57 protein-coding genes and 1 tRNA gene are annotated in these 55,453 nt (G+C 63.7%); 31 read left to right on the top strand and 27 right to left on the bottom strand.

The genetic code is table 11. The annotated features are described in order from the left end of the window. The first annotated feature begins 131 nt into the window (after positions 1-131). From EOA78_RS04320 to EOA78_RS04300, 5 genes are all read left to right on the top strand, one after another. Positions 132-731 (top strand): Maf-like protein, encoded by a 600-nt coding sequence (locus tag EOA78_RS04320; RefSeq protein WP_127314023.1) that lies wholly within the window; start codon positions 132-134, stop codon positions 729-731. Then, the gene (locus tag EOA78_RS04315) at positions 724-1,572 is read left to right on the top strand and encodes a shikimate dehydrogenase (RefSeq protein ID WP_127314022.1); all 849 of its coding nucleotides are present in this window, start codon (positions 724-726) and stop codon (positions 1,570-1,572) included. The genes EOA78_RS04320 and EOA78_RS04315 overlap by 8 nt, the downstream gene beginning before the upstream one ends. Positions 1,573-1,583: 11 nt before the next feature. Further along, entirely contained in the window at positions 1,584-2,186 is a 603-nt protein-coding gene (gene coaE / locus EOA78_RS04310; protein ID WP_127314021.1) for a dephospho-CoA kinase, read from the top strand. A gap of 85 nt (positions 2,187-2,271) precedes the next feature. Then, positions 2,272-2,991 carry a DNA polymerase III subunit epsilon gene (gene dnaQ, locus EOA78_RS04305; RefSeq protein ID WP_127314020.1) on the top strand — a complete coding sequence of 240 codons (720 nt, stop codon included), beginning with the start codon at positions 2,272-2,274 and terminating at the stop codon, positions 2,989-2,991. Between the two features lie 260 nt (positions 2,992-3,251). Beyond that, positions 3,252-3,521 (top strand): GIY-YIG nuclease family protein, encoded by a 270-nt coding sequence (locus EOA78_RS04300; protein ID WP_127314019.1) that lies wholly within the window; start codon positions 3,252-3,254, stop codon positions 3,519-3,521. Positions 3,522-3,800: 279 nt separating this feature from the next. On the opposite strand, the gene secB is transcribed toward EOA78_RS04300, so the two are convergent. Both secB and EOA78_RS04290 read right to left on the bottom strand, forming a co-directional pair. Beyond that, entirely contained in the window at positions 3,801-4,301 is a 501-nt protein-coding gene (gene secB / locus EOA78_RS04295) for a protein-export chaperone SecB (RefSeq protein ID WP_029348040.1), read from the bottom strand. 325 nt (positions 4,302-4,626) lie between these two features. Beyond that, complete coding sequence (locus tag EOA78_RS04290; RefSeq protein WP_127314018.1) at positions 4,627-5,127, bottom strand: FxsA family protein; 501 nt, start codon at positions 5,125-5,127, stop codon at positions 4,627-4,629. Between the two features lie 199 nt (positions 5,128-5,326). Here EOA78_RS04290 and EOA78_RS04285 point away from each other — a divergent pair, with 199 nt between their 5' ends. The 4 genes from EOA78_RS04285 to EOA78_RS04270 are packed head-to-tail and all read left to right on the top strand — an operon-like array spanning position 5,327 to position 8,126. Next, on the top strand, positions 5,327-6,028 hold the full coding sequence (locus EOA78_RS04285; protein ID WP_127314017.1) for a Tim44/TimA family putative adaptor protein: 702 nt from the start codon (positions 5,327-5,329) through the stop codon (positions 6,026-6,028). Between the two features lie 23 nt (positions 6,029-6,051). Next, a complete protein-coding gene (locus EOA78_RS04280) occupies positions 6,052-7,203 on the top strand; it encodes a murein transglycosylase A (RefSeq protein ID WP_127314016.1) in 1,152 nt (383 codons plus the stop codon). After that, a complete protein-coding gene (locus tag EOA78_RS04275) occupies positions 7,200-7,733 on the top strand; it encodes a Smr/MutS family protein (RefSeq protein WP_127314015.1) in 534 nt (177 codons plus the stop codon). The genes EOA78_RS04280 and EOA78_RS04275 overlap by 4 nt, the downstream gene beginning before the upstream one ends. Positions 7,734-7,757: 24 nt before the next feature. After that, on the top strand, positions 7,758-8,126 hold the full coding sequence (locus EOA78_RS04270; RefSeq protein WP_095520159.1) for a helix-turn-helix transcriptional regulator: 369 nt from the start codon (positions 7,758-7,760) through the stop codon (positions 8,124-8,126). A gap of 7 nt (positions 8,127-8,133) precedes the next feature. On the opposite strand, the gene EOA78_RS04265 is transcribed toward EOA78_RS04270, so the two are convergent. The 3 genes from EOA78_RS04265 to EOA78_RS04255 form a co-directional block, all read right to left on the bottom strand. Continuing rightward, entirely contained in the window at positions 8,134-8,748 is a 615-nt protein-coding gene (locus EOA78_RS04265) for a transglutaminase-like cysteine peptidase (RefSeq protein WP_127314014.1), read from the bottom strand. Positions 8,749-8,920: 172 nt separating this feature from the next. Beyond that, positions 8,921-10,198 (bottom strand): polyhydroxyalkanoate depolymerase, encoded by a 1,278-nt coding sequence (locus EOA78_RS04260; protein ID WP_127314013.1) that lies wholly within the window; start codon positions 10,196-10,198, stop codon positions 8,921-8,923. Positions 10,199-10,431: 233 nt separating this feature from the next. Then, positions 10,432-10,791, bottom strand: coding sequence for a septal ring lytic transglycosylase RlpA family protein (locus EOA78_RS04255; protein WP_127314012.1), 360 nt, complete (start codon positions 10,789-10,791; stop codon positions 10,432-10,434). Between the two features lie 307 nt (positions 10,792-11,098). On the opposite strand from EOA78_RS04255, the gene EOA78_RS04250 reads away from it, so the two are divergent. The 7 genes from EOA78_RS04250 (at position 11,099) to EOA78_RS04220 (ending at position 17,844) form a co-directional block, all read left to right on the top strand. Next, positions 11,099-11,284, top strand: coding sequence for a hypothetical protein (locus EOA78_RS04250; protein WP_127314011.1), 186 nt, complete (start codon positions 11,099-11,101; stop codon positions 11,282-11,284). 460 nt (positions 11,285-11,744) lie between these two features. Continuing rightward, entirely contained in the window at positions 11,745-12,197 is a 453-nt protein-coding gene (locus EOA78_RS04245) for an Rrf2 family transcriptional regulator (RefSeq protein WP_127314010.1), read from the top strand. A gap of 37 nt (positions 12,198-12,234) precedes the next feature. After that, positions 12,235-13,584 carry an FAD/NAD(P)-binding protein gene (locus EOA78_RS04240; protein ID WP_127314009.1) on the top strand — a complete coding sequence of 450 codons (1,350 nt, stop codon included), beginning with the start codon at positions 12,235-12,237 and terminating at the stop codon, positions 13,582-13,584. Positions 13,585-13,756: 172 nt separating this feature from the next. Next, the gene (locus EOA78_RS04235) at positions 13,757-15,184 is read left to right on the top strand and encodes a pyridoxal-phosphate dependent enzyme (RefSeq protein WP_127314008.1); all 1,428 of its coding nucleotides are present in this window, start codon (positions 13,757-13,759) and stop codon (positions 15,182-15,184) included. Continuing rightward, the gene (locus EOA78_RS04230; protein WP_127314007.1) at positions 15,181-16,362 is read left to right on the top strand and encodes a cystathionine gamma-synthase; all 1,182 of its coding nucleotides are present in this window, start codon (positions 15,181-15,183) and stop codon (positions 16,360-16,362) included. Before EOA78_RS04235 ends, EOA78_RS04230 begins: the two co-directional genes overlap by 4 nt. A gap of 126 nt (positions 16,363-16,488) precedes the next feature. Further along, positions 16,489-16,677: a DUF1059 domain-containing protein gene (locus EOA78_RS04225; RefSeq protein ID WP_127314006.1), complete on the top strand. Its 189-nt coding sequence runs from the start codon at positions 16,489-16,491 to the stop codon at positions 16,675-16,677. A gap of 189 nt (positions 16,678-16,866) precedes the next feature. Then, the gene (locus EOA78_RS04220) at positions 16,867-17,844 is read left to right on the top strand and encodes a GlxA family transcriptional regulator (RefSeq protein ID WP_206533406.1); all 978 of its coding nucleotides are present in this window, start codon (positions 16,867-16,869) and stop codon (positions 17,842-17,844) included. A gap of 151 nt (positions 17,845-17,995) precedes the next feature. Here EOA78_RS04220 and EOA78_RS04215 read toward each other — a convergent pair whose 3' ends face one another. Next, entirely contained in the window at positions 17,996-18,283 is a 288-nt protein-coding gene (locus tag EOA78_RS04215; protein ID WP_127314005.1) for a GIY-YIG nuclease family protein, read from the bottom strand. A gap of 271 nt (positions 18,284-18,554) precedes the next feature. Here EOA78_RS04215 and EOA78_RS04210 point away from each other — a divergent pair, with 271 nt between their 5' ends. From EOA78_RS04210 to EOA78_RS04190, 4 genes are all read left to right on the top strand, one after another. Next, on the top strand, positions 18,555-19,859 hold the full coding sequence (locus tag EOA78_RS04210; protein WP_127314004.1) for a Xaa-Pro peptidase family protein: 1,305 nt from the start codon (positions 18,555-18,557) through the stop codon (positions 19,857-19,859). Positions 19,860-20,127: 268 nt separating this feature from the next. Next, positions 20,128-20,808, top strand: a complete 681-nt coding sequence (locus EOA78_RS04200) for an isochorismatase family protein (protein WP_127314003.1) — start codon at positions 20,128-20,130, stop codon at positions 20,806-20,808. A gap of 34 nt (positions 20,809-20,842) precedes the next feature. Continuing rightward, positions 20,843-21,829, top strand: a complete 987-nt coding sequence (locus EOA78_RS04195; protein WP_127314002.1) for an alpha/beta hydrolase — start codon at positions 20,843-20,845, stop codon at positions 21,827-21,829. Positions 21,830-22,086: 257 nt separating this feature from the next. After that, positions 22,087-23,730, top strand: coding sequence for an ABC transporter substrate-binding protein (locus EOA78_RS04190; protein ID WP_127314001.1), 1,644 nt, complete (start codon positions 22,087-22,089; stop codon positions 23,728-23,730). Positions 23,731-23,883: 153 nt separating this feature from the next. Here the strand turns inward: EOA78_RS04190 and EOA78_RS04185 are convergent, their stop codons facing one another. Continuing rightward, positions 23,884-25,380 (bottom strand): aspartate aminotransferase family protein, encoded by a 1,497-nt coding sequence (locus EOA78_RS04185; protein ID WP_164783636.1) that lies wholly within the window; start codon positions 25,378-25,380, stop codon positions 23,884-23,886. Positions 25,381-25,402: 22 nt separating this feature from the next. Continuing rightward, the gene (locus tag EOA78_RS04180) at positions 25,403-26,491 is read right to left on the bottom strand and encodes a pyridoxal-phosphate dependent enzyme (protein ID WP_127314000.1); all 1,089 of its coding nucleotides are present in this window, start codon (positions 26,489-26,491) and stop codon (positions 25,403-25,405) included. A gap of 228 nt (positions 26,492-26,719) precedes the next feature. On the opposite strand from EOA78_RS04180, the gene EOA78_RS04175 reads away from it, so the two are divergent. Beyond that, a complete protein-coding gene (locus EOA78_RS04175) occupies positions 26,720-28,774 on the top strand; it encodes a BTAD domain-containing putative transcriptional regulator (RefSeq protein ID WP_245477388.1) in 2,055 nt (684 codons plus the stop codon). Positions 28,775-28,893: 119 nt separating this feature from the next. On the opposite strand, the gene EOA78_RS04170 is transcribed toward EOA78_RS04175, so the two are convergent. From EOA78_RS04170 to EOA78_RS04125, 10 genes are all read right to left on the bottom strand, one after another. Then, positions 28,894-29,133: a hypothetical protein gene (locus tag EOA78_RS04170; RefSeq protein WP_127313999.1), complete on the bottom strand. Its 240-nt coding sequence runs from the start codon at positions 29,131-29,133 to the stop codon at positions 28,894-28,896. A gap of 376 nt (positions 29,134-29,509) precedes the next feature. Beyond that, positions 29,510-29,594: transfer RNA gene (locus tag EOA78_RS04165), tRNA-Leu, on the bottom strand. Positions 29,595-29,660: 66 nt separating this feature from the next. Next, positions 29,661-30,281, bottom strand: a complete 621-nt coding sequence (locus EOA78_RS04160) for a 2,3-bisphosphoglycerate-dependent phosphoglycerate mutase (RefSeq protein WP_065006477.1) — start codon at positions 30,279-30,281, stop codon at positions 29,661-29,663. Positions 30,282-30,313: 32 nt separating this feature from the next. Continuing rightward, complete coding sequence (gene dapB / locus EOA78_RS04155) at positions 30,314-31,150, bottom strand: 4-hydroxy-tetrahydrodipicolinate reductase (RefSeq protein WP_127313998.1); 837 nt, start codon at positions 31,148-31,150, stop codon at positions 30,314-30,316. Beyond that, on the bottom strand, positions 31,147-33,021 hold the full coding sequence (locus EOA78_RS04150; protein WP_127313997.1) for an ABC transporter ATP-binding protein: 1,875 nt from the start codon (positions 33,019-33,021) through the stop codon (positions 31,147-31,149). The genes dapB and EOA78_RS04150 overlap by 4 nt, the downstream gene beginning before the upstream one ends. A 215-nt stretch (positions 33,022-33,236) precedes the next feature. Next, a complete protein-coding gene (locus EOA78_RS04145; protein WP_127314072.1) occupies positions 33,237-34,256 on the bottom strand; it encodes a glucokinase in 1,020 nt (339 codons plus the stop codon). 336 nt (positions 34,257-34,592) lie between these two features. Continuing rightward, positions 34,593-35,684 carry a penicillin-insensitive murein endopeptidase gene (gene mepA, locus EOA78_RS04140; RefSeq protein ID WP_127313996.1) on the bottom strand — a complete coding sequence of 364 codons (1,092 nt, stop codon included), beginning with the start codon at positions 35,682-35,684 and terminating at the stop codon, positions 34,593-34,595. Between the two features lie 59 nt (positions 35,685-35,743). Further along, on the bottom strand, positions 35,744-36,649 hold the full coding sequence (locus EOA78_RS04135; RefSeq protein WP_127313995.1) for an SDR family oxidoreductase: 906 nt from the start codon (positions 36,647-36,649) through the stop codon (positions 35,744-35,746). Further along, positions 36,646-37,806, bottom strand: coding sequence for a tRNA epoxyqueuosine(34) reductase QueG (gene queG / locus EOA78_RS04130; protein WP_127313994.1), 1,161 nt, complete (start codon positions 37,804-37,806; stop codon positions 36,646-36,648). The genes EOA78_RS04135 and queG overlap by 4 nt, the downstream gene beginning before the upstream one ends. Beyond that, positions 37,787-38,479 (bottom strand): glutathione S-transferase family protein, encoded by a 693-nt coding sequence (locus EOA78_RS04125; protein ID WP_127313993.1) that lies wholly within the window; start codon positions 38,477-38,479, stop codon positions 37,787-37,789. Before EOA78_RS04125 ends, queG begins: the two co-directional genes overlap by 20 nt. 163 nt (positions 38,480-38,642) lie before the next feature. Between EOA78_RS04125 and EOA78_RS04120 the strand changes: the two genes are divergently transcribed. Then, positions 38,643-39,449: an undecaprenyl-diphosphate phosphatase gene (locus EOA78_RS04120; RefSeq protein ID WP_127313992.1), complete on the top strand. Its 807-nt coding sequence runs from the start codon at positions 38,643-38,645 to the stop codon at positions 39,447-39,449. Between the two features lie 3 nt (positions 39,450-39,452). Here EOA78_RS04120 and EOA78_RS04115 read toward each other — a convergent pair whose 3' ends face one another. Further along, positions 39,453-39,830 (bottom strand): YraN family protein, encoded by a 378-nt coding sequence (locus tag EOA78_RS04115; protein ID WP_127313991.1) that lies wholly within the window; start codon positions 39,828-39,830, stop codon positions 39,453-39,455. Beyond that, a complete protein-coding gene (gene rsmI / locus EOA78_RS04110; protein WP_127313990.1) occupies positions 39,823-40,752 on the bottom strand; it encodes a 16S rRNA (cytidine(1402)-2'-O)-methyltransferase in 930 nt (309 codons plus the stop codon). Before rsmI ends, EOA78_RS04115 begins: the two co-directional genes overlap by 8 nt. A gap of 171 nt (positions 40,753-40,923) precedes the next feature. On the opposite strand from rsmI, the gene EOA78_RS04105 reads away from it, so the two are divergent. Then, positions 40,924-41,121, top strand: a complete 198-nt coding sequence (locus EOA78_RS04105) for a hypothetical protein (protein ID WP_127313989.1) — start codon at positions 40,924-40,926, stop codon at positions 41,119-41,121. A 267-nt stretch (positions 41,122-41,388) separates the two neighbouring features. On the opposite strand, the gene EOA78_RS04095 is transcribed toward EOA78_RS04105, so the two are convergent. Next, positions 41,389-41,673, bottom strand: a complete 285-nt coding sequence (locus EOA78_RS04095; protein WP_245477387.1) for a protein tyrosine phosphatase — start codon at positions 41,671-41,673, stop codon at positions 41,389-41,391. 204 nt (positions 41,674-41,877) lie between these two features. On the opposite strand from EOA78_RS04095, the gene EOA78_RS04090 reads away from it, so the two are divergent. After that, positions 41,878-42,783, top strand: coding sequence for an adenylate/guanylate cyclase domain-containing protein (locus EOA78_RS04090; protein WP_127313986.1), 906 nt, complete (start codon positions 41,878-41,880; stop codon positions 42,781-42,783). Between the two features lie 109 nt (positions 42,784-42,892). After that, the gene (locus EOA78_RS04085; RefSeq protein WP_127313985.1) at positions 42,893-44,662 is read left to right on the top strand and encodes a caspase family protein; all 1,770 of its coding nucleotides are present in this window, start codon (positions 42,893-42,895) and stop codon (positions 44,660-44,662) included. Between the two features lie 529 nt (positions 44,663-45,191). Here the strand turns inward: EOA78_RS04085 and hemW are convergent. From hemW to rph, 4 genes are read right to left on the bottom strand one after another with little or no spacing between them, the layout of a single operon-like run. Then, positions 45,192-46,355, bottom strand: a complete 1,164-nt coding sequence (hemW, locus tag EOA78_RS04080) for a radical SAM family heme chaperone HemW (protein WP_127313984.1) — start codon at positions 46,353-46,355, stop codon at positions 45,192-45,194. Continuing rightward, positions 46,352-47,014, bottom strand: coding sequence for an RdgB/HAM1 family non-canonical purine NTP pyrophosphatase (gene rdgB / locus EOA78_RS04075; protein WP_127313983.1), 663 nt, complete (start codon positions 47,012-47,014; stop codon positions 46,352-46,354). Before rdgB ends, hemW begins: the two co-directional genes overlap by 4 nt. Beyond that, complete coding sequence (locus EOA78_RS04070) at positions 47,014-47,424, bottom strand: VOC family protein (RefSeq protein WP_127208645.1); 411 nt, start codon at positions 47,422-47,424, stop codon at positions 47,014-47,016. Before EOA78_RS04070 ends, rdgB begins: the two co-directional genes overlap by 1 nt. Before the next feature lie 7 nt (positions 47,425-47,431). Continuing rightward, positions 47,432-48,148: a ribonuclease PH gene (gene rph, locus EOA78_RS04065; RefSeq protein WP_127208646.1), complete on the bottom strand. Its 717-nt coding sequence runs from the start codon at positions 48,146-48,148 to the stop codon at positions 47,432-47,434. A gap of 221 nt (positions 48,149-48,369) precedes the next feature. Here rph and hrcA point away from each other — a divergent pair, with 221 nt between their 5' ends. The 5 genes from hrcA to EOA78_RS04040 all read left to right on the top strand — a co-directional run bounded on the left by hrcA (position 48,370) and on the right by EOA78_RS04040 (position 52,489). After that, positions 48,370-49,398, top strand: coding sequence for a heat-inducible transcriptional repressor HrcA (gene hrcA, locus EOA78_RS04060; RefSeq protein ID WP_245477395.1), 1,029 nt, complete (start codon positions 48,370-48,372; stop codon positions 49,396-49,398). A 79-nt stretch (positions 49,399-49,477) separates the two neighbouring features. Then, a complete protein-coding gene (locus EOA78_RS04055; protein ID WP_029347942.1) occupies positions 49,478-49,675 on the top strand; it encodes a hypothetical protein in 198 nt (65 codons plus the stop codon). Between the two features lie 213 nt (positions 49,676-49,888). Beyond that, positions 49,889-50,506 carry a LysE family translocator gene (locus EOA78_RS04050; RefSeq protein ID WP_127313981.1) on the top strand — a complete coding sequence of 206 codons (618 nt, stop codon included), beginning with the start codon at positions 49,889-49,891 and terminating at the stop codon, positions 50,504-50,506. A gap of 165 nt (positions 50,507-50,671) precedes the next feature. Continuing rightward, a complete protein-coding gene (cysK, locus tag EOA78_RS04045; RefSeq protein WP_127313980.1) occupies positions 50,672-51,652 on the top strand; it encodes a cysteine synthase A in 981 nt (326 codons plus the stop codon). 210 nt (positions 51,653-51,862) lie between these two features. Further along, positions 51,863-52,489 (top strand): glutathione S-transferase family protein, encoded by a 627-nt coding sequence (locus EOA78_RS04040; RefSeq protein WP_127313979.1) that lies wholly within the window; start codon positions 51,863-51,865, stop codon positions 52,487-52,489. Between the two features lie 15 nt (positions 52,490-52,504). Here the strand turns inward: EOA78_RS04040 and EOA78_RS04035 are convergent, their stop codons facing one another. Together EOA78_RS04035 and EOA78_RS04030 are read right to left on the bottom strand one after the other, a co-directional pair. Next, positions 52,505-53,761 (bottom strand): RNA polymerase sigma factor, encoded by a 1,257-nt coding sequence (locus tag EOA78_RS04035; protein ID WP_127313978.1) that lies wholly within the window; start codon positions 53,759-53,761, stop codon positions 52,505-52,507. 7 nt (positions 53,762-53,768) lie between these two features. Beyond that, on the bottom strand, positions 53,769-54,137 hold the full coding sequence (locus tag EOA78_RS04030) for a YciI family protein (RefSeq protein WP_127313977.1): 369 nt from the start codon (positions 54,135-54,137) through the stop codon (positions 53,769-53,771). A gap of 241 nt (positions 54,138-54,378) precedes the next feature. Between EOA78_RS04030 and EOA78_RS04025 the strand changes: the two genes are divergently transcribed. After that, a complete protein-coding gene (locus tag EOA78_RS04025; protein WP_127313976.1) occupies positions 54,379-55,338 on the top strand; it encodes a TAXI family TRAP transporter solute-binding subunit in 960 nt (319 codons plus the stop codon). Positions 55,339-55,453: the final 115 nt, after the last annotated feature.

Genomic DNA, 55,453 nt, shown 5'->3' with positions numbered 1-55,453 from the left:
GGCTTCCTGCACTTCCGGTGCTCAAGTACGAAAGTACGCTCCGCTCCGGTTCTCGGAAGCCACCATTTTCGACTCGGCCTGACCTGAATCTCGACACACCCTAGTGAGCGTCAGGAATCGGGCGATAAAAAATGGCTGAAAAAATCATCCTTGCCTCGGGCAGCCCGTTCCGCAAGGCGCTGCTTGTCAATGCCGGCGTGGCGGTCGAGGCGGTTCCGGCGGAAGTCGACGAGCGCGCGCTTGAGGCGCCACTAAAAGACAGCGGTATTTCGCCGGAGGACGTCGCCCTGGTGCTGGCCGAGGCCAAGGCCACCGAAGTCAGCGAGCGAAAGGCCGGCGCCCTGGTGCTCGGCTGCGACCAGACGCTGTCGCTCGGCGACGAACTGTTCCACAAGCCGGCCGACATGGAAGGCGCGCGCCGCCATCTCTTGGCGCTGTCGGGAAAGACCCATCAGCTCAACAGCGCCGTGGTGCTGGCCCGCGACGGCGCGGTTCTGTGGCGGCATGTCGGCATTGCCAGCCTGACCATGCGAAAGCTCGATCCGGCCTTCATCGGCCGCCATTTGGCGCGGGTCGGCGCCAAGGCGCTGTCCAGCGTCGGCGCCTACCAGATCGAAGGCGAAGGCATCCAGCTGTTCGAAAGAATAGAAGGCGACTACTTCACCATCGTCGGCCTGCCGCTTCTGCCCGCTCTGGCCAAGCTGCGTGACATCGGCGCCATCGATGGCTGAGGCTGCGAAAAAGGCCTTCGTCGCCGGCCACCCGGTCGCGCATTCCCGGTCGCCGAAGATCCACTCTTATTGGCTGGCGAGATACGGTATCGACGGCAGCTACCGGGCCATCGACGTCGCGCCGGCCGATTTTGCTGAATTCGTGAGAACGCTCGAGGCGACCGGCTACCGTGGCGGCAACGTCACCATCCCGCACAAGGAGGCCGCCTTCGCGCTGGCGACGCACCGCGACGATGCGGCCGAACAGATCGGTGCCGTCAACACGCTGTGGTTCGAGGGCGGAAGTCTGTGCGGCGGCAACACCGACGCCCATGGCTTTGCCGCCAATCTCGACGAGCATGCGCCGGGCTGGGCCGCAAATAGCCCGGCCGTGGTGCTCGGTGCCGGCGGCGCCGCCCGCGCGGTCGTCCATGCGCTGATTGAACACGGCATCAGTGACATCCGCATCGTCAACCGAACGCTCGCCCGAGCCGAGGAATTGCGCCACCGCTTCGGCGCCGGCGTCTCGGCCCATGGCACGCACGCGACCGGCGAGCTGCTTGCCGATGCCGGCCTGCTGGTCAACACGTCAGCGCTCGGCATGCATGGCCATGAAGGCCTGTCCGCCGATCCCCGCAGGCTGCCGGACCATGCCATCGTCACCGACATTGTCTATGTGCCGCTGGAAACGCCGTTGCTGGCCGCAGCCAAAGCGCGGGGCCTGAAGACCGTCGACGGCCTCGGCATGCTACTGCACCAGGCGGTGCCCGGCTTCGAGCGCTGGTTCGGCATCAGGCCGGAGGTCACTGCCGAATTGCGGCAGATGATAGTCGCCGATCTCGGTGCCCAAGGAATGACTTAGGAGTGAAAGGCATGATCGTGCTCGGCCTCACCGGATCGATCGGCATGGGCAAGTCGACTACGGCCAGGATGTTTGCCGAAGCCGGCGTGCCCGTCCACGATTCGGACGAGGCGGTGCATCGCCTCTACGCCGGCAAGGCGACTCCGCTGGTGGAGGCGGCGTTTCCCGGAACCACAAAATCCGGGTCGGTCGATCGCACCAAGCTGGCCGAGCGGGTGCTAGGCGATGCGGCGGCCTTGAAACGGCTGGAAGCGATCATCCACCCGCTGGTCCGCGCCGACGCCGACGCCTTCCTGGCCAGGAACCGTGCCGCCGGCGCGCCGCTTGTCGTTCTCGATATCCCGCTGCTGTTCGAAACCGGCGGCCGCGACCGCGTCGACAAGGTCGTGGTCGTCACCGCCTCGGCCGAAATCCAGCGCGCCCGCGTGCTGGCGCGGCCGGGCATGAGCGAAGAGAAGCTGGCGTCAATCCTGGCCAGGCAGGTTCCCGACGCCGAAAAGCGCAGCCAAGCCGATTTCGTCATCGACACCGGACAGGGCTTCGATGCGGCGCGCGCGGCAGTCAATGCGATTGTAGCTGAACTGGTCGGGGATAAGGCCGGCAAGCCTGCTTAACGCGCTTGCATCCGGCGTAATATGTTGCCAATTTGTTCCCATCATGATTCGGCTGGAATGACGCCGGATCCAACGGAATGATTCGATGCGCGAGATTATCTTCGACACGGAAACCACCGGGCTCGATTTCCGCGATGACCGCGTCATCGAGCTTGGCTGCATCGAGCTGGTCAATCGGTTCCCGACCGGCCGCACCTTCCACCATTACATCAATCCGCAAGGACGACCGATTCATGCGGAGGCGCAGGCCGTTCATGGCATCAGCGCCGCCGATCTCATGGGAAAGCCGACCTTCAGCGACATCGCCGAGGAGTTTCTTGCCTTCATCGACGGCGCCAAGCTGGTCGCCCACAATGCGACGTTCGATATCGCTTTTCTCAATGTCGAATTCGGCCGGCTTGGCCATCCGCTCGTTGACCCCGGACTTGTCGTCGACACGCTGGCGCTGGCGCGCCGCAAGCATCCGATGGGACCCAATTCGCTTGACGCGCTGTGCCGGCGCTACGGCATCGACAATGCCCGTCGCACCAAGCACGGCGCGCTGCTCGATTCGGAATTGCTGGCCGAAGTCTATATCGAGCTCATCGGCGGCAAGCAGGCGGCGCTTATCCTCGACAGCGCCACCGCGCCGGCCGGCGGCAGGAGAAACGTCGACGACATCGATATCAGCATCGGCGCGCGGCCGATTGCACTGCCGTCTCGCCTGACCGCCGCAGAGCGTAGCGCGCACGCGAGCATGGTCGGCACATTAGGCGAAAACGCGCTTTGGCTGCGCGTCGCCGCGGAAGCAAGTTCCGCGGCATAGCGATTTTGACGGGTAGGAAGGCGATCGGCAACGAACGTCGATTGTTCCGTTCCGTGGCAATCTCAGTGGCAGGTCGCAAGCCGTCGAGATTAGCCGAAGCATCCCTCCCTTCGTCACCCCAGGGCGGAGCAGGAGCGAAGCGACGTCGCGCAGACCCTGGGATCCATGCCGTGACATCAGCCGAAGAATGCAGCGGCTCAGAACGGCGCTTGTATCCGCCACTGCGCTCGTTACCCTTCAACCATGACCGGCTATGCTACATGACCGCGAGCCAGAAGCGTGGCACGATCAACATCGGCGTCACCAACGATCTCGGCCGCCGCATGCCGGAGCACAAATCCGGCGAAGGCTCGCGCTTCACCAGCCGCTACGGCGTGCAGCGTCTGGTCTGGTACGAAGAACATTTCGACATTCGTGACGCCATCCAGCGCGAGAAGTCGCTGAAGCGCTGGCCGCGCCAGTGGAAGATAGAACTGATCGAGAAGACCAATCCAGAGTGGTTCGAGCTTTTTCGCGGAACGGGGTGGTAGCGTTCGGTTCTGGTCCGCTGGAGCACTGCCGCGAGGTAACGGCATGGATCCCAGGGTCTGCGCCGCGTCGCTTCGCTCCTTGCTCCGCCCTGGGATGACGAAGGGAGGGGTGTTTCGGCTAATCTCGAAAGTTTGCGATTTGCCACTGAAATTGGCCGCCGAAAAACTATCGACGGTTGCTGCGGATCGGCTTCCGACCTGTCAGGATCGAGGAGCTCGTCTCAAAACAAAAAAACCCGGCGCGAGGCCGGGTTCTTCAAAGGCTGCGCAACACCAGCCTCAGCTCACCTTGACCTTGCCGGCGGCCTGATCCTCAGCCAGCTTCTGCTGGAACATTTGGGCGAAATCGATCGGGTCGAGCATCAGCGGCGGGAAGCCGCCATTGCGCGTCGCCTCGGCGATGATTTGCCTGGCGAACGGAAACAGCAGCCGCGGGCATTCGATGAACAGCAGCGGCAGCATGTGCTCCTGCGGGAAGCCGCTGATGGCGAACACGCCGCCATAGACCAGCTCGACGTTGAACAGCACCTCCTTATCGAAGGACGCTTTGGCGTTCAGCGTCAGATTGACGTCGAACTGCTTGTCCGAAAGCGGGTTGGCGTTGACATTGACGTTGATGGCGATGCCGGGGGCCTTGTCGCGGCCGCGCAGCGAGTTCGGCGCGCCGGGGCTTTCGAACGAAAGGTCCTTCACATATTGGGCAAGCACATTGAGCGAGGGCTGCGTCGCGTCGCCGTTGCCACTGGCCGCGCCGGTCGGCGCGTCGTCTTTGCTGGCCATAAGCCTTTGTCCTTTTGCCTGGGCAGCGTTGCTGACCGGATTGAAATCGGGCGTTCGCTACCATGGTCAGCATGACAAGACAAGGTTTGCCGACCTACTCGTCAGGGCAATCGGGTCACCCGATTGCCCTTCGTCTTTTTCCTGCCTCAAGCGCCGGCGGTCGCATCCGCGACCTTGGCTTGCGCGCCAACAGGCGCGACGGCCGGTCGGCCTTGCCATTTTCGCGCAAGCGAAAATGGTTTCCACTGCTGGCGCGAGGCCGGATACAGCACTTTCTTCCTTCGCCCGATTGCCCCGACCTACTCGTCCCTGAGGCGTTGCCGACCTATTCGTCCTTGAGGCGGCGCCAGGGAGAATTGTGATCCGGGCCGCGCTTGTAGTCGTCGCCGCGCGAATAGTCGCTGTCGTCAAGGTCGATGGTCTTGTCGCGTTGCCGTGCCCGAAATCCGCCGCTGCCGAAATTTGTGGCCAGAACGATGCGGCCTTTCAGCAGGCGCCAGGCGAGGTCGCGGACCGGCGGCAGGAACAGCAGAATGCCGAAAATGTCAGTGATGAAGCCGGGAATGATGAGCAGGATCGCGGCTAGAACGATCATGGCGCCATGCGCGAGCTGGCGGCTTGGATCACGTCCGGCGTCCATTTCGGCACGAACCCGCGTCATGACCCCGAAACCCTGGTATCGCAACAACAGCGCGCCGGCGATGCTCGAAGCCAGCACCAGGCCGACCGTCGCCAATGCGCCGACCTGGCGGCCGACAACGACGAAACCGGCGATCTCCAGCAGCGGAAGCGCGAGGATGAACAGGGGAAGCAGCGAAATGCGCAAATCTTGACCGATCGTTTCGACGTTTTGCCGGCCGACGAGCAATCGCCGCTGGCACTGAACCTTTTAGATAGGTATGGCTGCCTTTAATTTGAATGATTGCAGCTTGCGTTCTATATGCTTTGGATGTTGAACGCTATGCGACCGCAGCCATTGCCTGGCCGGGCGGTCCGGCCGGAGTAGGGATTGATTGGCGGAAGATATGGGATTCTTCGACTTCGGCACGATTTTCTTTCTGGTTGCGGCGGTTGTGATCTTTTTCCAGCTGCGCAATGTGCTCGGCCGCCGCACCGGCAGTGAGCGCCCGCCCTTCGATCCCTATTCGGCGGGCCGGACGCGCGACGACACCCAGAAGCCCGAGAATGTGGTCTCGCTGCCGCGCAAGCGAGCGCCGGGAGAGCCGGCAATCGACGCCTATGCGGCGATCGACGCCTTCGCCAAGCCTGACACCGATCTCAACAAGGGCCTGCGCGCGATCAAGGACAATGATCCGGCATTCGACCCGAAGACCTTCGTCGATGGCGCCAAGATGGCCTATGAAATGATCGTCATGGCCTATGCCGATGGCGATCGCAAGACGCTGAAGAACCTGTTGTCGCGTGAGGTCTATGACGGCTTTGTCGCGGCCATCGGCGACCGCGAGGCGAAATCGGAAAAGATCCAGTCCTCCTTCGTCGGTATCGACAAGGCCGACATCGTTTCCGCCGAGATGAAGGGCAGCGAGGCGCATATCACGCTGCGCATCGTCAGCGAGCTGATTTCGGCGACGCGCGACAAGGCCGGCGCCGTCATCGACGGCGATCCCGAAACCGTCGCCGAGGTCAAGGATGTCTGGACCTTCGCCCGCGATACGCGCTCCCGTGACCCGAACTGGAAGCTCGTCGCCACCGAAGAAGAAGACTGAGCCCGGACCACCGCGAGGCTCCGGTGTCGCTATCTCAGGCGTTCCGCGAAAAATCCTTTGACGATCTGCCCGGCTGGTTCGAGGACGACCATCTGGCCGCCTTCGCGGCTTTCCGGCGCTCGGCTTTTCATGTCCTGACAAAACCCTATCGCTCCGGCGGGTTAGGTGTCGACTTCGATGCCTTCACCGACGCCTATGCTGCAGCCCGAACCGTTTTGCCAACCGACCGGCGCGAAGCCCGCGCCTTCTTCGAGCGTCATTTCATCCCGGCACAGATAAGGGCGGAAAGCGGCGGCGCCGGCCTCGTCACCGGCTTCTATGAACCGGTGGTCGATGCCTCGCCGGTGCGAACCGAACGATTTACGGTGCCGTTGCTGTCGCGTCCGGCCGATCTCGTCGACATCGACGACGTCAACCGGCCGCCCGGCATGGATCCCTATCTCGCCTTCGGCCGCGCCACGCCGAACGGGCCGGTCGAGTATTTCGACCGCGGCGAGATCGAGCGCGGCGCGCTCGTCGGCAAGGGTTTGGCTAGCAAGGGTTTGGCTGGCAAGCGCCTGGAAATCGCCTGGCTCGCCGACAAGGTCGACGCCTTCTTCATTCACGTGCAAGGTGCAGCCAGGCTCACCATGACCGACGGCCGGTTTTGCCGCGTCACTTATGCCGCCAAATCCGGCCAGCGCTTTACCGGACCGGGCAAGATCCTGAGTGAGCTAGGCGAAATCCCGCTGCAAGCGGTGACCATGCAGTCGATCCGCGCCTGGTTCAAGGCGCATCCGGATCGCATCGACGAGATCCTGTGGCGCAACCGCTCCTATATTTTTTTCCGCGAGATTTCCCTTGGCGAGCCGGGGTTTGATGACCCGGAACTCGGGCCCATCGCAGCCGCAAAAGTGCCGCTGACGCCGGGCCGCTCCGTCGCCGTCGACCGTCTGCTGCATACATTCGGCACGCCGTTCTACATCGACGGGCCGTCGCTGACCGCTTTCGACGACAAGCCGTTCCGGCGGCTGATGATCGCGCAGGACACCGGCTCGGCCATCACCGGGCCGGCCCGCGGCGACCTGTTCGCCGGAACGGGAGATGCGGCCGGCGAGATCGCCGGCGTTGTCCGCAACCCTGCCGATTTCTACGCGCTGATACCGCGCCCGCTTGTACCGGGAGCGGGGCGATGACCCGGCGCATCGACAGGCTGAGCGAGGACGATCGGGTCCTGTGGAACCTGGTGGCGCGCACGGCCAAGCCGCTGAAGGGCAAGTCCGCCAGCAACATCCCGGATATCGGCCCGGACGTCGGTGATGACACGAAGCCACCGCCGCGTGTCCAGGCGATGGCTCCTGCTGCGGCCACGAAAGCAAAGGCGCAGCATGTCTCGCATGCGCTCGACGAACCGACGCTGGAAAGACTGTCGAAGGGCCGATTGCCGATCGAAGGCCGCGTCGACCTGCATGGCCTGAGCCAGGACGAAGCCTATTCGCTGCTGTTTTCGTTCCTGCACCGGGCGCATGCCGGCGGCATCCGTTATGTGCTGGTCATCACCGGCAAGGGATCGTCGTCGGGCGGCGACGGCGTGTTGCGGCGCGCCGTGCCCGCCTGGCTGTCGACACCCGCTTTCAGGCCGCTCGTCTCCAGCCACGACCATGCTGCCCGCAACCATGGCGGCTCGGGCGCGCTCTATGTCCGCCTGCGGCGTGCGCGCGCATGAGGATGCACCCATGAGGATGCACTTGTGACCCCGTTCGGCGAAAAGCTTCGCGCCCTGCGAAGTCAACGCGGCGTCAGTCAGAAGGCCATGGCCGAGGCGATCGGCGTCAGCGCCGCCTATCTGTCGGCGCTGGAGCATGGCCGCCGCGGCGCGCCGACCTGGACGCTGATCCAGAAGATCATCGGATATTTCAATGTCATATGGGACGATGCCGAAGAGCTCGAGCGACTGGCCGACACCTCGCACCCACGGGTGAAGCTCGACACGTCGGGCCTCAGCCCCGCCGCCACCGAGCTTGCCAATGTTCTGGCCGAAAATATTGAAAAGCTCGACGAAGCGGAGCTTCGCCGCATCACCGCATCGATCCGCGCCGCGCTGAAGCAGCCAAAGTGACGGCCTGCTACTGAACCGCGCCGACCAGAACCGGCTGGCCATCACGGATCGAGACCCAGCGGCCGGTATTGTCGATCGCCTGCCGCTTGAGGAAGCGGTAGCCGGTCCGATCCCACGAGCGGACCTTTCCGTCCAGATTGTCGAGGACGTAGTCGCCCTTGCTTGTGCGCACGGTCAGCACGGCATGGCCCTCGCCGTCCGGCTTGCGCACGACGGTCATCAGAAGATTGGCGTAGGACACGCCCAAGCGGTTCAATTCGCGGCGTTTTTCCAGGACATAGTCCTCACAGTCGCCAACACCCTTGACGGGATAGGCCCAGACCTCGTCCTTGCCATAAATGTCGATGTCGCTTATCGGCTTGACGGCGGCGTTGACCCTGGCGTTGACGCTGAGCATCTTGCGCCAGAGCGCACCGCTCATGGTGGCCGGGGCGAGATTGCCCGGATGGATCGAGCATTCGGCCGGACTGGTCTTGCAGAAATCGTAATGGCCGATCGGCTGCGATGTCGGCCCGCCGGTTGCCATTGGTCCCGCCGAAGCCGCCGTAGACCAGCCTGCCGCAAGTGCCAGTCCTAACAGGGCGCACGCGCGCAGTCTTCTCGCCATTGGTGAGGAAATCATCGTCCCCCTCGTCCCTTGTTGTTAATGAAAGGTTAAGGGCGATCTACAGTCCCTGTCAATTATACCAACGGCCAGATTTGCGACATGGTTACCCGCGCGGCCGAAACAGCGGCTATTGTGCAACAGGTCGACTTGAACCGGGCTGCCATCCGGGTATCACAAGGCTACATCTTTACTTTTTGGCGGTGCGAACCAGCTTCGGCCTCACCGCAACGCGGGTCTGGCGGCCATAGCTGGTGATGAAGTCGACGATGCGTGGCACGATTTCGGAGCGGAAGCGCGAGCCGTTGAAGACGCCGTAATGGCCGACCGCCGGCTGCATGTAGTGAGCGTGCCTGTCCGCGGGGATGTTGATGCAGAGGTCGTGCGCGGCCTGGGTCTGGCCGAGACCGGAAATGTCGTCGTTCTCGCCCTCGACCGTGAACAGGGCGACATTGCGGATTTCGGAGGGATCGATGGCGACGCCGCGATGCATCATTTCGCCCTTGGGCAAAGCATGGCGGACAAACACGGTGTCGACCGTCTGCAGGTAGAACTCCGCCGTCAGATCCATCACCGCCATATATTCGTCATAGAAGTCGCGGTGCTTCTCGGCATTGTCGCCATCATGCTTCACCAGATGCATGAAGAAGTCCTTGTGGGCGATGATGTGGCGGTCGAGGTTCATGCTCATGAATCCCGAAAGCTGCAGGAAGCCGGGATAGACCTCACGGCCGAAGCCGGGCACCGGCCACGGCGCCTGCATGATGACGTTGTCGCGGAACCAGTCGATGCCCTTTTCCTCGGCTAGAAGGTTGACCGCGGTCGGATTGCGGCGGGTATCGATCGGCCCGCCCATCAGCGTCATTGTCGAGGGAACGAACGGGTCGCCGCGCGTTTCCATCAGCGCCACCGCCGCCAGCACCGGCACCGAAGGCTGGCATACCGCCATGACATGGGTATCGGGTCCCAGCGCATGCAGCATGTCGACGACGTACTCGATGTAGTCGTCGAGGTCGAAACTGCCATCCGCCAGCGGCACCATGCGGGCGTCGACCCAGTCGGTAATGTGCACGTCGGCATGGGGCAGCATCGCCTCGACCGTGCCGCGCAGCAGCGTCGCATAGTGGCCGGACATCGGCGCCACGATCAGCAGCTTCGGATCGGGCCGCCGGCCGGCGGGAACCTCCCGCTCGAAACGGAGGAGATTGCAGAACGGCCGCGACCACACCGTCTTTTCGGTGACATCGACGCTTTTCCAGTCGACCACTGTCTTGGTCAGGCCGAATTGCGGCTTGCTGTAGCGGCGCGTCGTGCGCTCGAACAATTCGGCCGTTGCCGCGATCGAGCGGCCCCATGACGTGTGCGTGAATGGATTGAGCGGATTGGTGTAGAACATACGCACCGCGTCGGCATACACGCGGGCCGGTTGCACGGCGGCGTGGTTCAATTCGTAGAACTGGTAGAACATCGATAACCCCGCTGCTGCGACCGAAGGGACGACAGCAGTGCCGAGCCTTGAATCTCTCGCGGGGAGGTTAGCAACAAACTGCTGCGATGCAATACGTCAAGTACCGTGATTTATGCTGATACTTTCGTCTAAGTTGTTGAAAACCGGCTTGAACGGCGGCAGCCGGCTTATTGTGCGGTTGCGAAAGCGTAACGAGGCAAGGCGTGCCCGGCTCAGGCCGGGCACAAGAAGCATCAGATGCGGTCGGTGCACACGGAAGTATGGCCCGAACTGATGAAGCCGAGGCGCCTGGCGGCGCCCTTCGACAGGTCGATCACGCGCCCCTTGATGAACGGGCCGCGGTCGTTGATGCGAACGACGACGCTGCGGCCGTTGTTGCGGTTGGTCACCTTCAGCTTTGTGCCAAAAGGCAAGGTGCGGTGCGCGGCGGTCAGCGCCGACGGGTTCATCCGCTCGCCGGAAGCGGTCTTCGAATACAGCGCGTACCAAGAGGCGCGGCCGCATTGCGCGGCGGCAGGGGAGGTGGATGCGCCGACCAACAGGCCAGCCGCGATTGTGGCCGCGACAAGCGCGGTCCGGTGGGGTTTCTTCATCTGTGGCAAGTGCCTCCGTTTGACAGGCCCCGGCCGTTACGGATCGAATCTGGCACGAAATGCGGCAATCATCTGGCGGTTCCATGACTACAGTACACGTTTGGAGTCGGCGGGAAACAGTCTGTCAGGGAGTCTTGTGACTGCGACGATGTATGTCTGGTGGTCTTCGAACCAGCACAGGGGGTGTTTCCGCCATGACCTGGGCTTACTATGCATGTAGATGTGAGAGCGATCGGGTCACTTCCTTTCGCTTTGTCATCGCGGTGATGGCTGAATTGACGATCGACTTGGGAAGGAAATTTCGGCGATGAGATTTATCAAAAATCTGCTGGCGTTGATTGCGCTCGCCATCGGCGCGCTCTGGTCGCTGCAAGGCGTCGGCCTCGTCGGCGGCAGCTTCATGACCGGCCAGCCGCAATGGCTCTATATCGGTATCATCACTGCGCTGGTCGGCCTGGGCGGCCTGGTGTGGGCGAACCGTTCGCGCCCCTGACACTCGAACACCCTCAGGGCTTGGCGGCGTTTCGGTCGACCGGCGAATGTACGCCCGCCACAAACAAGCATTTCCTGTTTTGCGACCACCTTAGGCAAATCAATGCTGCGAATGGCCGAGGATTTGAAAACCGGTCCCTGTATTCGGGTTTAGTATAGTAGCTTATAGACATTGCGGGAATTGAGAGAACGATTAGCGATGTGTCCATATCGCGGCGATCGCCTGCAGCATGAGTGTCGAGCGCTGGCTGTCCAATTGGCGCGTCTCGCGGCTTCAGGAGGAAGAACGTCCGGCAAATAGCCGCGACGGCTGAAAACGAAGCAAAATCAACGATGCACGACTTGTATATCATGTTACTAGAATTTATGTGTCATACAGGCTTGGACGCGGGGGCGGCGCACGCCAGGCGCTTCGCAACCGGTGCCCCTGCGCCATCGCACGACAGGAAAACGTTCGGTCTATGCTCACGAAAAAGGGCAAGTACGGCCTCAAGGCGCTCGTCCATCTTGCGCGGCTGCCGGTTGGACAGCTCGCCTTTGTTGGCGATATCGCCACCGGTAACAACATCCCGAAGAAATTTCTCGATGCCATCCTGGTCGAGCTGCGCAACGCCGGTTTCGTCCAGAGCCGCAAGGGCAAGGAGGGCGGCTATCGCCTGGCGCGGCCGGCGGATGAAATCAAGATCGGCCACGTCGTGCGCGTGCTCGACGGGCCGCTTGCCCCCATTCCCTGCGCCAGCCGCACCCGGTATCAGCGCTGTGAAGACTGCAACGAGGCGACATGCCAAGTCCGACATCTGATGCTCGAGGTCCGGCAAGCGATCGCCGAGGTGCTGGATCAGCGCAGCCTCTCCGAGATGCGGGATATCGCCGGCGACGACGACCTTTCGGCCGCATTGAAAATCCAGGCCTGAGCCGGAACCGACGGCTCCCGAGACAATTGGTGCGCGCATGACCGGCCGCGCGAATTCGACCGTCCCGAATTCGATCGTTATTGTCGGCGGCGGCGCCAGCGGCGTCGTCCTTGCCGCGCATCTGTTGAAATCGCTCAATCCCGATCTCCGCGTCACGCTGATCGAAAAGCGCCCGCATTTCGGCCAGGGCATCGCCTATTCCACGCTGCTGTCGGCGCATGTGCTGAATGTCAGCGCGGCCGGCATGAGCGCCTATGCCGACGATCCCGGCAATTTCTGGCGCTGGCTGCTTGAACGCGGCCTGGCAACCCCAGAGCAGGCGCCGGTCTACGCGCCGCGCAGCGTCTATGCCCGTTACCTGAAGGAGCTGCTGGACGAGCTCGAGGCTCGCGAGACGGGGCGTCTTCGCCTGATCCGCGAAGAAAGCCTGACGATCTCGCCGACCGGGTCCGGGGCCGAGGTGACGCTGGCCAACGGCACCAGCGTCGTCGCCCACCTTGCCGTGCTGGCGACCGGGCACGACGAGGAGCCGGGCGCCGGCCAGGGCCATGCGATCAGGATGGGATCGGAAGCCGACACCGCGCTCGACCCGGAAGCCAGAGTCCTGGTGCTGGGCACCGGCTTGAGCATGGTCGATGCCTTCCTGTCGCTCGAACAGCGCGGCCATCGCGGTGAGATTATTGCGGTGTCACGGCGCGGCCTGCTGCCTTCGCCGCACCGCAAGGGCAATCCGATCAAGCTCGACGTCGCCGACATTCCGCTCGGCACCCAGCTTTCTTATTTTGTCGGCTGGTTTCGCGACCTGATCCGGGAAAACCAGAAGGCCGGCATCGACTGGCGCGACGTCGTCGATGGTCTCAGGCCATTCAACCAGAAGATCTGGCAGAACTGGCCGTCTTCGGCCAAGCGCCGCTTTGTCGAGCACACCAAGGCATGGTGGGACATCCACCGCCATCGCATGGCGCCACAGGTTTACGCCCGCGTCACCGAGGCGGTTCAATCGGGCCGCATCCGACTTGTCGCTGGGCGCGTCGTCGGCATCACGGCGGGTGACGAATTCACCGTGCAGGTCCAGTCGCGCCATACGCAGCGTCTCGAAACGTTCGACGTCGCCCGCATCTATGATTGCACCGGCATCGCCAGGGACATCTCGACCACCTCGAACAGCGTGGTGCGGTCGCTGGTCGAGCGCGGGCTGGCCCGGCCGGATCCGCTGCGCCTTGGCCTCGACGTATCAGACAATTGCGAGATCCTCGGCAGCGACGGTACTGTATCGGCCAAGATCCTGGCGGTCGGTCCGCTGACGCGCGGCACCTTCTTCGAGATCGATGCCATTCCGGACATCCGCGTCCAGTGCGCGCGGCTGAGTAAGCGGTTGCTGGGTTAGGCTGTTGAGGTCGGCGCTGTCCCGCCGGCGTAGAAGGTTTAGGACCGGAATCCCATTCCTCATCTGGCCGGTTGATTGGCACGATCTATCTTCTTTCAGACTGCAAACGGCTGGAAAAGACGATAGGCTGACAGCCTGCCCAAGGCGGTCGCTTGACCATGGAGCATCTGTTATGAGCAAGCATAAGATCGTGGCACGGGATGATGAACCGTCTCGCCTGCGTCCGCCCTATGCATCGGTTCTCGACCTGATCGGGCAGACGCCGGTCGTCGAGCTGACCAAATTCGACATCGGCAAGTGCCGGCTGTTCATCAAGCTCGAAAGCCAGAATCCCGGCGGCTCGATCAAGGACCGCATCGCGCTGTCGATGATTGCCGACGCCGAAAAACAGGGCAAGCTGAAACGCGGCGGCACAATCGTCGAGGCGACCGCCGGCAACACCGGTCTCGGTCTCGCCCAGGTCGGCATCCCCAAGGGCTACCACATCATCCTCGTCGTGCCCGACAAGATGTCGCGCGAAAAAATCCAGCATTTGCGCGCGCTCGGCGCGGAAGTCCGCATGACCCGTTCCGACGTCGGCAAGGGGCACGCGGAATACTATCAGGACATGGCCGAAAAGATCGCCGCCGAGCTGCCCGGCGCCTTCTATGCCAACCAGTTCGCCAATCCGGCCAATCCGCTGGCCCACGAAACCACGACAGGTCCCGAAATCTTTCAACAGCTCGATGGCGACGTCGATGCGGTGGTCGTCGGCGTCGGCTCGGGCGGCACGCTGACCGGACTTGGCCGCTACTTTGCAAAGGTCTCGCCGAAGACCGAGATGATTCTCGCGGATCCGGTCGGCTCGGTGCTGGCGCCGCTGATCAAGACCGGCAAGATGGTAGAGGCCGGGAGCTGGACCGTGGAAGGTATCGGCGAGGATTTCGTCCCGCCCAATGCCGATCTGTCGCTGGTCAAGAAGGCCTACTCCATCCCCGACAAGCAGAGCATGCTGGCGGTGCGCGACCTGCTTTCGAGGGAAGGCATCCTCGCCGGCTCGTCGTCGGGTACGCTGCTGTCGGCGGCACTTCGCTATTGCCGCGAGCGGACCGTGCCGAAGCGGGTGGTCACCTTCGTCTGCGACAGCGGCAACAAATATCTGTCGAAAGTGTTCGACGACTTCTGGCTGGCCGAGCAGGGCCTCGCAGAGCAGGAGCAGCATGGTGATCTGCGCGATCTGGTGATGCGCACGCTCCGCACCGGCGATATCGTGTCTGTCGGTCCGGACGAAAGCCTGCTCAACGCCTATGGCCGCATGCGCCGTTCGGACGTCTCGCAATTGCCGGTGCTGGACGACGGCAGACTGGTCGGCATCATCGACGAAGGCGATATCCTCGCCCAGGTCGAAGGCCCCTATGACAGCCGCTGGGACCGCTTCAAGGCCCCGGTGCGCACGGCGATGACCTCCACCCTGCACACGCTGCAGGCCAGCCAGACGCTCGACGCGCTGCTGCCGGTCTTCGACCGCAACGAAGTCGCCATTGTCTTCGACGGCGACGAGTTCATCGGCCTGATAACCCGCATCGACCTGATCAACCATCTGAGGCGCCGCGCAAGATGACCATCAAAGCAACCTTATCGGGCAGGAACCGGCTGGCCTTCTCGACGCGCACGATCCATGGCGGCCAGAGCCATGACCCGACGACCGGCGCGGTGATGGTGCCGATCTATGCGACCTCGACCTATGGCCAGCAGAGCCCGGGCGTGCACAAGGGTTTTGAATATGCGCGCAGTCAGAACCCGACCCGCTTCGCCTTCGAGCGCGCGGTGGCCGATCTCGAAAGCGGCGCAGCCGCCTTCGCTTTCGCCTCGGGTTTGGCGGCGATCGCCACCATTTTCGAACTGCTCGATTCCGGCGACCATGTCGTCGCCACCGACGATATCTATGGCGGCACCTTCCGGCTGCTGGAGCGGGTGCGCAAACGCTCGGCCAACCTCCAGGTCGACTTCGTCGACTTCACCGATCTTGACGCGGTCGAAGCGGCGATCCGCCCGGAAACCAAACTGCTGTGGGTCGAGACGCCGACCAATCCGCTGCTGCGCGTCGTCGATCTCGAAGCGGTCGCAGCACTGGCGAGGCGCAAGGGCGTGCTCTCGGTCGCGGACAACACCTTCTGCAGCCCCTATCTGCAGCGGCCGCTGGAGCTCGGCATCGACATATCAGTCCATTCGACGACGAAATACCTCAACGGCCATTCCGACATGGTCGGCGGCGTCGCCGTGGTCGGCGACAACAAGGATCTCGCCGACCGACTGAAATTCCTGCAGAACGCCATCGGCGCCATTTCCGGGCCGTTCGACAGCTTTCTGGCGCTGCGCGGCCTCAAGACGCTGGCGCTGAGGATGGAGCGCCATTCGTCAAACGGCCAGAAGATCGCGCACTGGCTGGAAAGCCGCCCCGACATCCGCCGGGTCATCTATCCCGGTCTCACCAACCACCCGCAGCATGCCATCGCCAGGCGGCAGATGCATGCCTTCGGCGGCATGATCACAGTCGAGCTCGACCGCGACCTTGCCGGGACAAAACGCTTCCTCGAACACACGCAGCTGTTCACCCTGGCCGAGAGCCTCGGCGGCGTCGAAAGCCTGATCGAGCACCCGGCGCTGATGACGCACGGCTCGATCCCGGCGCAAAAACGCGCTGAGATCGGGATTTCGGATTCACTGGTGCGGTTGTCGGCCGGGATCGAGGATGGCGATGATCTGATTGCGGATCTTGATCAGGCGTTGGCGAGTTGAGCGGGGCCCATGCCCGTTGGGTAGTGAGGTCAGTTTGAAACTTCCCGGCTGAATGGCGCATCCAACTGTGAATTGACAAGGCGACGTACCCTCGCTTTGCTGTCGGGTCAACCTGGAGGGAAAGTCATGGCTTACTCGTATCGTTGCAGGGACTTTCCGGGAAACGAGGCCTGTCCAGCGATGTTCACGGCAGAGACCGAGGCGGAAGTGATGAAGCATGTCGAGCTTCATGGCGCGATCGCTCACGGGGAAGACCCGAAGCAATGGTCGCCGGAAGATCGTAAACAGGTCATGAAGCTAATTGTAGCTACCTAAATCCGCTGCTTGCACGGGCCGCGCAGCGCCCCCACCACTATCTCCAATGCTCGGCAAGCATTTAGGAGTTCGGCCCGATAGGCGACAACACCTAGCCGCGATGGAATTTTCAAACTGACCCCCGTTGACCTCCGCTGCATCTGGCGAAATTGTGACCTTCCTGCAATTGCCGACAGGCCGGTTGAAGCCATGACCATTCGCGAGCGCCACCAGCCGATGGCAGCTGACACTCCCCTCACCTTCGCGGTGCTGGTCTTCCCCGGTTTTCCGATGATGGCGTTCAGTTCGGTGATCGAGCCGCTGCGTGCGGCTAACGTCCTGGCCAAGCGAGAATGCTACCGCTGGATCATCGTCGGCGCCGCCAAAGGGCCGGTCGAGGCTTCGAACGGCGTCGCCATCCAGCCGGGCTTTTTCGCCGGCGATGCGCCGAAGGTCGACCGCATTGTCGTCTGCTCGGGCGGCAATGCCGATCATCTTGTCGCCGACGATGCCGTGAGCTGGATCCGCAGGAGCCTGCGCAACGGCGCCCATATCGGCGCGGTGGCGGATGCTGCCTTCTTTCTGGCGCGGGCCGGCCTGGTCGACGGCCATGCCTGCACCTTGCACTGGACGAGCCAGGCGGCGTTCACCGAGGCGTTTCCGGACATCGAGCTGAGGCGCGATCTCTACGTCATCGACCGCAAGCGCTTCACCTCGGCCGGCGGCGTCGGCAGCCTCGACATGATGCTGGAGATCATCACCAACGATTTTGGCGCCGAACTCGCGGCCGGCGTCGCCGAATGGTTCGTGCACAGCCCGCTGCGCTCCAGCGTCGACCGCAAGCTGATGCCGCTGCGGTTACGCACCGGCGTCCAGAACGAACTGGTGCTGTCGGCCATCGCCATCATGGAGGATGCGGTGGAGGAGCGGCTCGGCATGGCGGATCTGGCGGAAAAGCTCGGCGTCTCCTCCGACAAGCTCGAACGAAACTTCCGCTCCGAGCTAAGCATCTCGCCCAACGGCTATTACCGCCGTCTGCGGCTGAAGCGCGCCGCCGATCTCCTGGCGCATTCGACGCTGATGGTGCGCGACGTGGCGCTCGCCTGCGGTTTTGCTTCGATGTCGAGTTTTGCGCGGGCATTTCGGGAGGAGCATGGGCATGCGCCGAAGGTGGCGCGCAGGCATTAGGTTCCTCGACAAGACGCAAACCTCTAGGACTAGCCGAAACACCCCTCCCTTCGTCATCCCAGGGCGGAGCAAGGAGCGAAGCGACGCGGCGCAGACCCTGGGATCCATGCCGTTACCTCGCGGCAGTGCTCCAGCGGACCAGAACCGAACGCTACCACCCCGTTCCGCGAAGGAGCTCGAACCACTCCGGATTGGTCTTCTCGATCAGTTCGATCTTCCACTGGCGCGGCCAGCGCTTCAGCGACTTCTCGCGCTGGATGGCGTCACGAATGTCGAAATGTTCTTCGTACCAGACCAGACGCTGCACGCCGTAGCGGCTGGTGAAGCGCGAGCCTTGGCCGGATTTGTGCTCCGGCATGCGGCGGCCGAGATCGTTGGTGACACCGATGTAGATCGTGCCACGCTTCTGGCTCGCGGTCATGTAGGCATAGCCGGTCATGGTTGAAGGGTAACGAGCGCAGTTGCGGATACAAGCGCCGTTCTGAGCCGCTGCATTCTTCGGCTGGTGTCACGGCATGGATCCCAGGGTCTGCGCCGCGTCGCTTCGCTCCTTGCTCCGCCCTGGGATGACGAAGACGTGGTGCCTGTAGCAAATCACCGAGGTTGCTGAAAGCCATCAGCGCCTGCGGCATCCGGCACAACATCTGCGGCTTCCCGCACAGCCTCTGCGCGGCGCATGGCTCATCTTCTCCACCTCCAGGAGGCACCCCATGAGCATCGTCGTTTTCGACCCCGACAGCACCGAGGACGTCGACTTCAAGGACCGCATGCGCCACCCGGCGGCGGCCGACCCGGCCGGCGGCATGTGGCTGTCCGACACCGAGCCTTCCTTCATCGACGCGGATGCGCTGCGCAAGGGGCGGCTTGGCAAGCTGCGCGCCTGGATGCGCGAGGCCGGCTATGGCGGCGTGGTGCTGTTCGATCCCTACAACCAGCGCTACGCCACCGGCTCGCGCAACATGTTCGGCTATTTCCTGCGTAACTCGACGCGCTACTTCTTCATCCCGGCATCGGGGCCGATTGTGCTGTTCGAGTACCCTCAGAGCTACCATGTCTCGATGGTGCTCGACACGATCGACGAGGCGCGGCCGTCCAAGCTGGTGTGGTCTTCGGTGTCGGGCCGCGACGACGAAACCGCAGGTCCATTCGCCGACGAAATCGCCGAACTGCTCAAGGCGCATGGCGGCGGCTCGATGAAGCTCGGCCTCGACCGCTGCGGCCATCTGCAGGCGCTGGCGCTGGAAAAGCGCGGCTGCGAGGTCAGGGATTGCCAAGGTGAGATTCTCGCCGTGCGGGCAGTGAAGACGCCGGAGGAAGTAAAATGCCTGCAGGTGTCGATGGCCGGCGCCGAGGCCGCCGTCTATGCAGTGCGTGAGGCGATCAAACCCGGCGTTTCCGAAAACGATCTGTTCGCCATCATGTATCACGAGGTGATCCGGCAAGGCGGCGAGTTCATCGAAACCCGCCTCTTGACCTCCGGCCAGCGCACCAACCCGTGGTTCAACGAAGCCAGCGGCCGCAAGATCAGGCCGGGCGAACTTTTGGCGCTGGATACCGATACGATCGGCTGTTACGGCTACTATTCGGACTTCTCGCGCACCTTCCGCTGCGGGCCGGGCAAGCCGACGGATTATCAGAAATCGCTCTATCGCATGGCCCACGACCAGGTTCAGCACAACATCTCGATCGTGAAACCCGGCATGGCGTTTCGCGAGATCGCCGAGAAGGCCTGGAAGATACCGGACCGCTTCGTCGACCAGCGCTATACGTCTGTGATGCACGGCGTCGGCATGCATGGCGAGACGCCGTTCATCGCGCATGCCATGGACTACGAGACCTATGGCCGCGACGGTTTTGTCGTGCCCGGCATGGTGGTGAGCGTCGAGAGTTATATCGGCGAGAAAGGCGGACGCGAGGGCGTCAAGCTCGAGGACGAGATCCTGGTCACCGAGACCGGCACCGAGCTACTGTCGCGCTTTCCCTATGAGGACGATTTCCTGGAGGAACAGGTTTGATCCCAGCATCCATCACTGGTCGCGGTGCGGTATCGCAAACCTTCGGGACTAGCCGCAGCGCTCATGCTTTCGTCATCTTGGGGCGGAGCAAGGAGCGCAGCGACGCGGCGCAGACCCTAGGATCCATGCCGCTACATTTCGGCTTCGAGACGGTGCAGAACTCTGTTCCGCTGCATTCTTCGCTAGAGGTAACGGCATGGATTCCAGGGTCTTCGCGACGCCGCTTCGCGGCTGCTTCGCCCTGGAATGACGAAGTTCAGGGATCCGCATGAAGAGCCCGGTCTCCATCGAACGCGGCACGGCGGCCGCGGTTTTCGTCGATCTCCAGGAGGAGCATCGGCAGGACAAGCGCTATCTGGTCGAGGGTTTTGGCGACATTCTCGCCAACGTCCAGCGCCTGCAGGCAACGGCGCGGGCCAATGATGTGCTGCTTTATCATTCGGCCTATATCGTCGATCTCACAAGGGAGGCGCGGCGGTTCCATCCAGTCGATGCGAATGGCAGGTCGGCTTTCTCCGACAAGGACGATCCGCTGACGGCGATCTGTCCGGAAGTGGCGCCGGTCGCCGGCGAGATGATGCTGGTCAAGACTGAGGCCAGCGCCTTCGGTGCGGGCCCTGCAGCCGGTCGGCTCAAGGCCAAAGGGATCGAGTGGCTGGTCGTTGCCGGCGTATGGACCGAGGCCTGCATCGACGCCACCGTCAGGGATGCGGTCTCACTCGGGTTTCGCGTGCTTTTGGTCAAAGATGCCTGCGGCAGCGGCAGCACGGCAATGCACCAGACCGCCATCCTCAACCTTGCCAACCGGCTCTACGGCGGCGCCGTCACCACCACCGACGGCGCCTGTCGATTGATGGCAGGCCAGACGGTCGATGCATGGCAGGTCCAGGGTTCGGTGCCTTTACGCTTCACCTACGAAAATGCGGCCCGGCTCTACGACGAACTCTGACGCTTCCAGGGTCCAGAAACAAGGGTCCGGAAGGATGGCCACGACTGTCGATGAGCCCGAAACAGCAAAGCGCGGAAAATACGCGACGCTGCTCGACCCGGCGCTGTGGACCTATATCGACCGGGTCAATGCATGGTATCCGCCCGGCATGGACCTGCCGGTCGACAAGCAGCGGTCGGTCTATGACGCGATGTGCCGGGCGTTCCACGCAGGCTTTCCCGCAGGTGTCGAGGCCAGCGACGGCACCGTTGCCGCCGGCAGCCATGCGATCCCGATCCGGCGCTACCAGCTCGCGGGCAAGGCGCCGCAAGCGATGGTGGTCTATTATCACGGCGGCGGCTTCGTGCTTGGCGGGCTCGACAGCCATGACGACATCTGCGCCGAGATCTGCGCCGACACCGGCTTTGCCGTGCTGTCCGCCGACTACCGGCTGGCACCCGAACATCTGCATCCGGCCGCCTTCGACGATGCGCTGGCGGTGTTCGAATGGGCGGCGGCGACAGCCGGCCTGCCGATCGTGCTGTGCGGCGAGAGCGCCGGCGGCAATCTTGCCGCTGGGGTGGCGCATGCGACGCGCCATCATCCTCGCCCCGCAATCGGCCAGGTGCTGATCTATCCCGATCTGGGCGGTCCGGAGCCAGGCGGCAAAGAGAGCGCCGGCTCCTATGTCGAGCACGCCGAGGCGCCGCTGCTGACGCTCAGCGACATCGAATTTTACAGGCAGGTCCGCTTCGGCAAGACACAGTCATCAGCCGACCCGACCTTGCTGCCGCTGCGCGACAGCGATTTCTCCGGCCTGCCGCCGACGGTCGTCGTCACCGCGCAATGCGACCCGCTGTCGTCGGACGGCGAAGCCTATCGCGACCGCATCCTTGCCGCCGGCGGTCGCGCCTGGTGGTACGAAGAGCCGCGCCTCGTGCACAGTTTCCTGCGCGCCCGCAAAACCGTGCCGCGGGCCAGCGAGGCGTTCACCCGCATCGTCGCCGCCATCGCCACGCTTGGCAAGGGCGAGTGGTTGTAGGGAGGGCGAGCGCGACGCTCGTGCCGGCCAGGGAAGCGCGAAGGCCCCTCTCCGGTTTGCTCCTGCAAACCGGAGAGGGGGCCTTCCTTCCATGCGCTGCCCATCTCTCGTGCGGAACAGCGCACAACAACTGCGGAAACCCGAACACTTCCCCACTCAAGCCCGCACTATCATTGCCCATGGCCAAAAGGCGCGCCGGCCGACCGCATCCGCCCCCGCGACGCGGTCGACCGGGCGCCGACAGGGAGGATTCGACGATGAAGTTCATGCTGACCGACAGAGCGTTGCATCCGCAGGCCGAGCCCGTCGCCGACGGCTTCAAGAAGGGCGGCATGAACCGGCGCGAGTATCTCGCCACCATGGCCGCACTTGGCGTCAGCGCCGCCGGCGCGCTGGCGCTCGGCGGCCTTGCGCCCTCCCCTGCCAGGGCGGCCGAAGAGCCGAGGCGCGGCGGCGTCCTGCGCGTCGCAATGAACGTCAAGGGCTGGAAGGATCCGCGCACCTTCGACGGCGTCGAGATGTCCAACGTCGCCCGCCAGTGCAACGAATATCTGGTGCGCTGGAATCGCGATTTCACCTTCGAGCCGTGGTTGCTCGAGAGCTGGGAGACCAGTGACGACGCGCGCGTGCTGACGCTGCATGTCCGCAAGGGCATCACCTGGTCGAACGGCGACACCTTCAACGCCGACGACGTCGTCCACAACCTGACGCGCTGGTGCGATGCGAGCGTTGCCGGCAATTCGGTCGCCGAGCGCATGGGGGCGCTGGTCGACGCCACCACCAAGAAACCCATCGACGGCGGCATCGAGCGTGTCGACGACTTTACCGTCCGGCTCAATCTGCCGAAGCCCGACATTTCGCTGATTGCCGGCATGACCGACTATCCAGCGCTGATCATGCATCGCAGCTACGCCGGCGAGGGCGATCCGCTGAAGGCGCTGGCGATCACCACTGGACCTTGCGAACTGGTGGCGTGGGATGCCGAGGTTGGCGCCGAGGTCCGCCGCAAGGACAAGCCATGGTGGAAAGGCGACTTCTGGCTCGACGGTATCCAATGGGTCGACTACGGCTCCGATCCCAATGCGATGTTCTCGGCCTTCGAATCGGGCGAGATCGACACCAACCACGAAACCGCCGCCGATACGGTTTCGCAAACCGACGCCATGGATCTGAGCAATTCGGAGCTTGCCACCGGCTCGACCATCGTCGCGCGCTTCAACGTCGGCAATCCGCCCTATGACGACATCAGAATGCGGCGTGCCGCTCAGCTCGCCGTCGACAATAGCGCGATCCTGAAGATCGGCATGGACGACAGGGGCAAGCCGGCCGAGAACCACCATGTCGGGCCGATGCATGCCGAATATGCCGATATCGGCCCGGCCGTCCGCAACGTCGACGAAGCCAAGGTCCTGCTTGCCGGGGCCGGCAAGTCAGACCACGAATTCGAGCTCATCTCCGTCGATGTCGACTGGCAGAAGAACACCGGCGACGCAATCGCCGCGCAGATGCGCGACGCTGGGCTGAAGGTCAAACGCACCGTGCTGCCGGCGGCGACGTTCTGGAACGACTGGAGCAAATATCCTTTCTCCTGCACCGAGTGGCTCGGCCGGCCGCTGGGCGTCCAGGTGCTGGCGCTGGCCTACAGATCCGGCGCCGCGTGGAACGAGACCGCCTACGCCAATCCGGAGTTCGACGCCTTGCTCGACAAGGCGCTGGCCACACCCGACGCCGGCGCCCGCAAGGAGATCATGGCCAAGATCGAACAGAATTTGCGCGACGCTGGCGTCATCATCCAGCCCTACTGGCGCTCGGTCTACCGGACCTATCGCAAAGGCGTGCATGGCTGCGAGCAGCACCAGTCGCTCGAGCAGCATTTCGAGAAGGTCTGGCTCGACGCGTGATCCTCATTGCGGGGCACAGGGTAGTCGTTTCAGGTTTGCGCTGCCCCTCACCTGCCGGCAGGCAGGTGAGGGCAGCGCCGACATCAACAGGCCTCATCCACACGAATTGGGCGCTGTGATTTGTCTGAAGCGATTGCCTTTGTTTGACGATCCTTAGCGGGCGACGCCAAGCCTTAGTATCTCCTGCCCAAGCCGCACTATTTCCCGCACCAGCAGGTCCAGGTCCTCGCGCCGGGTGCGGTGGTTGTTGATCGCTACCCTGAGGCAATGCTGGCCGTGCACCGTCGTATCCGAAAGGGCGGCGATGCCTTCCTCCTGCAGCCTCAGCATGATCTCGGTGTTGACCGCCTTCAGGGCCTCGCTGGCCAGCCCGTCGCCGCGGTAGCGAAAACAGACGATGTTGATGCTCGGTGGCGCGACGAGTTCCAGCAGCGGCTCGGCCCCGATCAGCGTGCCGAGATAATGTCCCTGCGCGATGTTCTGGTCGATCAGGCGGCCGAACTTCTCGATGCCGTGCTCCTTCAGCGCCATCCACACTTTCAGCGCGCGAAAGCCACGTGACGTCTGCAGGCCGTAATCATGCAGCCAGTGTCCGGAGGCGAGGCCGCGCGGCGTCGATTCCAGATATTCCGGCGTGACCGCGAAGGTTTTGCGATGCGCTGAAGCATCCCTCACCAGCGCGCAGCCCACCTCGAACGGCGCATGCAGCCATTTGTGCGGATCGAGCGCGACCGAATCGGCCCATTCGATACCGGCGACGCGATGAGCATTCTCTGGCGCGATGGCGATCAACGCGCCGATGCAGCCGTCGACATGGAACCAGACGTCTTCCTCATGCGCCAGCTTGGCAAGCGCCTGCAGATTGTCGATCGCTCCGGTGTTCACCGTGCCGGCATTGCCGATGATGCACGCCGGCTTGAACCCGGCCGCACGATCTGCGGTGATCGCCGCCCGCAGGGCCTCGATGTCGATCCGCAATCCCGCGTCGGTCGGGATACGGCGCAGCGCAGTGTTGCCAAGGCCGAGTGCTTCCATCGCCTTGCGGTGGCAGGAGTGAAGCTGATCCGAGCCATAGAAACGCAGCGGCTTCTCGATGGCGGCAACGCCATGCTCGCGCACGTCGATGCCCGCCTTGGTGTTGCGTGCAACTGTCAGGCCGATGATGTTGGCCATCGAGCCGCCGCTGACCAGCGTGCCGCTGGCCGATTGGGGAAAGCCCATCATCTGCTTGCACCAGTCGACGACCTGGCTGTCCATCAGCGCGGCGGCATGGTTGCCGCCGCCAAGGTTGGAGCCCTGGATCGCCGCCAGGAAATCACCGAGCGCCCCGGTGAAATTGCTCGATCCCATATACCAGGACCAGAAGCGCGGATGAATGTTGCCCATCGGATAGAGCATCACCTTGTCGGTGACCTCGCCATAGACTTGGGCGAGCGGCTGAGGAGACCGCGGCAGCGGTGCCGCGAAGAATTCCCTCACCTCCGCCGGCATGTCCTGCCACACCGGGCGTTCCCGGATATCGCGCAGATAGTCGACGGCATCGTCGACGATCCGGTGCGACAGCGCCTGCACATCGGCCCAGTCGACCGGGTCGAGCGTTTCTTCGGCAACCATACCGGCAGTGCCGGCGGCCTTCAGCATGGCGTCCATCCGCGCTGCTCCTGATGCGCAATCATTCGGCCGGGAACTGGCAGCCCGGCGTCGAACGCGACAGCGCGATCTCCTCCGCGTCCATCTCGGCTTCGATGCCGTCGAAAAGCGGCGTCGTCATGTAGCGTTCGCCGGTGTCGGGAAGCATGCACAGGATCACCGAGCCGGGTGCGGCTTTTTCCGCGATCTGGCGCGCCACCGCAAAAGTGGCTCCGCCGGAGATGCCGGTGAAAATCCCTTCCTTTTGCGCCAGCGCCCTGGCCCATTTGATGCCCTCGGGCCCGGGAACAGGCACCACCTCGTCATAGAGGCTGGCATCGACCGCCTCCTGCAACACGTTGGGAATGAAATCCGGCGTCCAGCCCTGGATCGGGTGCGGCTCGAACGCCGGATGGCTGGCGGCCGGCGCCCCGTCGGCGCCGCGCTCCTGCGCCTTGCCGCTGCCGATGAGCTGGGCGTTGGCGGGTTCGGCCAGCACGATCCGGGTTTCGGGACGCTCACGGCGCAGCACGCGCCCGACACCGACGACGGTGCCGCCGGTTCCGTAGCCGGTGACGAAGCAGTCGAGCCGCGATCCGGCGAAGTCGTTGATGATCTCTCGCGCCGTCGTCGCCTCGTGAATGGCGGCATTGGCCTTGGTCTCGAACTGGCGGGCCAGGAACCAGCCATTGGCCTCGGCGAGCTCGACCGCCTTATTGTACATGCCAAAACCCTTCTGGGCGCGCGGCGTCAGCACCACCTTGGCGCCTAGCATGCGCATCAGCTTGCGGCGCTCGATGGAGAAACTGTCGGCCATCGTCACCACCAGCGGATAACCCTTTTGCGCACAGACCATCGCCAGCCCGATCCCGGTGTTGCCGCTGGTCGCCTCGACGACGGTCTGGCCCGGCTTCAAGGCGCCGCTGCGCTCGCCCTCCTCGATGATGTTGAGCGCCAGCCGGTCCTTCACCGACGCCGCCGGATTGAAGAACTCGGCCTTCACATAGATCGTCACATGATCGGGGCCGAAATTGTTGACCCTGATCACCGGCGTATCGCCGACCGTGTCGATAATGCTGTCGAACAGGCGGCCGCGCCCCGCCGTGGTTCTGATTTTTCGTTGCTGCAACATGTCTGCTCTCCTCTTATTGTTGTCACGAGTTGTTGTCGTCACGAGCCGGTTACAAACCGGTGGCTTGGGCGGCGAGGTTTCGAGACCTTGCCGCGCTAAGGTGCCTGTGGCGGCAATGCGGCCCGGAAAGACGGCAATGCCGGCGTCCGGCGCGGAAATTCGTTGCCGGATGCACTCTATCGCTTTCGATGGTAGAACAGAGGACAACTGGCCAGCGTGGGAGCAAGCGTGGAAACACACGTGGAATCCGCTCGATCGAGTCTGGACGGCGCAACGGTCGGGCTGTCCGTGCGGCTGCTCGGACCGCTGACGGTCATCCGCGACGGCGCCACCGTGCAACTGCCGGCATCGCGCAAGTTGCGCGCGCTCTTCGCCTATCTGGCGCTTGCGCCGCATGCCGTCGGCCGCAGCCGTCTGTGCGAGCTTTTGTGGGATGTGCCGAACGATCCGAGGGGAGAGCTTCGCTGGTGCCTCAGTAAGCTCAGGGGCATTCTCGACGAACCGGATCGCCGCAGGATCGAAACGCCTGGGGACACGATCGAGCTTGATCTGAAAGGCGTTTCCGTTGACGCCGTCGACATCGCCTCGGCCGCCGCTAGAGGAATCGAGACGCTCGATCTGCAGCGGCTGCAGGCCTTGTCCGGACTATTCGTCGGCGATTTCCTCGACGGGCTGGAGATCGACCGCAGCCCGCATTTCAACAGCTGGCTGATCGCGCAACGCCGCCGCTTCAGCTCGTGGCACGCCGCCATTCTGGAACATCTCGTCAGCAAGCTCCCGGCGGATGCCGACGAAGTGTCCGCGCATCTGGAAAGGTGGGTGGAACTCGCTCCCTTCGACGGGCGCGCGCATGTGGCTCTTCTGGCAGGGCTCGCACGGCGCGGCCAGATCGCCGCCTGTGAGGAGCATCTCGCTTCTGCGGCGCAGCTGTTTGCTTCGGAAGATCTGGATTTTGGACCCGTTCGTGAGGCATGGCGGACGATCCGCAGCGAACGAACTGCTGCGACACTCCGGGCGCGACCGGCACTCGTGCCCGCGGCCCCGCAAGCGTCAATTGTGCTGCCCGATTCCGGTGTTGCTGCATCGTGCAAGGCCTCGCTCGCGATAATGCCGTTTGTGGAGGAGGCGGCTGTCGGCGATACTCGTGGCGGCCCTCGCGGTGGATTGGCTGACGGCCTCACCCACGACATCATCACCCGCTTGGCCAAGCTCAGGGATTTCTTCGTCATCGCCCGCGGCTCGGTCTTTGCGCTGGCGGAAAAAAACATCGCGCCGGAAGATGCCGGCCGGCGGCTCAACGTCGACTATGTCGCCACCGGCACCGTGCGCAGCCAGGCAGGCCCCGTCGTCGTCAGCGTCGAACTTGTCGAGGTGCGCACGGCCAGGATCGTCTGGGCCGAGACGTTCGAACGCAGGCCGGACGACATCTTTGCCGTCCTCGACGATATCGGCAACAGCATAGTCTCGTCGATCTCGGCCGAGATCGAGATGGTCGAGCGCAACCGCGCCATGCTGAAAGCGCCCAACTCGCTGAATGCCTGGGAGGCCTACCATCGCGGCCTCTGGCATATGTATCGCTTCACCCGCACGGAAAACGAACAGGCCCGGCATTTCTTCGACATGGCCCTGAAGCTGGATCCGACCTTCGCCCGTGCCTATGCCGGCCTGTCGTTCACCCATTGGCAGAACGCCTTTCAGCGCTGGGGAGACCGCGACAGGGAAAGCGCGCTCGCCTTCGAGGCGGCCGGCCAAAGTCTTCTGGTCGACGATCACAATCCGGCCGCCCACTGGGCCATGGGCCGGGCGCTGTGGCTGCGCGGCGAGCAGGACGGATCCCTGCTCGAGCTGGAACGGGCCGTCGACCTCAGCCCGAATTTTGCGCTCGGCCACTACGCGCTTTCGTTTGTACACTCGCAGTCGGGTGATCCGAACGCGGCGATCGGTTCATCCGATCACTCGCGCCATCTGAGCCCGTTCGATCCGCTGCTGTTCGGCATGCTTGGCGCCAGGGCGATGGCGCATGTCCGCCTCGGCCAGTTCGACGAGGCTGCCGAATGGGCGCTGAAGGCAGCCGCCCGTCCCAACGCCCATGCCATCATCCTGGCGATCGCCGCCCACTGCCTTGCGCTGGCGGGGCGGATCGACGAGGCGCGAAACTTTTCCGCCGCGCTGCGCAAGACGCTGCCGAACTACTGCGCCGACGATTTCATCGGCACCTTCCGCTTCGAGCCGGACGCCGAGGCCATGTTCCGGCTAGGTGCCAAGCGCATCGGCCTGGGCTGATCCAACCCAGCCCGGGCCTGCTTCAACCGGTCAAGGCCGCGATCCTCAACGGCCGACAACCGAACAAAAGCCCGGCAATCGGCCAAGAAAATCGGCCAGGAAAGCCGCGTTGATCGCAGCTATATGCCGAGCATCGTCTTGGCTTGGTTGAGGGCAGCCTCTGATCCTGCGTGATCGCCGGCGGCGTGCAATTTCTCGCCCTGGGCGCGCAGTTCCTTGACTTTGGTCTTATCGGCCTCGGCTAGCGTCGCGGTCGGTAACGCCGCGTCGATCGCGGCCATAGTGGTCGGGCATGAATTTGCAAAGGCTGTCGCAGGAACGACCGCCAGGAAAACTGCAAGCGAAATTGATCGTAACATGGACATTTCTCCCTCGCCGGAACACGCCACGTCGACGACCGGCGTAGGAATGGTACAGCTAACACCCGAATGTGCCAATCACGATGATGGCGCTTGGTTGAGGCAAGTTGCGGTCGGCCGGGCTTTTCTCGGAGCTTCTGAATCAGGCTGATCGCCACAGCCAGGCGGGCGACTGGCAACAGAAGAATGCGAAACGCGCCGGCGCATCGCCATCAGGCAGCCTTCCCGGTCAGCAGGGCCACCGTTTTTACGATCATGTCGGACGAAACAAACCCCATTGGACGCCGACGGACAACCAGACAACAAAAAAGCCCGGACAAACCGGGCTTTTTCTGAGGGGTCTCTGAACCATGTCAAACAGTTCGAAACAGCAATTTGGTGCCCAGAAGAGGACTCGAACCTCCACTCCTTGCGGAACACGGACCTGAACCGTGCGCGTCTACCAATTCCGCCATCTGGGCTGGTGCGGGCTCTTTAGGCGGGCAAGGGGTGAGTGTCAACGCGCTTTTTGAAACCCGCTCGCCGACTCAGTCCTCCAGCACTTCCTTCGAAGCCACCGTGGAATCGGCGTTGAGCTTATAGATGACCGGGACGCCGGTGCCGAGCTCCAGTCTGACGATCTCCTCGCCCGACTTGCCGTCCAGCGCCATGATCAGCGCGCGCAGCGAATTGCCGTGCGCCGCCACCAGCACGGTGCCGCCGCGCAACACATGCGGCTGCAGGTCGTGCAGATAATAGGGCCAGACGCGCGCGCCGGTGTCCTTCAGGCTTTCGCCGCCCGGCGGCGGCACGTCGTAGGAGCGGCGCCAGACATGCACCTGGTCCTCGCCCCATTTCTTGCGCGCATCGTCCTTGTTGAGGCCGGAGAGGTCGCCATAGTCGCGCTCGTTCAGCGCCTGGTCGCGAATGGTCTCGAGATCGCTCTGGCCGACCGCGTCGAGGATGTGCTGGCAGGTCTTCTGCGCCCTGATCAGCGACGACGTGAAGGCGACGTCGAATTTCATGCCGCGCGCCTTCAGCTTGGCTCCCGCCGCCTTGGCCTCGGCGTGGCCCAGCTCGGTCAGGTCGACGTCGCGCCAGCCGGTGAAAAGATTCTTCAGATTCCATTCGCTCTGGCCATGGCGTACGAGCACGAGAGTTCCCGACATTTTTGCTCCTTCAGTTTGTGGATCAGATCGTCTCAGGCGAGTCCGAGCACGTCGCGCATCGAATACAGTCCCGGCTTCCTGCCGCGCGCCCACAGTGCGGCCTTGACCGCGCCGCGGGCAAAGATCGCCCGGTCCTCGGCGTGATGGGCGAGCGTGATGCGCTCGCCGGTGCCGGCCAGCATCACGGAGTGGTCGCCGACCACCGAGCCGCCGCGCAGCGTGGCGAAGCCGATCGAGCCTGTCTTTCGCACGCCGGTATGGCCATCGCGCGACCGCACGCTGTTCCCGTCGAGGTCGATGGCGCGCCCAGTGGCGGCGGCTTCGCCGAGCAGCAGCGCGGTGCCCGAGGGTGCGTCGACCTTGTGCCGGTGATGCATTTCCAGGATCTCGATGTCGAAATCGTCGGCATCGAGCGCGCGCGCGGCCTGCTCGACCAGCACCGCCAGCAGATTGACGCCGAGGCTCATATTGCCTGACTTGACCACCGTCGCGTGGCGCGCCGCCGCCGCGATTTTGGCATTGTCGTCCGCCGAGCAGCCGGTGGTGCCGATGACATGGGCGATGCGCGCCTGCGCCGCATAGCCGGCGAATTCGACCGTCGCTGCCGGGCTCGTGAAATCGAGCACGCCGTCGGCCTTGGCGAAGGCCGGCAGCGGATCGTCGCCGATCGTCACGCCGATATTGCCGATGCCGGCAAGCTCGCCGGCATCCTTGCCGAGATGCGGCGAGCCGGCCCGCTCGATCGCGCCGGCGACGCGGGCGCCCGGGATGGTGTGGATGGCGCGGATCAGCGCCTGGCCCATCCGGCCGGCCGCGCCGACCACCACCAGGCCCATTTCATTGACGTCGTTTGTCGGCGTGCCGCTCATGAAGTTCTCCCGATCGCCTTTTTCGCGCGGATGCGTCGCACTGGAGTTTGGGCCACCGGAGTTTGGATTGGCTTGCCGTCGTCGACAAGTCCCAGCCCCTTGTTGCCCTGCACCCGGTGGAAACGGGCATAAACACTGTGCGGGTCGGCCATCAGCGCGGCATGCGTGCCTTGTTCGACCAGCCGGCCCTGTTCCAGCACGATGATGTGGTCGGCATTGACCACCGTCGACAGCCGGTGCGCGATGACGATGGTCGTGCGCCCTTGCATAACCTGGGTCAGCGCCTGCTGGACGCGCGCTTCGGCCTCGTTGTCGAGCGCCGAGGTCGCCTCGTCGAGCAGCAGGATCGGCGCCTGCCGGACGATGGCGCGGGCGATCGACAGGCGCTGGCGCTGGCCGCCCGACAGCGTCAGGCCGCCTTCGCCGACAGGGGTGTCATAGCCTAGCGGCTGCTGGCGGATGAAGCCGTCGGCCTCGGCCTGTTGTGCGGCCAGCTCGATCTCGGCGTCGCTGGCGCTCAGCCGCCCGTAGCGGATGTTGTCACGAATGGTGCCTTCGAACAGATAGGGCTGCTGCGAGACATAGGCGATGGAGCGGCGCAGCGACTGCTTGGTCACCTCTAGAATGTCCTGGCCGTCGACCTCGATGCTGCCCGCCTCGGCGTCGTGGAAACGCTGCAGAAGCGCCACCAGCGTCGACTTGCCGGCGCCCGAGGCGCCGACGATTGCCGTCATCTTGCCGGCGGCGGCAACGAAGCTGAGATCCTGCAGCACTGGTGCGTCGGCGACATAGCCGAACGACACGTTGTTGAAGCGCACCTCGCCTCTGGGGATCTTCGCTTCGGCCGCTCCGGGCGCGTCGCCTTGCTGCGGCTCGAGGTCGAGCAGCTCGTAGATCATGCGGGCATTGACCAGCGCCCGTTCCATGCCGACCTGCATGCGCGCCAGCCGCCGGGCCGGATCGTAAGCGAGCAGCAGGGCGGTGATGAAGGCAAAGACCGCGCCAGGCGGCTGGCCGCCGACGGCTGCCCGGTAGCCGGAATAGGCAATGACGCCGGCGACGGCGAAGCCGGCCAGCATTTCGGAGATCGGCGTCAATCGTTCCGAGACGCGGGCGATGCGGTTTGCCCGCTGCTCGGCACCGTCGACAAGGCCGCTGATGCGGCGCGACAGCTCGTCCTCCAGCGTAAAGGCCTTGACGATGGCGATGCCTTGCGTCGCTTCCTGCATGGCGCCGATCAGCCGCGAGTTGATCTGCACGGCTTCGCGCGTGGCGCGCCTTATTCTGCGGGTCAGGTAGACGACGGTGTAGATCAGCGGCGGCCCGATCAGCAGCGACATCAGGGACAGCATCGGATCCTGCCAGATCATGACGCCGATCAGCGCGATCAGCGATACGGCGTCGCGTGCCACGGATGTCAGCGTCATCGACAGCAGGTCGCGGATGCCGTTGACGTTCTCGTTGATCTGAGCGGCCAGCCGTCCCGAGCGCGTGTCGTTGAAGAAACCGATGCCGAGCTTCATCAGATGAGCGAAGATGCGGCGCTGGTAGCGCGCCACCAGATTGTTGCCGATTCTGGCCAGTGTCACGGCCTGGCCGTAGGTGGCCAGCCCGCGCAGCATGAAGGCGGCCAGGATTGACACGCAGATCAGCGCGATGAGATCGCCGCGCTGCTCGTAGAAGATCTGATCGACGACATCCTTCATGATCCAGGCGGTGAAGGCGGTCGTGACGGCAACCGTCACCAGGCACAGAACTGCCAGAACATAATACCAGCGATAGTCGCGGCTGTTCTCGGCGATGATGCGGCGGATCACCGCCACGATCTCGCCGGGCCGGGCTTTGGCTTGGTGATTTGGCGACTGGTTCAAGTCGGGATCGTTCCGTGATGTCGGTTCGGCTCCGCGGCCGGGCTAAAGCGCGTCGCGTTCGGCCGGCCTCATGCGACGCGCTTTAGGTTGCTGTTTTATGCATGTCGTGATCGCAAAACCGCTACACACTTTTGCGCGACATGCATTATTCGGCAATCCTCTTAGCGCCCTAGTGGCGGCTTGCCTATGGCAGGGGCCGGCAAAACTTCGTGGGGTCAGGCCCGCCAGCGCCGTCCTGCCGTCTGGACGCCGAACAGCGACGGGTTTCTGGCATAGGCGGCAAGGCCGGAAAGCGCTGCCAGCGGATGGGTGATCACATAGACGGGCATGGTGCGCATCAGCTCGCTGTGCGGCGCCTTATCCTCGAAGGCGGTGCGGAAATTGCCGGTTTTCAGCGCCGGCAGGATTTTCTGCGCAATGCCGCCGGTCAGGAAGACGCCGCCGCGGCTCATGAACACCAGCGCAAGGTCGCCGGCGGTGCGCCCGAGGCAGGTAACGAACATCGACAGCGCTTCCTCGGCCACTGGATCTGACTTGGCCAATGCCGCGGCGGTGACCTCGGCCGGCGTGGTGAAGGGGGCCGGCTTGCCGTCCGCCTTGGCGACCGCCTGATAGGCATTGACCAGGCCGCGGCCGGACAGGATCTGTTCGCCGGAGATGCGGCCGTCGAGTTTCTCGATATGAACAAAGACCTCGAAATCGCGCGGCGAGCGCGGTCCGATATCCATATGGCCGCCCTCGCCGGGCACCGGTATCCAGTGATCCAGCGCATAGACGAGCCCAGCGACGCCGAGCCCGGTCCCCGGACCGAGCACCCCCCGCCCCGAATTCGGTTCCGGCGCGTCGCCGCCGATCTTCTCCATATGCTCTTCGCCGAGCGCGACGACGGCCAGCGCCTGTGCCTCGAAATCATTGAGCACCACGACGTCGCTGACGCCGAGGCTGGCGAACATCTGTCTCGGCTTGACGATCCATGGGCAATTGGTGAGCGGGATCTCGTCGCTGTCGACCGGGCCGGCCACCGCCAGCACGGCGGAGTTGGGTCGGACCGGCGAGCGGTCGAGCACCGCCGTCTGGATCGCCTCGTCGATCGTCTTGAAATTGGCGGTCTGGACGATCTGTGGTTCGGTTGGTTCCGAGTTCGCGTCGAGCACGATCGAAAAGCGCGCATTGGTGCCGCCAATGTCGCCGATCAGGACCGGAAACTGCAGCGCTGTGTCGTCGTCGCCTGGCATGCTCTCGTCCGTCCCGGTTCCCATTGGCGTTCCGCCGTTCTTTCGTTGACTAGCCCATGACCCGGGAAAGGGAAATCGGTTTTCGATAATGAGGCGGCCAAGATTCAGAGCAAGATGGGGTCAGATGTGGCTCAGAGGGACGCGCAAGCAACCACTGGATCGCTGCACTCCTCGGCGACTGTAACGGCATGGACCCTAGGATCCATGCCGCGATCTTCGAGCGCTGCTGCGTTGAAACGGCCTGGCAGCAATTTCCCCAGCCCTTTCCGCCACCTTCACCCGCCTTCGCAGAGCAGGATGCCATAGGATCGATCGACCGCCTTTCCAAATATCGCGTCAGTTCCCCGGCCGCGGCCGCGGCAGCGGAATGCCGATCTCGGGCGTTGCCGCGAAGGCGCTGACCGAGGCTGGGAGCGCTGCCGCGCCGCTTGCGGATGCCCGCGCCGGCGACGGAGCCTTTGTGAGAACGGGTGCAGCCGCGACCGGCACGCCGTCGCCATAATAGGTGACCGCCTCCGCCGAAGCCGGATCTGGCCCGTCGAGCACGGCCTGACATGCTGCGGGCAGGCTCGCCATGGTCATCACGTCGCGCGCTTTCGGTCCATCCGGGTTCTTGTTGGGACGCCACGGTTCCTCGGTGAACCACCATGCCAGCGACTGGTCGCAGCCGTCGCCGGGCGCCGTGTTTTCCTGCGCTTTGCAATTGGGCGAGCCGGGCTGGCAGCCGATGCGAATGTGGAAGTGATAGTCGTGGCCCCAGAACGGCCTGACCTTGCGCAGCCATGCGCGGTCGCCTTTCACCGTGTCGCAGAGCTTCTTCTTGATGCCCGGATTGACCAGGATGCGCTCGACTTCCGCGTAGCTTGCCGCGCGCCTCAGGAGCCGCATATGCCCCGGAACCCAGAGCGCATCTTTCACCAGGTGGGTCTTTTCGTCGACAAGCAAGGTGGCGCTCATGTTTTCGCGCTGCTCGATCGAAAGCTTGCGGTCGGGCATCGGCGTCAGCCAGATGTCGGCGTCGAGGCCGATCTGGTGCGATGCATGGCCGCTCAGCATCGGGCCGCCGCGCGGCTGCGAAATGTCGCCGACCAACAGGCCGGGCCAGCCGTCGGCCGCGGCGTCGCGCGACAGTTTCTCGATCAGCGCGATCATTGTCGGATGGCCCCAGCGGCGGTTGCGCGAAGGCCGCATAACCTCCCATTTCGGGCCGTCCAGGGGAATGGCGACGCCGCCGGCAAAGCAGCCCTTGGAATAGAAGCCGATCGACTGCGGCGCAGCCAGGGCCGGCAGTTTTTTGGCGCCGAACAGGTTTTTTGCCAGTTCCTCGGCCGCTGCGGGTCGCGCCGCAAGCCCCGTCAGGGCCAGAACGGCGAGCGCTGCGGTCAGCAGCAGCGTTCTACCGGGTAATGATCGCTTCAACATTTTCATGAAGCAGAACCCCTCTGCGAATTAAGTCGAATCATATCACGCCCGGCGCGCGGTTTCGATCACGACCGCTTCATCGGGCTGCGCGCCTCGCCGTCGCGCCAGTTGCCGTCAGCCCACATATGGTCGAAGGCCGCCCGGTAGTCGGGAAAGCGCAAGCGATAGCCGGCCGCCTTGAGCGCTGTGTTGGCGACACGCTTGTTTTCGCCATAGAAGGACCGCGCCATGGGCGAAAGTTGGGCGGTCTCGAACGGAATCTCGGGCGGCGGTGTGACGCCCATCAGCCCCGCGGCATAGGCGACGACGTCCTGCGGCGGCGCCGGCAGGTCGTCGGTGACGTTGAAGATGCCGCCGCGATTGCCTTCGGCGAGATGCCAGAGCGCGCCGGCAATATCGTCGCAATGGATGCGGTTGAACACCTGGCCCGGCTTGACCAGCCGCCGCGCGGTGCCATTTTCCAGATTGACCAGGGCATTGCGGCCCGGCCCGTAAATGCCGGAAAGCCGCAGGATCGCCACCGGCCGGCCGATGTCCTGACCCAGTTTCAGCCAGTCCCGCTCGGCGGCGACACGCAGCATCGAGCGCTTCGACAGCGGCCGGCACTCGGCGGTCTCGTCCACCCAGCCGCCGCCATGGTCGCCGTAGACGCCGACGGTGGAGAGATAGGCGATCCATTCGAGCGCCGGCATCTCTGCCGCGATCGTCCCGCGCGCCGCATTCAGCACCGGGTCGCCGGCCTCTTCCGGCGCCACCGAGACGACGAGATGGGTTGTTTTCTTCAGCGCGTCGCCGATTTCGGGTGTCAGCGCGCCATCGAAAAGCAGCGGCTGGATTCCAGCTTGCCGCAGCGCTTCGAATTTCTCCGCTGCGCGTGTCGTCCCAAGGATTGAGCCGGCATCCTTGTTGGCTCGGGCAAATGCCTTGCCTGAATAGCCGGCGCCGAAAATAAAGATCTGCTTCTCGCTCATGCATGCGCCTCGATTTTGTCTGCCAGCGCCAGGCGCCATTCGCGTTGCACGGCCTCGTCGCCTTCTGCTTCCAGTGCAGCGGTGGCACATTTGGCAAATTCGGTCTCTGGCACAAGCCGCGACAGCGCCCATACCGCCGCGCCGCGCACCAGCGGCGAGGCATCGCCGAGCAGCGCGCGCACGGCATTGCCGAGCGAGGGTTCGCCGGAATTGCCGGCGGCGATCAGCACATTGCGGACAAAGCGGTCGCGACCGATGCGTTTGATCGGCGAACCGCTGAAGAACGACCGGAAGGCAGCGTCGTCGAGTTCCAAGAGATCGGCGAGCGGCGGTTCGCGCAAGTCCGCGCGGGCGACGAGCTTTGCCTCGGATGCCGCCCGAGCAAACTTGTTCCAGGGGCAGGCGGCCAGGCAGTCGTCGCAGCCATAGATGCGGTTGCCGATGTTTTCCCGGAACTCATGCGGGATCGGGCCTTTGTTCTCGATGGTGAGATAGGAGATGCAGCGTCGCGCATCGAGCCGGTAGGGAGCCGGAAAGGCGTCGGTCGGGCAGACGTCGAGACAGGCGCGGCACGAGCCGCAATGGTCGTCCTCGGGCGTATCGGGCGCAAGCTCGGCCGTCGTGAAGATGGTGCCGAGGAACAGCCAGGAGCCGTGCTCGCGGCTGACCAGATTGGTGTGCTTGCCTTGCCAGCCGAGGCCGGCGGCTTCCGCCAGCGGCTTTTCCATCACCGGAGCAGTATCGACGAACACTTTCACGTCGCCGCCGGCGCGCGCAACGATCTTGCCGGCGATCTCCTTCAGCCGGCCTTTCATGACGTCATGATAGTCGCGGTTCTGCGCATAGGCCGAGATCGCGCCACGGTCGCGCTTTGCAAGGATCTCGCGCGGGTCGTGGTCGGGGCCGTAGTTCATCGCCAGCACAATGATCGAGCGAACCTCAGGCCAAAGAGCCGTCGGCTCGCCGCGGCGCTCGAGCGTCTCGGCGATCCAGCCCATCGAACCATGGAAGCCGTCGGCGACGAATTCGGCAAGCCGGGCCGGCGCCAGCGGGATGGCATCGGGCGTGGTGACGGCAACGGCATCGAAACCGGCGCGCCGTGCCTCGCGGTCGATCAGCGCGCGCAGGTTTTGCGCTCTAGAAATCGAGGTCCGCATAATGTGACACCGGCGACAGGCCGCGCACCCGGTCGGACAAAAGCGGCCGGAACGATGGCCGTGATTTCACCCGTGCATACCATTCGCGCGCGGCCGCGTGTTCGCGCCAGTCGATCTCGCCGAGATAGTCGAGCACCGACAGCGCAGCCGCCGCCGCGAGGTCGGCATAGGTGACCTTGTTGCCGGCCAGCCATTGGCGTGTGCCGGCCAGCCAGTTGGTGTATTTCATGTGCTGGCGGATGTTGGCGCGGGCGGCACGGATCGCTGCCGAATCGGGCGAACCGCCGCCCGCCGTTTCCGGCATGACCGGCTTCAGCACGCGCTCGCGCACCAGATGCCGGGTCACCTCGCTATCGGCCTTGTTGAGATACCAGTCGGTCAGCCGGCGGATTTCGGCGCGCCCCATCGGGTCCTCGGCGAACAGCCGCTTGTCGCGCTTGAGCACGCCGCGCGTCTCGTCGAGATATTCGGCGATGACCATGGCGCCGACGATCGGCACGTCGCCCTCGGCAAGCAGGATCGGCAGCGTGCCGGCCGGGTTCAGCGCCAGGAATTCCTTGCGCCGCATCCATGGCTTTTCCTCGATCAGCGCCAGCTCCTCGCCATACTCGCCGAAAGCGAGGCGAACGAAGCGGCAGGTGGCGAACATCGGGTGGTGGAAAAGCGTCAGCATGGTCCCGCGATATTAGAGCGCACTGGCAAATCGCCGGCTGCGCCGGTAAGTCTTGGCCGCCCCGATTCAGGTGGCCGTCAGGGTGCTGCGACCTATAGGAGGAGTTCCGCGCCATGACAAGCAAGCCGTTCTTCAAAGCCCTCACTCGAACGCCGAGGTTTCCATGGAAAGCCAGACCATCGTCGAAGCGCTGCTGCTCGGCATGATCGAAGGCATGACCGAGTTCATTCCGGTCTCGTCGACTGGCCATATCCTGCTTGCTGGCCATTTTCTCGGCTTCCATTCGACCGGCAAGGCCTTCGAGATCCTGATCCAGCTCGGCGCCATACTGGCTATCCTCAGCGTCTATTTCCATCGTCTGTGGCAGATGCTGGTCGATCTGCCGCGTGATCGGGTGACGCGGCATTTCGTCCTCGGCATCCTCGTCGCCTTCCTGCCGGCCGCCGTCATCGGCGCCCTGGGGCATGGCTTCATCAAGACGGTGCTGTTTGAATCGCCGAGGCTGATCTGCGTCATGCTGATCATCGGCGGCGTCGTCCTGCTGTGGGTGGATCGCTTCAAGCCGAAGCCGCTCTACCATGACGTCGAGCGGTTTCCGCTCAGGCTCTATCTGCAGATCGGACTGTTCCAGTGCCTTTCGCTGATCCCCGGCACGTCGCGCTCCGGCTCGACGATCGTCGGTGCGCTGCTCTTGGGTGTCGACAAACGGGCGGCTGCGGAATTCTCCTTCTTCCTCGCCATGCCGACGATGGTCGGCGCCTTCGCCTTCGACCTGTTCAAGAACCGCAATGTGCTGACTAGCGCCGATCTGCCCGTCATCGCCGCCGGTTTCATTGCCGCCTTCGTCGCGGCGCTTATCGTCGTGCGCTTCCTGCTCAACTACGTCTCGCGCCACGGCTATTCGCTGTTCGGCTGGTGGCGGCTGGTCATCGGCACCGTCGGCCTGGCGGCGCTGTTCGTCTGGGGGTAAGGTCTAGTTTCGCCCGTAGAAAACATTCTCGACATGCACCGGCCAGCGCCATGGCAGCACCGCGACCAGGTCGAAACGCACCGACAATCGTCCATAGTCGGATTGGCTCGACAGCCAGAGATCGGCGGCGCTTTCGATGCGGCGCTCCGATTCGTAGCGAACAGCCTCCATCGCTTCCATCAGCGTGCGGCGCGCCTTCACCTCGACGATCAGCACCAGGTCGCCGCGCCGCGCGATCAGGTCGATCTCACCGAACCGCGTGCGATGGCGGCGCGCCAGGATCCGATAGCCTTTCACCATCAATGCCGCAGCCGCCAGCCACTCGCTGCGGTGGCCGCGCCGATAGGCCTGCCGGCGGCTGGCGACCGGGCGTTCAGCCAACGTCGTCTTTCCCGGTGTCCCGGTTCTTCCCGGTATCCTTGAGTTCGAGCAGCCGCCGGTAAAGCGCCTGCTTCTGGCCGCCGGTCATCTTGGCGGCTTCCGCAGCCGCCTTGGAGGCCGGCATTTCGGCGGCAAGCGAAAGCAGCAGCCGGTCGATATCGGCCGGTTCGTCTGCCGTTGCTTCCGACGGGCCGACGCAGATGACGATCTCGCCCCTCGGCGTGTCGGCCGCCTCATAGTGATCGGCGAGCAACTGCAAGGTGCCGGTCCGCATCTCCTCGAACGTCTTGGTCAACTCGCGGCCGACCGCAGCTTTGCGGGCGCCGCCCAGCGCCTCGACCATGGCACTGAGCGTCTCGGCCAGCCGACGCGGCGATTCAAAGAAGATCAGCGTCGCCGGCACGGCTTTCAGCGCTTCCAGCCGCGCCAGCCGCTGTCCGGTCTTCACTGGCAGGAAGCCGGCAAACAGAAAGGCATCTGAGGGCAGGCCGGACGCCGTCAGGCCCGCAAGCGCCGCTGAGGGGCCGGGGATCGGCACGACGCGAATGCCCTGGTCGAGCGCCTCGCCGACCAGCCGGTAGCCGGGATCGGAGATCAGCGGCGTGCCGGCGTCCGAGATTAGCGCCACGCTCTGCCCGGCCAGCAAGGCTGCGATCAGCTTCGGCCCAGCCTCGCCGGCATTGTGCTCGTGATAGGCTGACGTGCGGCGGCGGATGCCGTAGCGGTCGAGCAGCACACGGCTGACCCGCGTGTCCTCGCAGGCGACGATATCGGCGGCGGCGAGCGTCTCAAGCGCGCGTAATGTGATGTCCGCGAGATTACCGATCGGCGTCGCAACCAGGTAGAGCGCCGGCTCGAGCGGCCGGGCCGATATCTCGGTCTGGCCGATCACGTAGCTGCGTTTTGCCGACTCGCCGGTCACCGGTGTCCCCTATCAGAGCGTCCTCTGACACTGAATGCATTCGGCCCTGTTTCGCACGGCTCACGCCTGGTTGCAAAACCGGTGCCGAGGTGAAGCGGTCGCCATGCCTTCGCCACAGTACGGAACGAAACCGTGCCCGGCGGATTAATGGCTGATCTCGGGAGGAGCAGGATGGACAGCCTTAAGATACAGGACGTTTTCGAACCCTACTATGCAGGGCGCAAGCGCTTTGCCGCGCAAAAGGACAAGAGCCAGCCTGCCAAAGCCGGCACCGGCTTGGCCAAAAAGCCGCGGAAGCGTCGTCCTTCAAAGGCAACCAACCTGGAAATCGAGCCTTCGACCGGCACCGGCAGCACGATGGAGCACTGACCAGACGATGCCCAATCGCTTCGACATTTTCATCACCCGCCTTGAAACGAAAAGCTCCCGCAACGGAGCGCCCCCACACCCGATGAGCGATCAACACCGCGCCCGCCGCGACAAGGGCGATGCTAAGCCGGCTCGCTCCGGTGAGGCGGACGCCGAGAAAGACCACGCCAAGCGCCGCCACAAGCATGACGCCTGACTACCGCAACCTGCGCGATTGACCGAGACACTTCTCTCTAAAGCGTGGGGGGAAACGCTCGGTCACATCATTCAACCCAGATGCTTCGAGACGCGCGCTTCCATCAGACGCACCAGACCTGGGCCCATGAACTCATAGTCGTCCGCAATGTCGAGGCAGATCACGCGAGCCTTCTTCAGGCTGGCCCTGAATTTCTTCTGCAGTTTGGCGCGGTGCGCCTTTTCCATCACGAAGATGTCGGCCCACGAGACGAGGTCGTGCGTCAACGGGTTGTCGGCATCGTGGTTGGTGCCGGCAGATGCGACCTCGATATCCCTGCGGCCAGAAAACACCTGCTCCGCGGTCGGGCTTCGCAAGCGATTCAGGCTGCAGGCGAAGAGGACGTTATTTTAAACACGGACGGAGGTTCAAACTTTGTTCGTCTGAAAGGCTCGGCGCTCCCCATGTAACTCGGGCCGCAATTCCGCTCGCTGAGCCTTTTGTATGATGGACCGCCAGCCTCTGTCCGTAACGTGCTAATATTGCACCTGCGTGCGCGCTTGAGCGTACGGGAGAGGATCATGTCGGCAACTTTAACCGCACTGAGCAACAGCGAGGCCTATAGGCTGGGAGATTTCAACCTGATTGGTCGTGGCGAACATGCCACCATACGCCTGGCCGACGGGGAAGTTTCGCGCCAGCATGCAACGATCCGGCGCGACGGCGCGAACTACTGGGTTGTTGACGTCGGCAGTGCCAATGGCAGTTATGTGAATGACGTGGCGCTCACAACCGCGCGTGTGCTGCACAGCGGCGATCGCGTCCAGTTCGGCAGATCGACTTTTCTTTTCGAACAGGGCACGACTGCCCCCGATCTGGATTCGCAAGCGGCGAACACAAAAACTCAATGGGGCAACCCGGCAGCCCCCAAGAGCCGGCCGGCCACCCTGTTCGTCGCTGATTTGAAGGGGTTTACCGGAATCAGCGCAAGGCTGTCCCCGGAACAGGTGGCGGCCCTCCTGGCCGAGTGGTATATGGACTGCAATATGATTTTGAAGCACTACGGTGCCTCAATCGACAAATTCATTGGTGATTGTGTATTTGCTTACTGGCACGGGACGGCAGCGGATGTCTGTGTCTCTGCGGTTCAGGCTGCCCAGGCGCTCCGCGCTGCGGAAGACGCGGCTACGTCGCCAACCCGAGTACTGGTCAGGGAACAACAAGACATCGTACTCGACTGCCGCATTGGCCTTCATGTGGGTGAAGTTGCTATCGGCGCTTTGGGCAAAGGCATCAACACCGCGCTGGGCGATGCGGTCAATTTGGCCTTTCGTATTGAGGGATTGACGCGAAAACTGGACAAGCCGCTGTTGGTCAGCGCCCAGTTCGTCGAGCAGTGGCCCGAAGGTAGACAATATTTCAAGTCCTGCGGCTATCACGAGGTTAAAGGGCGCGCCGAGATGATCGAGGTATTCAGCCTAACATAGGCGCGCCAGCAGTTGGATTTTCGAAACGCAGCTCACACGCCTAACACCTATTCCCATGTTGACACCAATGCTTTTCCTGCTCAGGCTTTGCTAGGGCAGAGAGGCAGCCATGGGGCTCAGAAATCTTCAGACATTTCTATTTTTTCTGCTTCTGATGGTGCTGGGCCTTTCAGCGCCGCTAAGCGCTGCGGAAGGTAAGCGCCTTGCGTTGGTAGTCGGGAATTCTGCCTACACGGCGACAACGCCGTTGGCGAACGCCGCCGCCGACGCCCGTGCCTTTACAGCGTTCCTGAAGGAAAACGGCTTCGAGGTAGACAGTCTGATCAATGTCGACCGGGCCGGTTTCGCGAGAGGACTCTCTAATTTTTCAAAGAAGATCGGGCCAGCCGACACCGCCTTGTTCTACTTCGCTGGCCACGGGATGCAGCTGAAAGGCGAAAATTTTCTGCTCGGGCTCGATGCCGAGCTGCTGTCGGAGTTTGATGTCGACGCCGAAGCCATCGCGCTGAATTCCATTATAAGCATTATGGAGCGGAAAGCCTCGCTCTCGCTTCTTTTCGTCGATGCCTGTCGCAATAATCCGATCGCCGACCGGCTGAATGCAAGCGTCGAAGGCGTCACCCGCGGCGCTGCGTTGAAGGGGCTGGCGCCGGTGAGTTCCACCGGCTCGGGAACGATGATCGCCTTCTCCGCTTCGCCTGGCCAGGTCGCCTACGATGGAGTCGGTGAGAACTCGCCTTTCACGACGGCCTTAGTTGAACATCTGGCCAGCCCTTCGCTAGAGGTAGGTACGGCTTTCAAGCGTGTGATCCGCGATGTCCGGATAAAGACGAACAACGTCCAATCGCCGCAGATTGTCTCGAACATTGCCGCTGAATTTTACTTCAACGCCAGCGCGCCGGCGACCGCTGTCGCCGCATCCGATTTTCTCGCCCAGATAGATTTCGAAAAAGCCGAGCGCATTGCCACTGCACGCGGCTGGCAGCTTTACTTGGCCAAGCACCAATCCGGCTCTTTCTCCGACAGCGCGCGCGCTGCGCTGCGCCTGCTCGAAGGTGGCGGCGATGGCCTCGTGTCGCCGCAGGAAGCTGAAAGCCGTATGAGGCTGACGCAGTCTCAACGCAAGGAAATCCAGCTGACGCTTTCCGACCTCGGATATGAAATAGGCGCGGTGGACGGGAATTTCGGTCAAAAGACTCGCAGGGCGATCTCTCGATACCAGAAGGCGCTGGGGCTCACCGAGACCGGATATATCAATAGCGTCGTCGCTAACAGGCTGGAACTGGTTGGCGTCACGAGCACGGATTCCGTCGTATCTGCCGACGAGGCGCGGCTCTTCGAACCCGAGGATTTGAAAGGGCTCGAAACCGATGAGCGCATTATTCGCGCCGCGCAATGCCTCAGGGGCAAAGAAATCATCTACGGCGAGTTTGGGAGCCGCCTCTATGTGGCGGTTTACGATCGCCACTCGTCTTGGCAGACCGCCAAATCTGCTGCCCAGCGGTGTAAAGCGCATCTGGCGTCGATCTCGTCAAAGGCGGAGAACGACTTTGTTTACGGACTGTTCGAGGCTGATGACCGGATGTTCGAAACTGGCTTCGACGGAAATGTGTCCTACAAGATGGGTCCGTGGATCGGCCTTGAGCAGGATCCGGGGGGACGCGAGCCTCGTGGCGGCTGGCGATGGCTGACCGGCGAGGCAATGACTTACAACAATTGGCTTCCCAACCACCCCAACGAGCACAAGCAGGGTGATGATTTTGCGATGTTTTATGCTCATCTGGACGGCAACCGGGACACGGCCGACCTCAAGGCGAGCACGTGGGACGATATGGGTCCGCAAAACAGCTCGCACGGCTACATTATTGAGTTTCGATAGGACGAGGTGGAAGATGGGAGCGCCAGCATACCTCTCTGCTGCCGCTTACCGGTTCTCACCGGCTTCAACACGGCTCGTGGCCGCTGAGCGACGCCAGATCGGCAACCTCTGCCGACACATCACTCGCAAATTGTAATTGGATCGCGGCAGAAGCCGCTGCCCCGGCGAGCCCCGGCGCTGCAAACGCGAGCTGGCCTGCTCGCGCTCGGAGTAGCGGCGGCACGCTTCTGTTCCGCTATTGGTCGTGGCCGGGTGTTCGGGTTGTTCGCATGGCGGGGTGCTTCTATCGAATTCGGCTGGGCAACCACCGGACACACGCGAGCTGTGCTTTCTTCCAATTTCTTCAAAGCAATTGTTGTCGGTTTCGCCATGTCGATCTCAGCGCCGGAGTATCGAGCGAAACGGCGCAACGCCTCCCGGGTTCTTCCACCCCAGATGCCCTCTGGGTTTCCCGGATTACACCCAACGCGGCCAAGCTCGCGCGTGAGTCGATAAATTGTCTGTGACAGTTCAGCTCCTGGCCTATGCTTTACCGCGCCAGGTCCGCCACCACGGCGTCGAGCACGATCATGCCGGCCGGGGTGGCGCGCAGGCGGGCATTGCCGATCGGCGCCACCAGCCCCTCGCCCTGCAGCATCGATAGCCGCGCCGTCGACAGGCCGCGCCCGGAAAACGCTTCGTAGCGCGAGAGATCGATGCCCTCGGCCAGCCTAAGCCCCATCAAGAGAAACTCGTCGGCCTCTTCCGAGCGCGTCAGGGTCTCACCGCCGGTGACGCCATTGCCCTTGGCCTCGACCAGATTGGCCCAGGTTTCCGGCATTCTTTCGGCGATCGTCACCACGCGGCGGCCATTCTCGACGAAGCGGCCATGCGCGCCGGGACCGACGCCGACATATTCGCCATAGCGCCAATAGGTGAGATTGTGCCGGCTTTCGGCACCTGATCTGGCGTGGTTGGAAATCTCGTAGGCCGGCAGCCCATGTGCGGCGGTGATCTCCTGCGTCAGCGCATAGAGATCGGCGGCATGGTCATTGTCGGGAATAGCGAATTTCTTGGCCGCATGCAGCGCGTGGAACGGCGTGCCTTCCTCGATGGTCAGCTGGTAGAGCGACAGGTGGTCGGCGGCGCGGCCGATAGCCTGTTCGAGCTCCGCCTGCCACGCCTCAGGTGTCTGGCCGGGCCGTGCGTAGATCAGGTCGAAGGACAGCCGCGGAAAGATCTCACGCGCCAGGCCGATCGCCTGCAGCGCTTCATCGACATTGTGCAAGCGGCCGAGGAAGCGCAGATCCTTGTCGTTCAGCGCCTGGACGCCGAGCGACACGCGGTTGACGCCTGCCGCCCGGTAGCCGCGAAAGCGCACGGACTCGACCGAGGAGGGGTTGGCTTCCAGCGTCACCTCGATGCCGGCGGGCACCGTCCAGTTCTTCGCCACGGCGTCCAGCACCGTCGCCACGGTTTCCGGCTTCATCAGCGATGGCGTGCCGCCGCCGAGGAAAATGCTGGTCACCTCGCGCGGTCCGGTGCGGTGGCGCATCGTCGCAAGCTCGGTCTCGAAGGCGCGCGCAAAACGCTCCTGGTCGACCGGCTGGTGGCGGACATGGCTGTTGAAGTCGCAATACGGGCACTTGGCCGCGCAGAACGGCCAGTGGATGTAGACGCCGAAGCCGGGGCTGCGGTCGAGCAGCATGGTCATTTCACGGCCGATCGTGCCAAATCCAGTCTGGCTTGCGCGAATTTCTGGAAGGCGCGGGCGCGGTGCGACAATGCCGTCGGCTGGCCGGGCTTCCAGCCATGCTTTTCCTCTGCGGTCATCTCGCCGAAGGTCTGTTCGAAACCGTCCGGCACGAACACCGGGTCGTAGCCGAAGCCGAGTTCGCCGCGCGGCGGCCATACCAGCGTGCCCTCGACCTCGCCGCGGAAACATTCGGCCGCGCCGTCGGGAAAGGCCAGGCAGATGACGGCGACGAAGCGGCCCTTACGCTGCGCAGGCGCAACCGCGCCGACTTCCTGCAACGCCACTTCCGCTCGCTGCATCGCCATGCCGAAATCGCGGGACCCGTCCGGCGCCTCGGCCCAATTGGCGGTATAGACGCCGGGCGCCCCGCCCAGAGCATCGACACACAGGCCGGAATCGTCCGACAATGCGGGCAGGCCTGTCGCCTTGGCGGCGGCAAAAGCCTTGAGATAGGCGTTCTCCTCGAAGGTGGTGCCGGTCTCGTCCGGCTCCGGCAGGCCGTATTCCTTGGCCGACTTCGCTTCTATGCCGAATGGCGCCATCAGATCGGCGAACTCGCGTAATTTGCCGGCATTGTGGCTGGCGACGACGATCTCATGTCCATCAAGCGAATGCATCAGATGCCCCAGATTCTTGGCTCGGCGAATTCGATCGAATTGCCGGAGGGGTCGCGAATATAGATCGAGCGTCCACCCTGCGGCCATTCGAACTCGCTCTCGATGGCGATCTTCTTCTGCTCAAGATGGGCTTTCCAGCGCACGATCTCGTCCGCGCTTGCCGCAAAGCAGAGATGGCCGTCGCCGACAGCGCCGTGCGGCGGCACTTTCAGCTTGGCATCGGGCGCCGGCGGCACCTTGGTCGCCTCGGCGTTGAAGACGAGCAGCACGCCGTCCCCGCAACGGAAGAAAAGATGCCTGCCGTCGACCTTGCCCAGCAGATCGAGCCCGAGCACGCCGGAATAGAAGTCTTCCGCGGCATCGAGGTCGGTCACGTAGAGGGCTGATTCGAGGATGGCGGAAGGGGTCATGACAGGGTTAAGCTACAGCCATCTGTTGCAGGCTGACCAGTCGCTGGATGCCTTTCTTGGCCAATTCCATCAGCGCCGTGAACTGCTCTTCTGAGAAAGGCTCGCCCTCGGCCGTGCCCTGGATCTCGACGATGCCGCCCTTGCCGGTCATGACGAAGTTGGCGTCGGTGCCGGCCGAGGAATCCTCGAGATAGTCGAGGTCGATGACCGGCTGGCCGTCATGGATGCCGCAGGAGACAGCCGCGACATGATCCTTCAGCACCTTGGCGACGCTGGCCATCTGCCGGGCTTCCATCCAGCGCAGGCAGTCATGGAGCGCCACCCAGCCGCCGGTGATCGAGGCGGTGCGCGTGCCGCCATCGGCCTGGATCACATCGCAGTCGACGGTGATCTGCTGCTCGCCGAGCGCCTGCAGGTCGACCACGGCGCGCAGGGAACGGCCGATCAGCCGCTGGATTTCCAGCGTGCGGCCGCCTTGCTTGCCGGCCGAAGCTTCGCGGCGCATGCGCTCGCCGGTCGAGCGCGGCAGCATGCCGTATTCCGCCGTCACCCAGCCCTTGCCGGAATTGCGCATCCAGCCCGGCACTTTTTCCTCGAGGCTGGCCGTGCACAGCACATGCGTGTCGCCGAACTTCACCAGGCACGAACCTTCCGCGTGCTTGGAGACGCCGCGTTCGAAGGAGATGGCGCGCATTTCGTCGAATTGGCGTTTAGAAGGGCGCATTCAGGCTTTTATCCTATTTTTCGGAATCGTGGCCGGCTTGTAGCCGCACGCGACGAGAGGCGCAAAGGAAAATGGACCAGTTGCGCCGGCGTGGCCGAAGTCTATATCTTTGGGCCGGAGGTATTTGGCTCGAAATGACCAAGGCAGTCGATCCCAATTCCCAGTCGGCGGCAGTGCTCCAGTCGCCTGCGCTTCAATCGCCCGCACTCCAGTCGCTCGACATGCGCTCGCGCGACATCTTTCGGCGCATTGTCGATTCCTATCTGAAGGACGGCGAGCCGGTCGGCTCACGCAGCCTGTCGCGTATCCTGCCGTCTTCGCTGTCGCCCGCCACCATCCGCAACGTGATGAGTGATCTCGAGCATCTCGGCCTGATCTATGCGCCGCATATCTCGGCCGGCCGGCTGCCGACCCAGGCCGGCCTGCGCTTCTTCGTCGATGCTTTCATGGAGCTTGGCGATCTCTCCGACGAGGAGCGCCGCACCATCGAGGCGCAGGTGCGCGCCTCCGGCTCTGGCGCGACGCTGGAGCACATGCTCACCGAGGCTAGCCAGATGCTGTCCGGCATGTCGCGCGGCGCCGGCCTCGTGCTTGCCGCCAAGAACGAGGTGGCGCTCAAGCACATCGAATTCATCCAACTCGAGCCGACCAAGGCGCTGGCCGTGCTGGTGTCGCAGAACGGCGACGTCGAGAATCGCGTCGTCGACCTGCCGGCCGGCATCACCGTCTCGCAATTGCATGAAGCCTCGAACTTCCTCAATGCCCACATCCGTGGCCGCACGCTGGCCGAGGCGCGGATCGAGATCGCCCGCATCAAGGAAGAGACCAAGGCCGCCCTCGACACGCTGTCGCAGGATCTGGTGGAGAAGGGCCTTGCGGTCTGGGCGGGCGCCGAGAGCGGCCTGCCGGCGCGTCTCATCGTGCGCGGCCGCGCCAACCTGCTGGAAAATGTCACCGCGCAGGCCGACATCGAGCTGCTGCGGCATTTATTCGAGGATCTGGAGACGCAGGACGGGCTGATCCAGCTTCTCGACCTCGCCGAGCAAGGTTCCGGCGTGCGCATCTTCATCGGCTCGGAAAACAAGCTGTTTTCGCTGTCGGGCTCGTCGCTGGTGGTGGCGCCCTATCGCGACAAGGACGCCCGCGTCATCGGCGCGCTCGGCGTCATCGGCCCGACCCGGCTGAACTACGCACGCATCGTGCCGATGGTCGACTATACCGCGCAGCTTATTTCCCGCATGCTGCGGTAATCATGTCGCCCAAAACCAGAGCGCGTCGCACGAATCCCTTCAAACGCGACACGCTTTCGGGGACCTCAAGGAGAAAAAAATGGCGCTGGAATCATTCAAAGCCCAGATCAGCCTGTTGCTCGAGCAGATGATCAACCAGCCCGAGGATCAGCATGAAGTGCAGGAACAGCTGCGCGAAAAGCTGAGGGAGATGCGCGCCATGGGCCTGCCGCTGCCGGCCGATCTCGTCGCGCTGGAAAAGCGCCTCGACGACGATTTCTACGCAGCCGGAAACTGAGTCCGAAAAACCATACTGTCGATTTGCCGGCGCGTCACTTACGGCAAAGCCCGTCCTGATCGGCGCGTTCGCCTGGCCGGCGGCGCTGGTGCAATCGAAACCGTCCATCAGGGAGTACACGCCTGCCCACCTTTGTGCGACAAAGCCCCGGTCTTAAAAGGCTCAGTCTAAAGGTCCATCCCTTTTTCGGGGTCATGCGCTAAGGCCGAAACCATGACCCTGACCGGATTCCTCGCTTATAGCGCGGCCCTCGGCATCGCCGCTGCCATCCCCGGCCCGGGGCTCACCGCACTTATTGCGCGTGCGCTTGGGTCCGGCTTTCGCTCGGCGCTCGCCATGTCCTTTGGGCTGATGCTCGGCGATCTCATCTACCTCACCGCCGTGGTGCTCGGCCTCGCTCTCGTCGCGCAGACCTTCGGCATGGCCTTCCTGGCGATCAAATGGCTGGGCGTCGCCTATCTCGCTTTCCTGGGCTGGCGCTTTTGGACGAGCGGCATCACGCCCGAAACGGTGGAGGCGAAAAAAGGCAGGGGCGGGCTGGTGTCGAGCTTTATTGCCGGCCTCGCCGTCACGCTCGGCAATCCGAAGACGATGATCTTCTATCTCGCCATCACGCCGACCATCGTCGATCTGAAGACCATTACGCTCGCCGACTACGGCATCCTCGTCGCGCTGACGCTCGTCGTGTTGCTGGTGGTGCTGGTGCCCTATCTGGCGCTGGCGGCCAAGGCGCGCGGGCTTCTGAAGTCGCCGCGCGCGCTGAGGGCGCTGAACCGCACCGCCGCCGCCTTCATGGTCGGGGCGGCGGCTGCGATCGCCGCCCGGCAATAGGCCAGTTTTGGCCACGCCTGAATGCTTTTCCGGGACGAGGGTGTTTTCAGAATGCGTTCCATATTTTCAAACGGCAGACTATCTTGCGCGGCCGAACGCTTTATCCTGCCTTGTCGAAACTTGTTTGCCTGCCTCTTGCCCGCCTAACTCTTGGGAGCGAAACCAATGAACAAGCCCGCCACCACCGCGCACGCGCCGGGCCGCGGCCGCATCTACAATTCGATCACCGAGACGATCGGCGACACGCCGCTGGTACGGCTCGACAAATTCGCCAATGAAAAGGGCGTCGTTGCCAATCTGCTGGCCAAGCTCGAATTCTTCAACCCGATCGCCTCGGTCAAGGACCGCATCGGCGTCTCGATGATCGAGGCGCTGGAGGCATCGGGCAGGATTGCACCCGGCAGGACGACGCTGATCGAGCCGACCTCGGGCAACACCGGCATCGCGCTCGCCTTTGCCGCTGCCGCCAAAGGCTACAAACTGATCCTGACGATGCCGGAAACCATGTCGGTCGAGCGCAGGAAAATGCTGGCGCTGCTCGGCGCCGAACTGGTGCTGACCGAAGGGCCGAAAGGCATGAAGGGCGCGATCGCCAAGGCCGACGAGCTGGCCGCGACGCTGCCCGACGCCATTATTCCGCAGCAGTTCGAAAATCCGGCCAACCCGGAGATCCACCGCCGCACCACGGCCGAGGAAATCTGGAACGACACCCATGGCGAGGTCGACATCTTCGTGGCCGGCATCGGCACCGGTGGCACCATCACCGGCGTCGGCCAGGTGCTGAAGCAGCGCAAGCCCTCCGTGCATGTCGTCGCCGTCGAGCCGGAAGCCTCGCCGGTGCTGTCGGGCGGCCAGCCCGGTCCGCACAAGATCCAGGGCATCGGCGCCGGCTTCGCGCCGAAGATACTCGACACGACGATCTATGACGAGATCGTCAAGGTCTCCAACGAGGATTCGGTCGCCAATGCGCGGCTCGTCGCGCGCCTCGAAGGCGTGCCGGTCGGCATCTCGTCGGGCGCTGCCCTGCAGGCGGCGATCGTCGTCGGCTCGCGGCCGGAGAACAATGGCAAGAATCTCGTGGTGGTCATCCCGTCCTTCGCCGAGCGCTATCTGTCGACGATCCTGTTCGAAGGGCTGGGGGCTTAGGTCCCTCGACGAAGATAAGTGGGCTTCAGCTAATCTCGAAAGTTGCGCTAGTCCACCTAAGGAGCGACAGGCTCCAACCCGTGCGCCGAGGACCCAGATGGCAGCGCTGGACCGCTGAAAAAACACCTGTGGCGGCCGTCGCTCGCTTGAGTGGAGCGGCGCTTCCGGTTCAGATCGTTGCCGGCCTTGCACCGGCTGGCGGAGGATTTCATGTACAAGCTCTATACCCGTGCCAATACCGGCGGCTTTGTCGTCGAGGCGGCGCTCGCTTTGGCGGGCGTGCCTTTCGACCAGATCGACGTTCCGAAGTCCGCCTCGCCCGACCAGGCCTTCCTCGACATCAGCCCCTTGAACCAGGTGCCAGTCCTGATCTTGCCGGACGGAAGCTCGATGACCGAATCGGCGGCGATCTGCATCCTGCTTGCCGAGCGCCACCCGGAAGCGAACTTGGCGCCGGCAGCGAACTCGCCTGACCGCGCCGACTTCCTGCGCTGGATGACGTTCATGTCGTCGGTCATCTATCAGGCTGACCTGCGGTTCTTCTATGCTCATCGCTACACAGCCGATCCCGGCGGCGTGGACGCGGTCAAGCAGGCGGCGATCTCGGAAATGGATCGCGGCTTGGCCATTCTCGATGCTGCCCTCGAAGGCCGCGACTGGCTGGTCGGCGACCAGCTCTCGCTGGCCGACATCTATCTCGTCATGCTGGTGGCCTGGCATCCCGAGGTCGGAAAAGTCCGCACCGCCTGGCCGAACATCGAACGCCTGTGGGCCAAATTGCGGGAGCATCAGTTGATGAGGAAGCTGAACGCCTCCCACGCCATGTGGCCGGCCTGAACCGATCGCCTTGTCTCAGTCTGCTTCCGCGCGGCCGAGCCCCGCCCCTCGTTCCTGCAGGAACCGGCGCACGGCCGGGTCGCGTTCGAGGCCGATCGCCCGGTCATAGGCTGCGGCCGCTTCCCGGGTTTTGCCGAGCCTGGCCAGAAGGCCCGCGCGGGCGGCCCAATAAGGCTGATAATCATGCAGCCGTTTGTCGTCGCCAAGCTCATCAAGCGCACTCAATCCAGCCGCGGCGCCGTCGGCCTCGGCAATGGCCACAGCGCGGTTGATCGAAATCACCGGCGAGGCGGCAATCACCGACAGCGCGTCGTAGAGATGTCTGATCGCGACCCAATCGGTCCGGCCGGTCAGCCGCCGCGTCGTATGGGCGGATTGCACGGCCGCCTCGAGCTGGTAGCGACCGACGACGCCCTTGGCCGCGGCGCGCCTGAGCAGCGTCTCCGCTTCGTCGATCAAGGCGCCGTCCCACAGCGCAAGCTCCTGCTCGGCCAATGGCACATAGTCTCCGGCGGCGTTTCGCCGCGCCACACGCCGCGCCTCGGCAAACAGCATCAGCGCCAGCAGGCCGAGCGCTTCCGGCTCATCCGGCATCAACGACGCCACCAGCCGGCCGAGCCAGATGCCCTCGGTCGCGAGATTGCGGCGCCGGGTTTCGGTGCCGGCCGGGTCGGACCAGCCTTCGGCGAACGCGGCGTAGATCGCTTCAAGCACCGCATCCAGCCGCTCGCCGAGCTCGGCCCGCTCCGGCACCCGGAACGGAATGCCGGTCTCGCGGATGCGGGTTTTGGCGCGCACCAGGCGCTGACCCATCGTTGCCGGCGACACCAGGAAGGCCGAGGCGATCGTCGCCGCGTCGAAGCCTAAAATGGTCTGCAGGATCAGCGGCGCGCGCACGCCGGCCTCGATCGCCGGATGGGCGCAGGCAAACATCAGGCGCAGCCGCTCGTCGGGCAGGTCTTCGTCGGCCATGCGGGCCTCGATCTCCTCGGCGATCAGCCTGAGATGGTCGCGGCCCGCCTCGCTGGTCAGCCGCCGCCGGATCACGTCGACGCTGCGTCTGCGCGCCACCGCCAGCAGCCAGGCTTCCGGCTTCTCAGGCACGCCGGTTTGCGGCCAGCGTTCGAGCGCCGCCGCAAAGGCATCGGCCAGCGCGTCCTCGGCGCCGGCCACGTCGCGCATGCGCGCGGCCAGATAGGCGACCAGCTTGCCGTAACTTTGCCGGGCGGCCGCTTCCGCCGCCGCCCGCGCGATCTCCGGACGACTGTCCATCACATGGTCATTTCTCAGATAAGTACTCCGTCATTTCCCAGATCGGTCGCACCTCGACCGTGCCGGTGCTGGCTGCCGGACAGCGCGCAGCCCATTCGATGGCCGTGTCGATGTCCGTCGCCTCGATCATGTAGAAGCCGGCAAGCTGCTCCTTGGTGTCGGCATACGGCCCGTCGAGCACGTTGGTCTTGCCGTTGGCCATCCGCACAGAGGTGGCCGCCTGGGTCGGGCGCAGCCGGTCGCCGGCCAACCATGCGCCTGATTTCTTCAACGCTTCGGTATAAGCACCGTAGGCCGCGAGGGTCTGCTCGGTGCTCTCGCGTGGCGCATTCGCCATTGCGGCTTCGTCATTGTAGATCAAAAGCATGTATCGCATGGGTCTTCTCCCGTGGTTCGAAGGCCGCTTCGTTGCCGGCCGAACCAATGTCGCGCGTCCTCGTCCGGTTTCGACAGGCGCTGCAAAAATCTTTCGGCCCGGATGGCATCTGGCGCAAGCCTGCATGTCCAGCGGCATCGACCGTTGGTCTAATCGGCGCAATTGCGGGTTGGCATTTCCCGCCCGCTGTCTAAACTCGCCGCGGGTCGCGCGGTGGCAAATATTTCAGGGAGGAAATCAGATGCTCAATTTCAGGACGAAGTTTGTTGCCGCCGGCGCGCTGGCGCTGTCGCTGGGCATTGGAGCGGTTTCGGCCAAGGCGCAGGAATTCATCAACGTGCTGACTGGCGGCACGTCGGGCGTCTATTATCCGCTCGGCGTTGCGCTGTCGGAAATCTACGGCAAGGGCATCGAAGGCGCCCGCACCCAGGTGCAGGCGACGAAAGCTTCGGTCGAGAACCTCAACCTGCTGCAGCAGGGCAAAGGCGAGATCGCCTTCGCGCTCGGAGATGCCGTCAAACTGGCCGCCGAGGGCAACACCGAAGCCGGCTATCCGGGCAAGCTCGACAAGCTGCGCGGCATCGCCGCCATCTATCCCAACTACATCCAGATCGTTGCCAGCAAGGAGTCCGGCATCAAGACGCTTGCCGACCTCAAGGGCAAGAGCCTGTCTGTCGGCGCGCCGGCCTCCGGCACCGAGCTCAACGCCCGCGCCATCTTCGCGGCCGCCGGGCTGAAATACGAAGACCTTGGACGGGTCGAGTATCTGCCCTTCGCCGAATCGGTCGAGCTCATCAAGAACCGCCAGCTCGACGCCACGCTGCAATCGGCCGGCCTCGGCGTCGCATCGATCCGCGACCTCGCCACCTCCGTGCCGATCAACGTTGTTGCAGTACCGGCGGAGGACGTCGCCAAGATCGGCTCGCCCTATCTTTCGGTAGCCATTCCCAAGGGCACCTATGAAGGCCAGACCGAGGATGTCGCGACCGCCGCCGTCGGTAATTTCCTCATCACCCATGCCGACGTCTCCGACGAGACCGCCTATCAGATGACCAAGCTGCTGTTCGAAAATCTCGACCAGCTCGCCGCCGCCCACGCCGCCGCCAAGGCGATCGACATGGCCAAGGCGCTCGACGGCATGCCGGTGCCGCTGCATCCCGGCGCCGAGCGGTACTACAAGGAAAAGGGGCTGGTGAAGTAGGGCACTCCCTCCACCTCGAGGGGAGGGTGGACAGCCGCCGAAGGCGGATGGACGGGTGGGGTCCTCGGCGACGCGCTCCAACTTTCTCAGTCAAAGGTCGAGGCAGTTGAGGCGA

Origin of the sequence: Mesorhizobium sp. M5C.F.Cr.IN.023.01.1.1 (assembly GCF_003997585.1) — a bacterium.
Lineage (GTDB): Bacteria > Pseudomonadota > Alphaproteobacteria > Rhizobiales > Rhizobiaceae > Mesorhizobium > Mesorhizobium wenxiniae.
Note: the sequence above shows the minus strand (reverse complement) of the source record. Positions and strands in the feature narration are given on the sequence as shown.

Bases quoted from the DNA above. Each gene is read 5' to 3' on its own strand.
- EOA78_RS04200 (WP_127314003.1), top strand. From the start codon at position 20,128: ATGAAGAGCCCGGTCTCCATCGAACGCGGCACGGCGGCCGCGGTTTTC.
- EOA78_RS04260 (WP_127314013.1), bottom strand. From the start codon at position 10,198: ATGTTCTACCAGTTCTACGAATTGAACCACGCCGCCGTGCAACCGGCC.
- EOA78_RS04320 (WP_127314023.1), top strand. From the start codon at position 132: ATGGCTGAAAAAATCATCCTTGCCTCGGGCAGCCCGTTCCGCAAGGCG.
- secB (WP_029348040.1), bottom strand. From the start codon at position 4,301: ATGGCCAGCAAAGACGACGCGCCGACCGGCGCGGCCAGTGGCAACGGC.
- EOA78_RS04190 (WP_127314001.1), top strand. From the start codon at position 22,087: ATGAAGTTCATGCTGACCGACAGAGCGTTGCATCCGCAGGCCGAGCCC.
- EOA78_RS04275 (WP_127314015.1), top strand. From the start codon at position 7,200: ATGACCCGGCGCATCGACAGGCTGAGCGAGGACGATCGGGTCCTGTGG.
- dapB (WP_127313998.1), bottom strand. From the start codon at position 31,150: ATGAGCGGCACGCCGACAAACGACGTCAATGAAATGGGCCTGGTGGTG.
- EOA78_RS04250 (WP_127314011.1), top strand. From the start codon at position 11,099: ATGAGATTTATCAAAAATCTGCTGGCGTTGATTGCGCTCGCCATCGGC.
- EOA78_RS04030 (WP_127313977.1), bottom strand. From the start codon at position 54,137: ATGCGATACATGCTTTTGATCTACAATGACGAAGCCGCAATGGCGAAT.
- EOA78_RS04160 (WP_065006477.1), bottom strand. From the start codon at position 30,281: ATGTCGGGAACTCTCGTGCTCGTACGCCATGGCCAGAGCGAATGGAAT.
- EOA78_RS04035 (WP_127313978.1), bottom strand. From the start codon at position 53,761: ATGGACAGTCGTCCGGAGATCGCGCGGGCGGCGGCGGAAGCGGCCGCC.
- EOA78_RS04315 (WP_127314022.1), top strand. From the start codon at position 724: ATGGCTGAGGCTGCGAAAAAGGCCTTCGTCGCCGGCCACCCGGTCGCG.
- rdgB (WP_127313983.1), bottom strand. From the start codon at position 47,014: ATGCATTCGCTTGATGGACATGAGATCGTCGTCGCCAGCCACAATGCC.
- coaE (WP_127314021.1), top strand. From the start codon at position 1,584: ATGATCGTGCTCGGCCTCACCGGATCGATCGGCATGGGCAAGTCGACT.
- EOA78_RS04255 (WP_127314012.1), bottom strand. From the start codon at position 10,791: ATGAAGAAACCCCACCGGACCGCGCTTGTCGCGGCCACAATCGCGGCT.
- EOA78_RS04215 (WP_127314005.1), bottom strand. From the start codon at position 18,283: ATGACCGGCTATGCCTACATGACCGCGAGCCAGAAGCGTGGCACGATC.
- dnaQ (WP_127314020.1), top strand. From the start codon at position 2,272: ATGCGCGAGATTATCTTCGACACGGAAACCACCGGGCTCGATTTCCGC.
- EOA78_RS04230 (WP_127314007.1), top strand. From the start codon at position 15,181: ATGACCATCAAAGCAACCTTATCGGGCAGGAACCGGCTGGCCTTCTCG.
- EOA78_RS04210 (WP_127314004.1), top strand. From the start codon at position 18,555: ATGAGCATCGTCGTTTTCGACCCCGACAGCACCGAGGACGTCGACTTC.
- EOA78_RS04055 (WP_029347942.1), top strand. From the start codon at position 49,478: ATGGCGCTGGAATCATTCAAAGCCCAGATCAGCCTGTTGCTCGAGCAG.
- EOA78_RS04225 (WP_127314006.1), top strand. From the start codon at position 16,489: ATGGCTTACTCGTATCGTTGCAGGGACTTTCCGGGAAACGAGGCCTGT.
- EOA78_RS04220 (WP_206533406.1), top strand. From the start codon at position 16,867: ATGACCATTCGCGAGCGCCACCAGCCGATGGCAGCTGACACTCCCCTC.
- EOA78_RS04105 (WP_127313989.1), top strand. From the start codon at position 40,924: ATGGACAGCCTTAAGATACAGGACGTTTTCGAACCCTACTATGCAGGG.
- EOA78_RS04265 (WP_127314014.1), bottom strand. From the start codon at position 8,748: ATGATTTCCTCACCAATGGCGAGAAGACTGCGCGCGTGCGCCCTGTTA.
- EOA78_RS04070 (WP_127208645.1), bottom strand. From the start codon at position 47,424: ATGACCCCTTCCGCCATCCTCGAATCAGCCCTCTACGTGACCGACCTC.
- mepA (WP_127313996.1), bottom strand. From the start codon at position 35,684: ATGAAAATGTTGAAGCGATCATTACCCGGTAGAACGCTGCTGCTGACC.
- EOA78_RS04300 (WP_127314019.1), top strand. From the start codon at position 3,252: ATGACCGCGAGCCAGAAGCGTGGCACGATCAACATCGGCGTCACCAAC.
- EOA78_RS04120 (WP_127313992.1), top strand. From the start codon at position 38,643: ATGGAAAGCCAGACCATCGTCGAAGCGCTGCTGCTCGGCATGATCGAA.
- EOA78_RS04285 (WP_127314017.1), top strand. From the start codon at position 5,327: ATGGGATTCTTCGACTTCGGCACGATTTTCTTTCTGGTTGCGGCGGTT.
- queG (WP_127313994.1), bottom strand. From the start codon at position 37,806: ATGCGGACCTCGATTTCTAGAGCGCAAAACCTGCGCGCGCTGATCGAC.
- EOA78_RS04240 (WP_127314009.1), top strand. From the start codon at position 12,235: ATGACCGGCCGCGCGAATTCGACCGTCCCGAATTCGATCGTTATTGTC.
- cysK (WP_127313980.1), top strand. From the start codon at position 50,672: ATGAACAAGCCCGCCACCACCGCGCACGCGCCGGGCCGCGGCCGCATC.
- hemW (WP_127313984.1), bottom strand. From the start codon at position 46,355: ATGACCATGCTGCTCGACCGCAGCCCCGGCTTCGGCGTCTACATCCAC.
- EOA78_RS04135 (WP_127313995.1), bottom strand. From the start codon at position 36,649: ATGAGCGAGAAGCAGATCTTTATTTTCGGCGCCGGCTATTCAGGCAAG.
- EOA78_RS04090 (WP_127313986.1), top strand. From the start codon at position 41,878: ATGTCGGCAACTTTAACCGCACTGAGCAACAGCGAGGCCTATAGGCTG.
- EOA78_RS04185 (WP_164783636.1), bottom strand. From the start codon at position 25,380: ATGGACGCCATGCTGAAGGCCGCCGGCACTGCCGGTATGGTTGCCGAA.
- hrcA (WP_245477395.1), top strand. From the start codon at position 48,370: ATGCGCTCGCGCGACATCTTTCGGCGCATTGTCGATTCCTATCTGAAG.
- EOA78_RS04235 (WP_127314008.1), top strand. From the start codon at position 13,757: ATGAGCAAGCATAAGATCGTGGCACGGGATGATGAACCGTCTCGCCTG.
- EOA78_RS04125 (WP_127313993.1), bottom strand. From the start codon at position 38,479: ATGCTGACGCTTTTCCACCACCCGATGTTCGCCACCTGCCGCTTCGTT.
- EOA78_RS04195 (WP_127314002.1), top strand. From the start codon at position 20,843: ATGGCCACGACTGTCGATGAGCCCGAAACAGCAAAGCGCGGAAAATAC.
- EOA78_RS04245 (WP_127314010.1), top strand. From the start codon at position 11,745: ATGCTCACGAAAAAGGGCAAGTACGGCCTCAAGGCGCTCGTCCATCTT.
- EOA78_RS04180 (WP_127314000.1), bottom strand. From the start codon at position 26,491: ATGTTGCAGCAACGAAAAATCAGAACCACGGCGGGGCGCGGCCGCCTG.
- EOA78_RS04040 (WP_127313979.1), top strand. From the start codon at position 51,863: ATGTACAAGCTCTATACCCGTGCCAATACCGGCGGCTTTGTCGTCGAG.
- EOA78_RS04050 (WP_127313981.1), top strand. From the start codon at position 49,889: ATGACCCTGACCGGATTCCTCGCTTATAGCGCGGCCCTCGGCATCGCC.
- rph (WP_127208646.1), bottom strand. From the start codon at position 48,148: ATGCGCCCTTCTAAACGCCAATTCGACGAAATGCGCGCCATCTCCTTC.
- EOA78_RS04025 (WP_127313976.1), top strand. From the start codon at position 54,379: ATGCTCAATTTCAGGACGAAGTTTGTTGCCGCCGGCGCGCTGGCGCTG.
- EOA78_RS04170 (WP_127313999.1), bottom strand. From the start codon at position 29,133: ATGTTACGATCAATTTCGCTTGCAGTTTTCCTGGCGGTCGTTCCTGCG.
- EOA78_RS04085 (WP_127313985.1), top strand. From the start codon at position 42,893: ATGGGGCTCAGAAATCTTCAGACATTTCTATTTTTTCTGCTTCTGATG.
- EOA78_RS04145 (WP_127314072.1), bottom strand. From the start codon at position 34,256: ATGCCAGGCGACGACGACACAGCGCTGCAGTTTCCGGTCCTGATCGGC.